Annotated in this window: 54 protein-coding genes, 2 tRNA genes and 1 pseudogene (1 of these 57 running past the window's edge); 23 read left to right on the top strand and 34 right to left on the bottom strand. The window is 40.2% G+C overall.

The window, feature by feature from the left end:
- From htpG to WC743_RS12705, 3 genes are all read left to right on the top strand, one after another.
- A protein-coding gene (gene htpG, locus WC743_RS12715) for a molecular chaperone HtpG (RefSeq protein ID WP_373012383.1) crosses the window boundary here: on the top strand, positions 1–1,545 show its 3' portion. 339 nt of this gene lie to the left of the window's left edge; the window shows 1,545 of its 1,884 coding nt (coding positions 340–1,884); its start codon lies off the left edge, out of view; the stop codon is at positions 1,543–1,545.
- A gap of 253 nt (positions 1,546–1,798) precedes the next feature.
- The gene (locus WC743_RS12710; RefSeq protein ID WP_373012382.1) at positions 1,799–2,314 is read left to right on the top strand and encodes a DUF4251 domain-containing protein; all 516 of its coding nucleotides are present in this window, start codon (positions 1,799–1,801) and stop codon (positions 2,312–2,314) included.
- A 38-nt stretch (positions 2,315–2,352) separates the two neighbouring features.
- Positions 2,353–2,628, top strand: a complete 276-nt coding sequence (locus WC743_RS12705) for a hypothetical protein (protein ID WP_373012381.1) — start codon at positions 2,353–2,355, stop codon at positions 2,626–2,628.
- Between the two features lie 29 nt (positions 2,629–2,657).
- Here the strand turns inward: WC743_RS12705 and WC743_RS12700 are convergent, their stop codons facing one another.
- The gene (locus WC743_RS12700) at positions 2,658–3,581 is read right to left on the bottom strand and encodes a sugar phosphate isomerase/epimerase family protein (protein ID WP_373012380.1); all 924 of its coding nucleotides are present in this window, start codon (positions 3,579–3,581) and stop codon (positions 2,658–2,660) included.
- Positions 3,582–3,743: 162 nt separating this feature from the next.
- Between WC743_RS12700 and WC743_RS12695 the strand changes: the two genes are divergently transcribed.
- Complete coding sequence (locus WC743_RS12695; protein ID WP_373012379.1) at positions 3,744–4,370, top strand: hypothetical protein; 627 nt, start codon at positions 3,744–3,746, stop codon at positions 4,368–4,370.
- 12 nt (positions 4,371–4,382) lie between these two features.
- Here WC743_RS12695 and WC743_RS12690 read toward each other — a convergent pair whose 3' ends face one another.
- From WC743_RS12690 to WC743_RS12630, 13 genes are all read right to left on the bottom strand, one after another.
- Positions 4,383–6,983 carry a glucosidase gene (locus WC743_RS12690; RefSeq protein WP_373012378.1) on the bottom strand — a complete coding sequence of 867 codons (2,601 nt, stop codon included), beginning with the start codon at positions 6,981–6,983 and terminating at the stop codon, positions 4,383–4,385.
- Between the two features lie 8 nt (positions 6,984–6,991).
- Positions 6,992–8,062, bottom strand: coding sequence for a dipeptidase (locus WC743_RS12685; RefSeq protein ID WP_373012377.1), 1,071 nt, complete (start codon positions 8,060–8,062; stop codon positions 6,992–6,994).
- Between the two features lie 44 nt (positions 8,063–8,106).
- Complete coding sequence (locus tag WC743_RS12680) at positions 8,107–9,222, bottom strand: D-TA family PLP-dependent enzyme (protein WP_373012376.1); 1,116 nt, start codon at positions 9,220–9,222, stop codon at positions 8,107–8,109.
- Positions 9,223–9,235: 13 nt separating this feature from the next.
- Entirely contained in the window at positions 9,236–9,700 is a 465-nt protein-coding gene (locus WC743_RS12675; RefSeq protein WP_373012375.1) for a RidA family protein, read from the bottom strand.
- A 123-nt stretch (positions 9,701–9,823) separates the two neighbouring features.
- The gene (locus WC743_RS12670; protein ID WP_373012374.1) at positions 9,824–10,924 is read right to left on the bottom strand and encodes a hypothetical protein; all 1,101 of its coding nucleotides are present in this window, start codon (positions 10,922–10,924) and stop codon (positions 9,824–9,826) included.
- Between the two features lie 81 nt (positions 10,925–11,005).
- A complete protein-coding gene (locus tag WC743_RS12665; protein ID WP_373012373.1) occupies positions 11,006–11,824 on the bottom strand; it encodes a hypothetical protein in 819 nt (272 codons plus the stop codon).
- 9 nt (positions 11,825–11,833) lie between these two features.
- Positions 11,834–13,378: a phosphatase PAP2 family protein gene (locus tag WC743_RS12660; RefSeq protein ID WP_373012372.1), complete on the bottom strand. Its 1,545-nt coding sequence runs from the start codon at positions 13,376–13,378 to the stop codon at positions 11,834–11,836.
- A gap of 6 nt (positions 13,379–13,384) precedes the next feature.
- Positions 13,385–14,326 (bottom strand): hypothetical protein, encoded by a 942-nt coding sequence (locus WC743_RS12655; RefSeq protein ID WP_373012371.1) that lies wholly within the window; start codon positions 14,324–14,326, stop codon positions 13,385–13,387.
- A 188-nt stretch (positions 14,327–14,514) separates the two neighbouring features.
- Positions 14,515–15,066: a hypothetical protein gene (locus tag WC743_RS12650; RefSeq protein ID WP_373012370.1), complete on the bottom strand. Its 552-nt coding sequence runs from the start codon at positions 15,064–15,066 to the stop codon at positions 14,515–14,517.
- 128 nt (positions 15,067–15,194) lie between these two features.
- Positions 15,195–16,319: a glycoside hydrolase family 130 protein gene (locus WC743_RS12645; RefSeq protein WP_373012369.1), complete on the bottom strand. Its 1,125-nt coding sequence runs from the start codon at positions 16,317–16,319 to the stop codon at positions 15,195–15,197.
- Between the two features lie 2 nt (positions 16,320–16,321).
- The gene (locus tag WC743_RS12640) at positions 16,322–17,014 is read right to left on the bottom strand and encodes a class I SAM-dependent methyltransferase (RefSeq protein WP_373012368.1); all 693 of its coding nucleotides are present in this window, start codon (positions 17,012–17,014) and stop codon (positions 16,322–16,324) included.
- 54 nt (positions 17,015–17,068) lie between these two features.
- On the bottom strand, positions 17,069–17,557 hold the full coding sequence (locus WC743_RS12635) for a DUF421 domain-containing protein (RefSeq protein WP_373012367.1): 489 nt from the start codon (positions 17,555–17,557) through the stop codon (positions 17,069–17,071).
- Positions 17,558–17,744: 187 nt separating this feature from the next.
- Entirely contained in the window at positions 17,745–18,605 is an 861-nt protein-coding gene (locus tag WC743_RS12630) for an RNA polymerase sigma factor RpoD/SigA (protein ID WP_067053926.1), read from the bottom strand.
- 221 nt (positions 18,606–18,826) lie between these two features.
- Here WC743_RS12630 and WC743_RS12625 point away from each other — a divergent pair, with 221 nt between their 5' ends.
- The 3 genes from WC743_RS12625 to WC743_RS12615 are packed head-to-tail and all read left to right on the top strand — an operon-like array spanning position 18,827 to position 20,107.
- A complete protein-coding gene (locus tag WC743_RS12625; RefSeq protein ID WP_373012366.1) occupies positions 18,827–19,480 on the top strand; it encodes a DUF2975 domain-containing protein in 654 nt (217 codons plus the stop codon).
- Positions 19,481–19,490: 10 nt separating this feature from the next.
- Complete coding sequence (locus WC743_RS12620; protein ID WP_373012365.1) at positions 19,491–19,895, top strand: hypothetical protein; 405 nt, start codon at positions 19,491–19,493, stop codon at positions 19,893–19,895.
- 2 nt (positions 19,896–19,897) lie between these two features.
- Positions 19,898–20,107: a helix-turn-helix domain-containing protein gene (locus WC743_RS12615; RefSeq protein WP_373012364.1), complete on the top strand. Its 210-nt coding sequence runs from the start codon at positions 19,898–19,900 to the stop codon at positions 20,105–20,107.
- A gap of 153 nt (positions 20,108–20,260) precedes the next feature.
- Here the strand turns inward: WC743_RS12615 and WC743_RS12610 are convergent, their stop codons facing one another.
- Positions 20,261–21,100 (bottom strand): MBL fold metallo-hydrolase, encoded by an 840-nt coding sequence (locus WC743_RS12610; RefSeq protein WP_373012363.1) that lies wholly within the window; start codon positions 21,098–21,100, stop codon positions 20,261–20,263.
- Positions 21,101–21,438: 338 nt separating this feature from the next.
- Here WC743_RS12610 and WC743_RS12605 point away from each other — a divergent pair, with 338 nt between their 5' ends.
- The 5 genes from WC743_RS12605 (at position 21,439) to smc (ending at position 27,893) form a co-directional block, all read left to right on the top strand.
- Positions 21,439–22,233 (top strand): SDR family NAD(P)-dependent oxidoreductase, encoded by a 795-nt coding sequence (locus WC743_RS12605; protein WP_373012362.1) that lies wholly within the window; start codon positions 21,439–21,441, stop codon positions 22,231–22,233.
- 222 nt (positions 22,234–22,455) lie between these two features.
- On the top strand, positions 22,456–22,776 hold the full coding sequence (locus WC743_RS12600) for a hypothetical protein (RefSeq protein ID WP_373012361.1): 321 nt from the start codon (positions 22,456–22,458) through the stop codon (positions 22,774–22,776).
- A complete protein-coding gene (locus tag WC743_RS12595; protein ID WP_373012360.1) occupies positions 22,757–23,413 on the top strand; it encodes an ATP-binding cassette domain-containing protein in 657 nt (218 codons plus the stop codon). The genes WC743_RS12600 and WC743_RS12595 overlap by 20 nt, the downstream gene beginning before the upstream one ends.
- An 11-nt stretch (positions 23,414–23,424) precedes the next feature.
- Positions 23,425–24,216, top strand: a complete 792-nt coding sequence (locus WC743_RS12590; RefSeq protein WP_373012359.1) for a PhzF family phenazine biosynthesis protein — start codon at positions 23,425–23,427, stop codon at positions 24,214–24,216.
- A gap of 119 nt (positions 24,217–24,335) precedes the next feature.
- On the top strand, positions 24,336–27,893 hold the full coding sequence (smc, locus tag WC743_RS12585; RefSeq protein ID WP_373012358.1) for a chromosome segregation protein SMC: 3,558 nt from the start codon (positions 24,336–24,338) through the stop codon (positions 27,891–27,893).
- Positions 27,894–27,955: 62 nt separating this feature from the next.
- Here the strand turns inward: smc and WC743_RS12580 are convergent, their stop codons facing one another.
- The 4 genes from WC743_RS12580 to WC743_RS12565 all read right to left on the bottom strand — a co-directional run bounded on the left by WC743_RS12580 (position 27,956) and on the right by WC743_RS12565 (position 31,151).
- Entirely contained in the window at positions 27,956–29,527 is a 1,572-nt protein-coding gene (locus WC743_RS12580; protein ID WP_373012357.1) for a S41 family peptidase, read from the bottom strand.
- 63 nt (positions 29,528–29,590) lie between these two features.
- Positions 29,591–30,208, bottom strand: a complete 618-nt coding sequence (locus WC743_RS12575) for an HAD family hydrolase (RefSeq protein ID WP_373012356.1) — start codon at positions 30,206–30,208, stop codon at positions 29,591–29,593.
- Positions 30,189–30,458, bottom strand: a complete 270-nt coding sequence (locus WC743_RS12570) for a hypothetical protein (protein WP_373012355.1) — start codon at positions 30,456–30,458, stop codon at positions 30,189–30,191. The genes WC743_RS12575 and WC743_RS12570 overlap by 20 nt, the downstream gene beginning before the upstream one ends.
- Before the next feature lie 33 nt (positions 30,459–30,491).
- Positions 30,492–31,151 (bottom strand): ABC transporter ATP-binding protein, encoded by a 660-nt coding sequence (locus WC743_RS12565; protein ID WP_373012354.1) that lies wholly within the window; start codon positions 31,149–31,151, stop codon positions 30,492–30,494.
- A gap of 122 nt (positions 31,152–31,273) precedes the next feature.
- On the opposite strand from WC743_RS12565, the gene sucC reads away from it, so the two are divergent.
- The 3 genes from sucC to WC743_RS12550 all read left to right on the top strand — a co-directional run bounded on the left by sucC (position 31,274) and on the right by WC743_RS12550 (position 33,970).
- Positions 31,274–32,509, top strand: a complete 1,236-nt coding sequence (gene sucC / locus WC743_RS12560) for an ADP-forming succinate--CoA ligase subunit beta (protein WP_373012486.1) — start codon at positions 31,274–31,276, stop codon at positions 32,507–32,509.
- A gap of 179 nt (positions 32,510–32,688) precedes the next feature.
- Entirely contained in the window at positions 32,689–33,225 is a 537-nt protein-coding gene (locus WC743_RS12555; RefSeq protein ID WP_373012353.1) for a YceI family protein, read from the top strand.
- 124 nt (positions 33,226–33,349) lie between these two features.
- On the top strand, positions 33,350–33,970 hold the full coding sequence (locus tag WC743_RS12550) for an L-threonylcarbamoyladenylate synthase (RefSeq protein ID WP_373012352.1): 621 nt from the start codon (positions 33,350–33,352) through the stop codon (positions 33,968–33,970).
- A 13-nt stretch (positions 33,971–33,983) separates the two neighbouring features.
- On the opposite strand, the gene trpA is transcribed toward WC743_RS12550, so the two are convergent.
- The gene (trpA, locus tag WC743_RS12545; protein WP_373012351.1) at positions 33,984–34,754 is read right to left on the bottom strand and encodes a tryptophan synthase subunit alpha; all 771 of its coding nucleotides are present in this window, start codon (positions 34,752–34,754) and stop codon (positions 33,984–33,986) included.
- 234 nt (positions 34,755–34,988) lie between these two features.
- Here trpA and WC743_RS12540 point away from each other — a divergent pair, with 234 nt between their 5' ends.
- Both WC743_RS12540 and WC743_RS12535 read left to right on the top strand, forming a co-directional pair.
- Positions 34,989–36,473 (top strand): sodium:solute symporter, encoded by a 1,485-nt coding sequence (locus WC743_RS12540; protein WP_373012350.1) that lies wholly within the window; start codon positions 34,989–34,991, stop codon positions 36,471–36,473.
- Positions 36,474–36,499: 26 nt separating this feature from the next.
- Positions 36,500–37,207, top strand: coding sequence for a TIGR00730 family Rossman fold protein (locus WC743_RS12535; protein ID WP_373012349.1), 708 nt, complete (start codon positions 36,500–36,502; stop codon positions 37,205–37,207).
- Between the two features lie 59 nt (positions 37,208–37,266).
- Here WC743_RS12535 and WC743_RS12530 read toward each other — a convergent pair whose 3' ends face one another.
- On the bottom strand, positions 37,267–39,231 hold the full coding sequence (locus tag WC743_RS12530; RefSeq protein WP_373012348.1) for a redoxin domain-containing protein: 1,965 nt from the start codon (positions 39,229–39,231) through the stop codon (positions 37,267–37,269).
- A gap of 106 nt (positions 39,232–39,337) precedes the next feature.
- Here WC743_RS12530 and WC743_RS12525 point away from each other — a divergent pair, with 106 nt between their 5' ends.
- On the top strand, positions 39,338–40,576 hold the full coding sequence (locus tag WC743_RS12525; RefSeq protein WP_373012347.1) for a TCR/Tet family MFS transporter: 1,239 nt from the start codon (positions 39,338–39,340) through the stop codon (positions 40,574–40,576).
- Between the two features lie 42 nt (positions 40,577–40,618).
- Positions 40,619–41,866, top strand: a complete 1,248-nt coding sequence (locus tag WC743_RS12520) for a TCR/Tet family MFS transporter (RefSeq protein WP_373012346.1) — start codon at positions 40,619–40,621, stop codon at positions 41,864–41,866.
- On the opposite strand, the gene WC743_RS12515 is transcribed toward WC743_RS12520, so the two are convergent.
- Together WC743_RS12515 and WC743_RS12510 are read right to left on the bottom strand one after the other, a co-directional pair.
- Positions 41,850–42,446, bottom strand: coding sequence for a DUF502 domain-containing protein (locus WC743_RS12515; RefSeq protein ID WP_373012345.1), 597 nt, complete (start codon positions 42,444–42,446; stop codon positions 41,850–41,852). The genes WC743_RS12520 and WC743_RS12515 overlap by 17 nt on opposite strands.
- Position 42,447: 1 nt before the next feature.
- On the bottom strand, positions 42,448–44,907 hold the full coding sequence (locus WC743_RS12510) for a bifunctional UDP-N-acetylmuramoyl-tripeptide:D-alanyl-D-alanine ligase/alanine racemase (RefSeq protein WP_373012344.1): 2,460 nt from the start codon (positions 44,905–44,907) through the stop codon (positions 42,448–42,450).
- A 57-nt stretch (positions 44,908–44,964) separates the two neighbouring features.
- Between WC743_RS12510 and WC743_RS12505 the strand changes: the two genes are divergently transcribed.
- From WC743_RS12505 to WC743_RS12495, 3 genes are all read left to right on the top strand, one after another.
- A complete protein-coding gene (locus WC743_RS12505; RefSeq protein ID WP_373012343.1) occupies positions 44,965–45,447 on the top strand; it encodes a regulatory protein RecX in 483 nt (160 codons plus the stop codon).
- 122 nt (positions 45,448–45,569) lie between these two features.
- Positions 45,570–45,642, top strand: a tRNA-Gly gene (locus WC743_RS12500).
- A 49-nt stretch (positions 45,643–45,691) separates the two neighbouring features.
- A tRNA-Leu gene (locus WC743_RS12495) sits at positions 45,692–45,776 on the top strand.
- A gap of 281 nt (positions 45,777–46,057) precedes the next feature.
- Here the strand turns inward: WC743_RS12495 and WC743_RS12490 are convergent.
- From WC743_RS12490 to WC743_RS12445, 10 genes and pseudogenes are all read right to left on the bottom strand, one after another.
- Complete coding sequence (locus tag WC743_RS12490; protein WP_373012342.1) at positions 46,058–46,213, bottom strand: hypothetical protein; 156 nt, start codon at positions 46,211–46,213, stop codon at positions 46,058–46,060.
- 25 nt (positions 46,214–46,238) lie between these two features.
- Positions 46,239–46,445: pseudogene (locus WC743_RS12485) on the bottom strand (XdhC family protein); the annotation flags it as partial.
- A 208-nt stretch (positions 46,446–46,653) separates the two neighbouring features.
- Positions 46,654–47,094: a DUF2147 domain-containing protein gene (locus WC743_RS12480; protein WP_373012341.1), complete on the bottom strand. Its 441-nt coding sequence runs from the start codon at positions 47,092–47,094 to the stop codon at positions 46,654–46,656.
- 42 nt (positions 47,095–47,136) lie between these two features.
- Positions 47,137–48,138, bottom strand: a complete 1,002-nt coding sequence (locus WC743_RS12475) for an NADP-dependent oxidoreductase (RefSeq protein ID WP_373012340.1) — start codon at positions 48,136–48,138, stop codon at positions 47,137–47,139.
- 36 nt (positions 48,139–48,174) lie between these two features.
- Positions 48,175–48,942 (bottom strand): SDR family oxidoreductase, encoded by a 768-nt coding sequence (locus tag WC743_RS12470; RefSeq protein WP_373012339.1) that lies wholly within the window; start codon positions 48,940–48,942, stop codon positions 48,175–48,177.
- Between the two features lie 183 nt (positions 48,943–49,125).
- Positions 49,126–49,716, bottom strand: a complete 591-nt coding sequence (locus WC743_RS12465; RefSeq protein WP_373012338.1) for a TetR/AcrR family transcriptional regulator — start codon at positions 49,714–49,716, stop codon at positions 49,126–49,128.
- A 152-nt stretch (positions 49,717–49,868) separates the two neighbouring features.
- A complete protein-coding gene (locus WC743_RS12460; RefSeq protein WP_373012337.1) occupies positions 49,869–50,501 on the bottom strand; it encodes a TetR/AcrR family transcriptional regulator in 633 nt (210 codons plus the stop codon).
- 7 nt (positions 50,502–50,508) lie between these two features.
- Positions 50,509–51,801, bottom strand: a complete 1,293-nt coding sequence (locus WC743_RS12455) for a TolC family protein (RefSeq protein ID WP_373012336.1) — start codon at positions 51,799–51,801, stop codon at positions 50,509–50,511.
- 11 nt (positions 51,802–51,812) lie between these two features.
- A complete protein-coding gene (locus WC743_RS12450; protein WP_373012335.1) occupies positions 51,813–54,914 on the bottom strand; it encodes an efflux RND transporter permease subunit in 3,102 nt (1,033 codons plus the stop codon).
- Between the two features lie 9 nt (positions 54,915–54,923).
- Positions 54,924–55,982: an efflux RND transporter periplasmic adaptor subunit gene (locus WC743_RS12445; protein ID WP_373012334.1), complete on the bottom strand. Its 1,059-nt coding sequence runs from the start codon at positions 55,980–55,982 to the stop codon at positions 54,924–54,926.
- Positions 55,983–56,276: 294 nt separating this feature from the next.
- Here WC743_RS12445 and WC743_RS12440 point away from each other — a divergent pair, with 294 nt between their 5' ends.
- Complete coding sequence (locus WC743_RS12440; RefSeq protein WP_373012333.1) at positions 56,277–56,867, top strand: TetR/AcrR family transcriptional regulator; 591 nt, start codon at positions 56,277–56,279, stop codon at positions 56,865–56,867.
- Between the two features lie 607 nt (positions 56,868–57,474).
- Here the strand turns inward: WC743_RS12440 and WC743_RS12435 are convergent.
- A partial coding sequence (locus WC743_RS12435; RefSeq protein WP_373012332.1) for a helix-turn-helix domain-containing protein occupies positions 57,475–57,671 on the bottom strand: 197 nt, incomplete at its 5' end.

Below are 57,671 nucleotides of genomic sequence, written 5' to 3'. Positions count from 1 at the left end.
GAAATTATCGGCCGCTTTGGTTTGGGCTTTTACTCTGCATTTATGGTTGCTGATAAGGTTGAAATTGAAACCCTATCCTACCAGGAAGGTGCCGAACCAGCACACTGGACCTGCGATGGCAGCACAGAATTTGAAATTACCGAAGGCAGCCTTGCCGAACGTGGTACCGAAATAACCCTGCATATTAATGCGGAATCTGAAGAGTTTTTGAGTCAGCACAGGTTACAGGAGATATTGGATAAATACTGCAAATTCTTGCCAGTTCCTGTTAAGTTTGGTACAACTACACAAGAGGAAGAAGACGGCGTTGATGAAGAAGGCAAAACCAAATATAAATCAGTTGAGACTGATAATATTATCAATGATACCAACCCTATCTGGACGAAAGCGCCAAGCGAACTGAAAGATGAGGATTACCTTAAGTTTTATAAAGAATTATATCCATTCACAGAAGATCCTTTATTCTGGATCCATCTGAATGTTGATTATCCTTTCAACCTTACCGGTGTATTGTACTTCCCTAAGCTGAAGAACGATTTTGAGATAACCCGTAACAAGATCAAGTTATACTCCCGCCAGGTATTCATTACCGACGAGGTTAAAGACATTGTGCCTGAGTTTTTAATGTTGCTGCATGGTGTTATTGATTCACCGGATATTCCGTTGAACGTATCACGCAGCTTCCTGCAGGCCGATAGCAATGTTAAAAAGATAAACAGTTACATCACCAAGAAAGTGGCTGATAAGCTTGCCGACTTGTTTAAAGCCGACCGTAAAGGTTTTGAAGAAAAATGGAACGACATTGGCCTGTTTGTAAAATACGGTATGGTAAGCGAAGACAAATTCTACGATAAAGCAAAAGACTTTGTTTTGGTGACCAATACCAAAAAAGAGAACTTCACTTTACCTGAATATAAAGACAAAGTAGAAGCTACCCAAACTGATAAAGATGGCCAGCTGATATATTTGTATACTAATGACCCGGAAAGACAGGATTCGTTCATCCAATCGGCTAATAAAAAGAGCTATGATGTGTTGCTGATGAACTCTCCTATTGATAATCACTTTATCAGTCAGCTGGAGCAAAAATTAGAGAAGACATCATTAAAACGTGTTGATGCTGATGTTGCCGATAAGCTGATCAAGAAAGATGATGCACTGGAGCATGTTTTAACCGAAGAGCAAGCAACCAAAATAAAAGAGATCTTCGACAAAGCCATTAATAAACCGGCATATAAAGTTGAACTTGAAAGCCTTAACCCCGAAGAGTTACCTGTTACTGTGACTATGGACGAGTTTATGCGCCGTATGAAAGATATGGCTGCAATGGGCGGCGGTATGGGCTTTTATGGCAACATGCCCGATAATTACAAAGTAGTAGTTAACGGCAATCATAAGTTAATAACCCGTATCCTTGAGGATGAGAATGTAGATGTACAGGCCCAATTGGCTAAACAAGCATTTGACCTTGCCCTGCTTTCGCAAGGCTTGTTAACCGGTGCTGAATTGACCGAATTTGTTAACCGTAGTGTTAGCCTGATATAAATCAACTTAAAATTCAAATTTTAAAAGCCATCCTGTTTTAGGGTGGCTTTTTTTGTGAAAAATAATCGGCTCGCTTTTATGGAAATACACTTTTTTATGCATCCTGCAGGTAAACAATGTAATCATGAAAAAGCTTATCATTATAACAAATAGCACCTAATGAATATGAATTCATATTCCCAAAAAAAATTCAGTATTTTAAACCTATAAACAAGAATTCTGTCTAACTTAGATTATACATAAACAACTAAAAATGAAAACATTAATTAAAATAATAGTTGTACTCTTCATTTCTTTGCAAGTGGTAGAGCCCGCAACTGCACAAACAAAAAAACAAGTTCGTGATGCAGCAAAAGTTGCTGAAGTAAAAGACCTGTTGGATGCTAAAACCTTCACTTTTCAGGCCCGTTACATGTACCCTATGGGTGGCGGTCAGCGATATTTAAATACCGATTATGATGTACGTGTCACTAAAGATTCGGTAATTGTTTTTCTGCCTTATTTTGGAGTTGCTTATTCTGGTGCAGGTTACAATACCAACGAGGATAACGGCATTAAGTTCACATCAACCAAGTTTGATTACAAATCTGAAGTAAAGAAAAATGGTAACCAGTATATTGTAATTAAACCTACAGACAGCAGAACTACAAACCAATTGGTATTTAATATTTCGCCAAATGGCAGTACAGACCTCTCTGTTATTAGTAACAATCGCCAAAGGATCCGTTTTGATGGTTATTTAAAAGATAAGCCTAAAACTAAAAAGTAATACATGCTGTTATCATTTAACTATTTAACCCTGATAACATGTTACGAATAGATATCCCATCAACCGCAGATGTTATAATTTCAAACCGGACTTTTAAAGAATACAATCTGCCAACACCAGACAATGGAATAGATACCGAAGTTAACGGCGACCCGGTCTTATTATTTGAGGACGAGAAAGAAGCGGTTGCTTACCTGGATGAGCTGGAAGATTATGCAACAGAACTGGATAACAATTCGCCTGCAAAGCCGGTTATTAACGTTTTGGTAACCGCTATAAATAATGATGAATTTGTACAAGCTTACTTACAATAAGCCTGCACAAATTCATTTATACTAAACGCTTAAACGTTCAGGTTTTTATTGATGTATGCTATGCTGTTGGTTATGCTTGCGAAAGCATCTTTAGGCATATCGTGTTCAACAAAAAAGTTTTGCATACCGGCTGTTGATGCCGCGGCAAAAATTGGCTTAAAGTTGATAGTACCACTGCCTACCGGTAAAATATTTTCTCTGCTTGCATCCAAATCTTTAACGTGCCATAGCGGGAAACGGCCAGGGTGCTGTTTAAACATAGCAACCGGATCTTTACCGCCTTTAATGGCCCATGCAAGGTCAAGCTCCATTTTCACCATATTAGGGTCGGTTTCTGAGAGCATCAGGTCATAAGGTATTTTACCTTCTACCGCATGAAACTCCATATCATGATTATGATAGGCAAATTGCAGGCCTGCTTTTTTAGCGGCCTCGCCTGTTTTATTCAGCACTGCTATTGATGAGTTTAATTCTGATAAAGTTTCAAAAGGGGTATTGGCGCAAACCAAATATTTCACGCCGCCTTCGGCTGCTTCATCAACCAGTTGCTGCATGTTTTCTTTCAGGTTTTTCATTGGTGGTATCACCATAGGTTTACCATCAGGCATGGTAGGCATCTTGGCCCCGGCCGGCATTTTAAAAGGTGCACCCAGCACATGGTGCGATTTCCACGACATGCCTAAATCACTTAACATGGCTTTAAACTCTTTTGGAGGCATGCCATAATACCCGCCTTTTTTGCTGAAAGCCGATTCAATGTCTTTATAACCCGCAGCGGCAACCTTAGTTAATGTGCCTTTTACATCATCATCTATAACATTAAAGAAAGTGAAAAGCTGTATACCTACGGTGTGCTTAGCCATTAAAAGATTAGCCGCTTTGCCTGATAAAGCTACACCGCCAAGCACAAGCGTGCCGGTATTCTGTAAAAATTTACGTCTGTTTAAATTCATATTAATTGGTTTATTGATAACTGGTTAGGTAAATCTAATTCAATAAAACCACATTAAAAAATTATTGTGTCAATTTAACGCATTAGGTAGAACTGCGGTACTTTATTTGGGGGTTACAGAGTAATTTGATAATTAATTGTATTTTTAAGGGTAATAGTTACTATGAAAATCAGAAGCTTTATTATTGGATCCTTTATCTTAATCTTATTATCCTGCGATTATAAAAAACCGTCTGCGAAAACCGGAGAAAAGGGAATAGTTGCGGCTGCCAAAACTGAACAGATACCGTCTACTATTCGCAAAGCCTCAGAAGGAAAAGAACACTTAAAAAGGTTGTCTTTTTATTCAAAGGACCATCACTTTTCGAACGAAAAATTAAAAGACAATTTTACTATTAAGTTTCCAGGAAGAAGTATAGATAGTGGTATTGTAGTATTTGAAATAAAAAGCTCTTTAGGGCACTTGATATTTAAAAAAGAGTTCCCGGCTAGTGATTTATTAGCTGATATGGCGGACGCATTAAGTAGAAAACAAAAAATTGATACAGTTAATGCCCGTTTAACACATTTTTTTGATGAGTCAAATTTTGTTTGTCCGGCTATCGATAACACTGATGAAATTGGTAAAAACCTGGACGATCCGAATGCTGAAGACATCGCTAATTGGAATGAAATCAAAGCACTCCCTAATTCTATAGGGTTTTATTTCAGTTATGGTTACGAAGGTACTTATGGCATCGCTTATTCAAAAAAGAAGAAAAAAGCTGTTGTTATATTTTACAGCGACTAAGAATTTTTAAGCTTAATGATATAAACAATTCGCTATTAAACCTGTCCAGCCGGTTTGGTGTTCTGCCCCTAAACCACGGCCGGTATCGCCGTCAAAATATTCATAAAACAGAATATGGTCTTTAAAATTAGGGTCGGTTTGTATTTTGGGGTTACTGCCGCCTGCTGCCCTGTTTCCGTTATCATCACGCAGGAATAGCTGAGATATGCGGCGGAAAATTTCGTTGGCTACCTCTTTGAGGTTCATCATATTCCCTGATCCTGTTGGGCATTCTACTTTAAGGTCGTCGCCGTAATATAAATAATAGGTATTCAGGCTATCAATAATAAGGTAATTAAGAGGCATCCATATAGGGCCGCGCCAGTTGCTGTTACCGCCAAACATACGGCTGTCGCTATCGGCAGGGATATATTTTATACCAAAATCATTATCACCTACTTTAACGTTATAGGGATGATTTAAATGGTATTTTGATAATGACCTGATCCCGTAGGGACTTAAAAATTCGTTCTCATCAAGCATATAGTTTAAAATGCATTTCATTCGGTGGCCACGCAGTAAGCTAATTAAATGCTTGCCATTCTGGCTTTTCTCGTTCCAGCGCGATACCAGGTCTACCAGATCGGGCCGGTTAGCGGTAAACCAATCCATCCGGCCTTTAAATATGGGGTTGTTAATAATATCGGTATCATCCAACACTTCTGCCGCGAAAAGCGGGATCAAACCAACTATGCTGCGTACCTTCATTTTTTGAGCCGAGCCATCAGCAAAGCGGAGCTGGTCGTAAAAATAGCCATCGGTTTCATCCCATAAGCCGCTGTTGCCGCCTTCGCCCAAATTTGCCATTGCGCCGGCAATGTAAATAAAGTGCTCAAAGAATTTTGAGGCGATATCGGCGTACGCCTTGTTGCCTGTAGCAAGTTCTGTTGCTATGCGTAAAAGGTTGAGCGAATACATGGCCATCCAACTGGTACCATCAACCTGCTCCAGGTGTGTGCCATTGTTAAAACGGATATTCCGGTCGAACACGCCGATGTTATCCAATCCTAAAAATCCACCTTCAAAAATATTGTTGCCCGCCTCATCCTTGCGGTTTACCCACCAGGTAAAATTGAGCATCAGCTTATGAAAGATCCGCTCCAGGAAAAAAGTATCCCCTTTTCCATTATTTGCTTCTTTATCCTGCTGATATATTTTCCATGTTGCCATGGCATGTACCGGCGGGTTAGCATCGCTAAAATCCCATTCATAAGCGGGTAGCTGCCCGTTTGGGTGCATATACCAGTCGCGCACCAATAAATTAAGCTGCCGTTTTGCGAACCCTATATCCACGCTTGCCAGCGGGATACAATGGAAAGCAAGGTCCCAGGCGGCAAACCACGGGTATTCCCATTTATCGGGCATGGATATAATATCGTGTGCATTATAGTGCTGCCATTTACTGTTACGGCCATTCCGGCGTTGTGCAGGTGGCTCAGGCTCTGATGGATCGCCGTTTAGCCATTGGTGAATATCGTAGTAATAAAACTGCTTGTTCCAAAGCATCCCGGCAAAAGCCTGCCGTTGTATTTTTGCTTTATCTTCGTTTTTCTCCGTAGGCTGCAGCTCTAAGTAAAAATCGTCGGCCTCTTGCTTACGCGATGCGAATACCTCATCAAAATTATCAAACGTATTTGCGGCCGTTTCAGACATCATCAGGCGTATAGTGGCACTCTCGCCCGCCGGGATAGTAATATCGTAATTAAGCGCCGCTTTAGTGCCTTTTTTGGTCGGATCAACGGTATCGGCACCGTACAGGATATGATCGTTTATGCCGTCTTTATAAAACCGCTTATCACCATCAACATTATTAAAACGTTTAGCATTGGTTTCGTTATTGCAAAAAAGCGATTCGGGTTCGCCTTCGGCAGATAACCATAGTTCACCTAATTCTGTATGTTCTATTTTAATTTGATTGTTTACCGTTGCCGATAATTGAGGAGTGTAGTTATCATAGCCCCAATCCCATGTGTTACGAAACCATAGGGTAGGCAGCACATTTAAAGCCGCGGCCTCCCTGCCCCTGTTGTGGATAGTTATTTTTATGAGGATGTTATCTGTTGATTGCTTGGCATACTCAACAAATACATCAAAGTATTCATCATTGTTAAAGATACCGGTTTCCATCAGCTCATATTCCGGCTGATCAAGTCCCCGTTTTTTATTCTCTGCTACCAGTTGATTATATGGGAAAGCTTGCTGCGGGTATTTGTACAGCATTTTCATGTACGAATGCGTTGGCGTATTATCAAGGTAATAATACAATTCCTTTACGTCCTCGCCGTGGTTACCTTCGGAATTGCTTAAGCCAAAATAGCGTTCTTTTATGATGGTATCTTTCTTGTTCCAGAGTGCTATCGCGAAGCATAAACGCTGGTCATTATCGCATATACCGGCTATACCTTCTTCGCCCCAGCGGTAAGCTTTGCTACGGGCCATATCATGGGTAATGTATCCCCAGGCATCGCCATTGGCGCTATAATCTTCCCGTACTGTTCCCCACTGGCGGTCGCTTACATATGGCCCCCATTTTTTCCAACCCGTAGCTTTTAGCCTTTCCTGTTCTGCACTCATGTAATTTTTTATTTCCACGCGTTTCGTAAAAACCGCAGCCAGTTACCATGCATCATATTTTCAATGTCGGTATCTGTATAACCACGATTTTTTAACAGCTGCGGTACCTTTTGCATATCGGCAATGGTCTCTAAATCATAAGGGCATTGCTCCCTGCCAAAAGCGCCGTCCAGATCTGTCCCCATGCCTACATGCAGCGTATTACCCGCCAGCTGACAAATATGGTCAATATGATCAATCATCACATCAAGGTTGCAATTCATTTTACGTGGCGTTGACTCTCCCCTCACCCAATTGGGCACCATCATCCAGGCATCAAGGGCCGCGCCTATTACCGCGCCGCGTTCAACCAGGGCTTTTATCATCTCATCACTGTACTGGCGGTTATGGTTCACTAATGCACGGCAATTGTTATGGCTGGCCCAAACGTGGCCGTTAAAGTTGTCAAGCGCCTGCCAAAAAGCATCGTCGCAAAGGTGTGTAGCATCAAGTATGATATGGAGCCGCTCCATTTCTTTAAGTAACTCAATACCGTTTGCCTTCATCTTTCCGGTTGCATCTGTACCGTTTGCATACCTGCCCGGCCCGTAATGCGCCGGGCCTACTGCCCGTAAACCGTTATTATAAGCACCTTGCAGGTAACTTACATCTACAATAGAATCGGCACCTTCCAAACTCAGTATGTAGCCTATAGGTTTATGCGTATTATCTTTACCATCTGCCCAAAGCTGCAAATGTGCTTCAAGGGATTGCAGATTGTTTATCTGCACCATTTGCCCGGCAGTCTCCATAGCTTTGTACCAGGCCAGTTGCCCCTGTGTTTGCGCCCATGCCTGCTCCGGAGAGTGCCAGCCGGGCAAAGGGTTACCGGGTGCAACATATCTGCCTATTTGTGTGGCTACCACCAAACCGATATTACCTTTACGCAACTCGAGTAAGGACACCACCGCTTTGGCACGGTCGGGTTTATCTGTTAAACCTTCCTCACGCTTGTTAATATCAGCAACCGGAATTTGCAGGTCGCGGTTCCATTCCAGCGCGTTCATGCTAAGGTCTAAATGGGCATCAATGATGAACATGATTTTATTTATTTTGATTGACTTGACTAATTAACAAGCAGTTATTATATGGTGATCTTCCTGTCGCGGGCAATGTTTCTCCACTCACCTTTAATATGCTTATTTTCAATTGTTATAGCGCGCTCATATAAAGCTATTGTTGGGCAAATATGATAGGGCAAGCCATATAATACATCGCCTATTTTATAGTGATGGCCTTTACCTGCATCGGCCACTAAGTGTTCTTCGCTCTGTCCGGTAAACACCAGTTCGGGCGCATTTAAAAAGTAAATTCTTTTAGCTAATTCGTTTTCTGCGGATACCGATTTATGGCCAATATCAATACAGATCTTCCCATCATCAGGCAAGGAAATTACCCTTCCTATAACAAGCGCGGCCGTTTGAAACTTTTGTTCTTCAAAAGCTAATTGATAGCCCCTGTCCCAGTACGCAAAAGTGCCGGGACTGCATTCTACACCTTTTACATCAGCAAGTAAGGGAAATGTTGGTGAGCCACCTGCAATAATAACAGGTTCGGGATAACCGCTATCTATAATTGCATCTGATAACTCATATACAGGTTTCATCGCTTCGTTTAACCGTTCGTTTCTAACAGCCAGGTCCGCATCATGTATATGACCATCATAGGCATGCAAGCCAAGCATTTTTATACCGTTGATTGAAAGGCAGGCCTTATAAAGCTCAAAAGCTTCTTTATCCGGCACAATACCTGTGCGGTTCATGCCAACATTCAGATCAAGAAAAACGGGGATCTGCAAATCGTTTTTTAATGCTTGTTCAGCAATCCCATTCGCGGTATCTATATTATCAAGAAGGCAGGAAAATGATGTATCCGGATATGCTTTTATCAGTTGGATAAACCGCTCCAACTTTGGCCCGGCAGGCTGATAGGCCAATAATACATCGGGCGCCTTGCACATACCCAGCATTTCGGCTTCGGCAATAGTGGCGCACTTGAATTTGGTAATCCCTGCCTGCAGCATCAGTTTGGTAACATCGGGGCTTTTATGTGTTTTTACATGCGGGCGTAAGCGGCTTACATCGTGTATAAATGCTTTCACCAGCCCAATGTTGTATTGTACCCTATCGGGATATACCACCAGGGCCGGTGTATCCAGCTGGTCTACGTCTTTAATTGTGTACCATTCCTGCTCTACCATAAATAAATAATTATTAAGCCAGTTCAAAAAGCGCTTCTATCTCAACAGGGATATTGTCAGGTAACGAGCCCATGCCCACAGCGCTGCGTACGCCAATACCGTTATCCTCACCCCAAACCTTAGCGAATAATTCGCTGGCACCATTTATAATGAATGGGTGCTTTTCAAAGTCGGGAGTGCAATTAACCATACCCAATACTTTAATAACCCGTTTTACTTTATCAAGGCTGCCAATATTGGCCTTGATAGTTGCAAGCATGGCTAAACCAACCTGCCTTGCAGCAAGCTTGCCTTCTTCGGCAGTCATATCTGCACCAATGCGGCCAATAATTAAAGTACCGTCATCCTTAACCGTTCCGTGACCGGATAGGTACAGGTATTTGCCATCAATTAAACAAGGTTTGTAAACACCCAAAGGTTTTGGTGCGGGCGGCAGGCTTAAGCCCAACGCTGCAAAGTTTTGTTCAGCAGTATTCATTTTGTAAATCTATAAAGACTTAGCGCAAATTCCCACCAATCTGTGCATAAAATCGCATCTTCCTGTAACCAAAAAAAGCCGGGAGTTTGTCCCGGCTTTTTACTTTATCAATTATTTGAATGCTTAAAATTTAAACGTAACACCAATATTTACAGCATAATCTGCAAAGGCGGCATCTCCATGACTGGTAACGCCGGTTAACTGTGTTGAAATTTTATCCGGAACACTTTGTGTACGGTTACGTACCAAAGCAACGGGAACAAATGAGTAAATAGAAAAACTTTTAACCCTGTAGGTAATACCTGGTTCGGCAGATATTATATAACCCGGCCTGCGGAAACCATTGCTGCCACCTATCAGATCTTTAGCTGGTAAACATTCCTCACGTACGCCCAACGAAAAGTTAAAATCACCTGCACCATAGTTTGCACCTGCCCTTATCATAAACTGATCAGGAACGCTCATAATATCACTGCCATTAGCAACCGCTTTTGCACTTGGGGTACCGCCGCGTGCAGAAGACACGCCATTTTGCTCGCGCGGACTAATCATGTAATAAAAGCTACCGTAAAAGCCAAATTTGTGCGAAAGATTATAATAACCATTTAACTCTGTTATGATGCCTGTACCGCCATCACCCAATTGTATAGACTGATCAACAGGGCCAAGTACCTTTGCGCCGTTCACGCCCGTGTGTTGAAAATAATCCTGGTAGGTATAGCTACCGGTAGGCAGTTTTAAACCTAAACCTGCTTGTATATTTCCTTTACGTGCCTTAGCAGGGTTTAATAACCAGGCATATGCTCTAATGCTCACATCGCCAATACCGTATGAGTGTGTATAGTGTCTTTCTTTACCACCATGCTCATATAAAGATGAACGGCTGTTGGCCAAAACAGGGATATCTAACGAGAACGACCAGCGGTTATTAAATATGCGGGTAAGTGTAAGATCTTGTGCATAAGAATGGTTGATAACATTTGTACCTAATGCAATACGTTGTTTTTGTTCTGTTCTGCCAACAAAGTGTTTGTATGACCTGTAATAACGGCTGTTACTATTAAACAACCATGCTCCGTTTGATGATACGCTATCCGGATGTTCATCCATCGCGCATAAACCGCCGGTGCTCCGTATAGCCACACAGCCTTGTGCGTTTACGTCTGTTATATTAAAAAGTAAGTATGCAGCAATTCCGATAAAAAATTTGTAAGTGAACTTCATGATTTTGTTTATAGTTAATTAGTTGGTATACTATAGCAACACATAAGTATGCTATAACCTGCTTATGCAGGCTTTTTTTAATTAGTTAAATAGTTTTTTGTTATTGAATTTATTGAGGAAAGATGTAGTAATGCCGGAGGGTACATATTTAATAGCGAACCATAATGCCAGTATTGAACCGTAACTGCCGCCACGTTCTATCCATTCAAAAACCTCATAATGCGGATAAAACAGCTCCGTTGAAATTTTCCAGATGAATAATAACAGCAATAACGAACGGAAAGGTTTTATCAGCACAGTACAGGCAGCAGCTATTTCAAAAACGCCGGCAAAAATTGCCACTTTACCAGGATTTGAAAATCCGAGAGAAGCATATTGATTAAGCAGGCCTTTCTTTTCGATGATATTTAACCAGCCATGCCCCATCAGCAAAAGGAATACTACCACTTTTAAACAATGGCTTACATTTTCCATTGTTTTGGCAGATACCTGTTCGGCAGGGTCAATAGGTGTAAATAATTGCTTAAAGCTTTTTATACCGCCTGATAATATTAAAAATGCTAGCGGAGCACCAAAGTTCCCCGCACGCTCAATAAATTCTGCAAATGGTTCGCCGGAAGCCGGTCGTAAAAACGCGGTGATCAATCCCCATACAACCAGCCATAAAGCAATGGCACGTATAGGATAAACCAGCATAATTATGCCCAGTAAAATATCAACAAAACCAACCCAGGGCATTAATGTGTAGGCCATACCTTTACTTATACCAAATACCGCAAAGTAATTGCACCAAATCTCTTTGGTAATAATACCAAATATACCATGGCCTATAAAGCACATAACTATAGCTACACGCAATATATAATGTACTTTTTGTTCGGTTGTAAGTAGTAATTTCATCTGTCCCTCCTAATTTCCTGCTCCGTCTGTTTTAGCTCTTTCTACCGCGTACTGGCCTACTTTGGCACCTGTTAATAACCCCACTTCGCAATCGCTGCGGTAGTGGATAGCCCCGTATAACCTTGACATTGCCGCTTCATGCGCCATGTCGGTAAACTTAGTCCCCCTGTCAGGTAATAAATAGGTTAAAACTGTAGCAGCAGCACCACTAAAGTTAGAGTGACCTGATGTATACGATGGGAAATTTGGTATACCTGTTAAGGTTTTAATGTTCATCACCATTTGTGTTGGGCGTGGGTTAAAGTAAAAATACTTAGCATCCCAGCATACAATTGCAGCATCCATTTCGGCCATATTCAATAAGGCTAAATTGCGCGCCCAGCGTATTTCACTATAGTTTTGCTTCACAAATTCTTCGGCAGCAATTGTGTTCCAGTGTCCCGGAGGGGTTACTGTGCCTACGCCATCAGCCCAAAAGCTAACAATGCGCTCATGCTCGCGGCTTTTATCCTGGCTCATTGCCAATACCTCATCGGCTTCTTTTTTAAACTCGGCAGAACTTGTTGAATACGGCGGCGGCGGGCGCAATGCTGCTACAGTAGCAGAAGAAAATAAGAAAGGTGTTACCTTAGTGAATAACGGCAGCATTGGCGGGCGTTTAGGTGCTTCAAGGCTTAACCAGGGTGTTTCACCTTTAGCTGTTGCAGTTGTTTCAAACCCGGTCCAATCTGCTTGTGTACCAATAGCAGCACCGGCTTTATCGGAACGTGCACGTGCTAAAAATACGTTTGCTACCTGTTTACCTAATGATTCACCAGCTTCCAGATCTGAGCGTGTATTTGCACCAGCCATTAAACGATATAATTTTTCTTCGGCAACTTTCTGTTGAATATAATCCAGATCGCCGGGGAAAAGCAATTCCATCATTTTAGCAGTTACACCAGCTACAACCGCATCTTCACTCGGGTATGATGGCAGGTCTGATTTTGGGATTAACGCTTGTATAGCAGGGTCGTTTTTATAAGGCGCAGCACGATTAAATTGCTTTTTAAACTTCCAGGCTGCAACCAATGCATCATACTGGGCTGCGCTTACATATGCGTACGCACGGGCCGCATAAGGCGGGTTAGAGAATGGAAATAACGGATACGCCAACGGGTTAGCAGCACTTGGGAATGGATAAGTACCATCGTCTTTTTGATATGGCGGTAAATTATGCTTGGCAACAAGTTCGCGCAAAATTTCGTTCCACCTTAAAACAGAACCTGCACTCCAGTATTTGATAATATCCTTTTGCTCACTGGTCAAATTTTTCTGATAGCTTTTTATCTCGTTTAGATCTGCCAGATAATTTGGCGAAGTAATAACATCCGGAGTAGCTATAGTAAAAGTAGTTGTAGCCGTTAATATTGGTGTCCAGGTATCAGCATTCAGGTCGATATTAGCAGGTGCTAATGCCGGGAATGTTTCATTACGTTCAACAATATTCTTTTTACATGCCCCAAATGATATAGCTAATATCAAAGGCAATATATATAGTATAGTTTTTTTCATGATTTCTTATTTACTCGATTTATCCTTTTTTACAGCAAACACATAATATACACCACCGAATAAGGAAGTATTTTGACCAACATTCCTGCCGGCAACAACATAGTTACCACCTGCTGTAAATTCAAGCCCCTGAATAGATTGGAGACTATATTTAAAAATACCGCCGACCATGGTGGCATTCATCCTGTTGCTCAGGAAAGGCATATTGTTCCTGCTGATATCAAAACCACTTAATGAAGTAACTTTTGTTAAAGTAGCTTCGGCATTAAATTTTAAGCTGCGGTAACCTGTGCTAAATAGAAAATTAGTAGCATTAGGCATTGCAACCTGGTTGGTATAATGCATTTCGGTAGTATAGTATGAATCGCGGTCTATTGTTACATTATCCTTACGGATATACTGGCCGGACCCGGCTACAAAGAACCTGCCTACCTGGTAATTCAATAAAGCTTTAAGTGCTATGCTTTTGGTTTGCATACCAATTGCCAGCGGTAAAAAATCGGCTTCGTATTTACCAACAGGTATAGCGCCGGATGCAATAGCATGCAGGCTTAATAAACCACGGCCCACTTCCTGCCTTACGGCCATCCACTTAAATGCAAGGTTAATATCCTGCACACCACTCTCGCCGCGTAAAGTACCGGCACTTGCATTGGTTTTTACATATGGGATCATAAATAACAGGTTAATACGGTTGCTTAGGCCATAATTACCGCCAATTGCATATACATTACTGCTTACTGTGCCCATGTTTAAATTGGTGCGTTTCAAACTTCCTTCCCAGTAATTATCCCAGCTGTTATGGGTATAAACACCGGCGGCACAGAAGTAATTTTTGGGTATCATTAAGGCATCATTCTCTGTTTGTGCGCTAACAGTTTGCGTTAACAGCAGGCAGGCGAATATGCCAATACAATATCTTAGTACATATTGAGTAAAGTATTTCATATAAAAATTAAATGAGTATAAATTCTGCTAAAGACACCACACTTAATAATAGGCTTAAGCACAGGTGTTATATATCCTTTACATTTTTTACCGGGTATCAAGCCAGGGAAATACAAGATGAATAACTATCCCCCGGTATTGAGGCACAGCAAAAAATGTAAGGGATACAAAAAATCAAATATATTTTGTTAACAGCTGGAGTTTGGCGGTTTGCCAGGAGATTCAATGTAAGGATTTGTTAAAGCGATAGATATAGGGTTTTCTTTAGGTTCTATTACATCTGTAAAAGAAAGAAATTTATATTGTGCAACAGGGATATTGCACTCAAAGCCGGTAGCTGATTTTTTAGCAGGTGTCTCCTGCCCTTTTTTACTTACCGGAACATCGCTTACGTTTTTGGCTACAATTATATTTGCATTTACCAAATGTGTTTTGGTATCATTAGCTATACATACTAAATACATAGTATCGCGGGTCATTTTTACACCCACATAATTATAAAAGGCATCTTTCAGTTGAATTTGACCCTGAATGTGTTCATAGTCGGGCCAATCCTGCAAGCCGGGAGATTTCATTGGAATTTTTATCTGCACCAGTTGAGTGGCATCTACTTTGTTTTCATAGATATTCTTAACTATTTGAACTTCAGACTGATGAATAAAATATTGGAAGAAAAGATTATATCCACCCGTATTAAACAGATGCACACACAGCATAAACAACGCAAATAACCTTTTCACTTTCTCTTTAGGGGTATTAATTTGGAACTTAATACCTCGTAAATATAAATTATTTTTATTTATTACAAAAATGTTACACAAGGTATTTTTTTATTTAAAACAAAAATTCAAGCAGCGTGTATTCGCCGCTATTTTTTGGGGTCATATATTGCAACAGCCACGCGCGAATCGGCGCAGCCATAATACATGAACCATTTGCTTTTAAAATAAACAAGGCCTTCCATAAATACCGTGCCTGCGGGATATTGCCCGCTTTTTTCAAATGCTTCCTGCGGAACAAAGAAGGGTTTATCTAAACGGTTAATTGCCTTTGTTGGGTCATTTAAAGCAAACATTACCTGCCCGCCGCAATATGAATTTGCTGTATAGTTTTTATCACCGTAATTGATGTTGTTTTTACCATTATATAATAACAAGATCCCTTTTGAAGTAATTATAGCCGGAGGGCCGCATTCTGTAAGGTCGCTGTCAAAATGGTTTTTCCGGGGTGATATTAATGCTTTAAGCGTACTGTCTTTATTAATTAAGGGTTTCCAATTTACCAAATCTGTTGATGTAGCAGCGTAAACGCCGGTTTCGCCCCAATACATCCAGTACTTTCCATTTATTTTAGCGATAACCTGTTTACCGGCGGTAAGCTTTGTAATAATTGAGGCTGATTTACTGGCGATCTTGAAAAACTTGCCATTGTAAGCATAACGGAATATGGGGCCGTGTTTTTTCCAGGTCTTCAGGTCTTTAGATGTAGCTACACCTAAACGGGGCAGATCATGGTTCCATTGGGTATAAAAAACAACGTAGGTACCGTTAGATGTCATGGCAACGCGGGGGTCTTCACAACCACCAGTCCATTCAAATTCTTTCTGACTATCATTAGCCGGATATAATACGGGCACAGGCGAACGTTTTACTTTAATACCGTCAGCACTTACTGCCAAACCAAGTCGTGATGTCCTGAAACCAATACCAATTCCCGATTTATCTTCTGCACGATATAGAATATGGATTTTCCCATTTTTAACCGTTGCCCCCGGGTTAAAGGTGTCATTAGATTCCCAATCAGTTTTAACCTTGCGGATAGGGTCATAAAATCTTGTAGTTGTATCCGGGCTGATAATAGGATTAACACCGGCAGGCCTTACAAACGGCCCAAACGCCCATGAGGGAAGTTTAGTGGTTTGAGCGGTTAAGGTGCTTGTTATAAAAAACAACAAGCTTAAGATTTTGGTGAACTTACGTAATGTTTTTATCATAATTAGGTTGTACGGGTTAGTCTTGCCAGGTATTGATCCATATCATCTTCAAGTAATATCTCCACCGTCCATCCTTCTGCATTGGCCGTTACTATGAGTAGGTTCTTATCAATATAGAGCCACTTAAACCAATCGGTTTTTTGCCCTTTATAAACATATTGATAAGCTATCTCTCCATAATAATTATGCCCCGCGGGGATATTATGATCGTACAGATAAGCTACGTCAGATGAATCGAATAACAATTGGCCGCCCTGGTTTAATAATTGGTTTGCGTGCTGTAAAAATAAGCGAAATTGTTGGATAGTACCTGTTAAACCTATACCATTCATCATTAATAATAAAGTATCGTATTTTTCTGGCAGATAGTTGTAAATATCGCCCTCAACAGCATTAACCACTCCCCTTTCTTTCATGATACTGACTGCTAAGCCAGATACATCCAGGGCAGTAACGGCCAGGCCATTTTGCTGTAATATTAATGCATGGCTCCCGGCACCTGCTCCTATATCCAAAACTTTACCGTAACATTTTTCAATTGCAAGCAGTTCCAGATCGGGCATTTCATCGGCTGCGCGAAAATATACATCAAGCGGCATCTCCTCTTTTGGTCCGTATTTATTATGTATCCAAAGTTTATTACCTTTAACACCTTTAAAAGAGTCGTATAAAGCCTGTCCGAATATATCTTTCACAGTATAATGTTTACCCAAAGAAAGCAAATGCCCGGTATATTAAACAATCATATATCAGCTTTTCTTTACCACACTTACCTGGCCGCTGTTTTCCATATAGATCTCGCAAATATTCTCGAGGTTATTGTCATTCGCTTTTAATCGTACGTCACTCATTAAATCATCGTGTGTCATGAGGCATTTACGCAGGTTTATCTCGTTCACAGCGCCATTTTGGTATAAGGGTATCTTTTCGCCTTTTAAGAGCTTACCTATTGTTTTACTATGTAAGATAATCATTCTCAGCAGCCGGTGTATTAACACCAGTACCAAACTGCCTATTATTGTAGATAAAAAAGGAGAAGCGCCAACAATAGCCCTGCTTAAAACAGCGCCAAGTATGATGGCTATAGTGTTATCGAAGGCTGATTTTTTACCAAAAGTTCGTTTGCCGGCAATATGGATCAGCGCTAAGGCTATAAAGTAAACTATAAACGCCCGGGCGCTCATTTGCAATATGGTTAGATCTTTACCCTCGCCAAATATTTTTATAATTGTTTCCATAAGGTTAACTAATTGTTACCTCGTAATATACTACAAACGCTTATTGTTTTCAACTAAGTTATTTGTTCGTGCGTTTTAAGTGATCAATAGAATATCCCTTAACGTTTTCTATGTCAGATGCTATAACATAAAAAAGCCTCCTCTTTTATTTAAGAGGAGGCTTTTTAACAGTGGGTAACCGGTAAAGTTATCCTAAATATGATTTTAAGATCTTGCTTCTTGATGTATGACGAAGGCGTTGCAGTGCCTTATCTTTTATCTGGCGTACACGCTCACGGGTTAAATTGAATTTTTCGCCAATTTCTTCCAATGATAACGGGTGGTTACTGCCTAAACCAAAAAACAGAACTATGATCTCGCGCTCACGCTCAGTAAGGGTAGAGAGCGAACGTTTTATCTCTTCTGATAATGACTCATTGATCAGGATCGAATCTGTATTTGGTTCCTGGTTTTCCAGTACATCCAGCAGTGTATTTTCTTCACCCTGTACAAACGGTGCATCCATTGAAACATGGCGACCGGAGTTACTTAGTGTATCAGATATTTTATCTACGGTAGTTTCCAGTATATCTGCAAGTTCTTCCGGAGAAGGCTCACGTTCAAATTCCTGTTCTAATTTTGAAAAGGCTTTGCTTATTTTACTTAGTGAACCAACCTGGTTTAAAGGTAAGCGCACTATACGTGATTGCTCGGCAATAGCCTGTAATATACTTTGGCGTATCCACCAAACCGCGTATGATATAAATTTAAAACCTTTGGTTTCGTCAAAACGTTTGGCAGCCTTAATCAGGCCTAAATTACCTTCGTTTATAAGGTCGCCAAGGGTAAGCCCCTGGTTTTGATATTGTTTAGCAACCGATACAACAAAACGTAAGTTGGTTTTAGTTAGCCGCTCTAATGCAGCCTGGTCGCCTTCCCGGATTTTTTGTGCTAAAATTACTTCCTCTTCGGCAGTGATTAGGTCAACTTTACCAATCTCGTGAAGATATTTGTCGAGAGATTGCGACTCACGGTTGGTAATTGATTGAGTTATTTTGAGTTGTCTCATTTATTTAATTAGCCTCGATTCTTATATGTAGAATTGAACGTGCAAAGGTATTAATTTGTTTCTAAAAATAATAGAATATTGCCAACTAAGCGACTATTTTACTACAAAATGAAATATTTTTTTAATTAGCCGATTAAGAGATAATATTTATTGTAAATCGATAAATAAATTTTGATTTGTAATAAATATTATTTTTATTTGTATCAGTTAATTCAACAGATATGAAAACAATTCGCACGCTTCAAATACTTGTTTATGTCGTATTTGGACTGTTTTTACTTCAAAAACTTCTACCGGGCGTACATAAAGGCTTTATGGAGGGAGCAAACTGGGTATATGATAGAGCTGATGGTGAAAAAACGAGAGAAGGTAAGCTTTTACCATATGTTTTTATCGATGGAAACTTACTTGTAAATAAAACAGATAATGTACTAAAAGCAGACACTGATTACACCTTTAATAACGTAAATATAATTTCTGATGTGTGTTTGAATAATGATATAATACAAACACCATGGTGGTTTGAACTTATAAAGTTTTTATTAGCGGTAGTTAATGTATGGCTGTTGTTTTTGATTGCCAGAACAATTAACAAAGTATTAGTAATGATATATAAAGAAACTATGTTTGATGAGTCCTGTATTAACCTGATAAGAAAAGCAGGCGCATTTATGCTCGCATTTTCATCAATGGATTATGCTTTTCAATGGTTGAGCTTTGCGGAGCAATGGATGCTGATACGGCCGCCTTTGAAGGTAATTAATACATCGTCTTATAATTTCAGCATAGCCCTTTTAGCCATCTTTATATTCATAATTGCCGAAGCTTTTAAGCAGGGCCGTAAATTAAAAGAACAACAGGACTTAACTATTTAAACCTATAATAATGACAACCAATACTTTACATACCCTGCAAATTATTATAAAGAGCATATTATATGCCGGCTTATTTTGGGAAGGGTATAAGCTTTTTAAATTCATTAAAAACCATACATTATTGCATAGCGGAGTAGTAGGCAGGCTAAAGCTGCTTTCGTATATTTTCGTGATTTTGCTGGTTGTTAAAATCACATTTGGTATAATAACCCTTAAAACTATTGATACCGGTAATTTGAGTCATGAAACAGATGCATATACAAACGGATTTTTAGCCGGGCAAATTGCTGGTCAGTATGCCAGAACTGTGTTCCAGAATATCGACCTGATAATTGCCGTTGGCTTTAACTGGTTATTAAGCTTTGTTATACAAAAAGCAATATTATTAAAGCAAGATCAGGAATTAACCATTTAGCCATGCCAATAATTATAAACCTCGATGTAATGATGGCCCGGCGTAAAATGTCTCTTAACGAGTTGAGCGAAAAAGTTGGTATAACCATATCTAATCTGTCCATACTAAAAACCGGCAAAGCCAAAGCCATCCGTATAGAAACACTTGAAGCTATTTGCAAAGCACTGGATTGCCAGCCGGGAGATATATTGGAATTCAGGAACCGGGATTAAGCTGATTTTTGCGACTTTACAGATTATAGCTCATCTAACTAAAACGAAGAGGCAAGAAATCGCTATAGACAACTTTATCTGTAAATCGCGAAAATCAGCTTAATCCCGGTTATAACTTTTATCTGTAAATCGAAAAAATCAGCTTAATCCCGGTTACAGCTCATCTAACTTAAACGTTTCCTTAACCCTTATCCCCTTTTCGGTTTGCTGTAAAGTGCAACATTCGTTTATTGGATCATGTTCAAGGTAAAGAATGTACTCTTTCTCCGTGGCCTCATTTAAAAATACCTTTTTCTCGCCCAGCGTTTTTAGCGGGAACATATCATAAGCCATTACATAAGGTAACGGCAGGTGCCCTGTAGATGGCAGCAGATCGGCCATGTACAAGATATGTTTGCCCTTATAACTTATCTGCGGCAGCATCATGGCATCGGTATGGCCATATACGTAACGTATATTAATATTGTCGGTAAAAGCTACCCCATCATCTACACCAACAAACTTCAGCTGGCCGCTTTCATATATAGGTAATATATTTTCTTTTAGGAATGACGCCTTTTCGCGCTCATTAGGGTTTATTGCCCAATCCCAGTGCTGCTCATTGCTCCAATAAGTAGCATTCTTAAATGCCGGTCTCAAATCTTCACCATCACGCATTACGGCACCGCCAACATGGTCAAAATGCAGGTGGGTTAAAAATACATCTGTTATATCATCACGATGAAAACCCAGTTTCTTTAACGAACTATCCAGCGTGGCATCACCATGTAAATAATAGTGACTAAAGAACTTTTCACTTTGTTTATCACCAATGCCGGTATCTATCAATATCAGGCGGTTGCCATCTTCAACCAATAAACAGCGCATAGCCCAGGTGCACAGGTTGTTATCATCTGCAGGGTTGGTTTTTTGCCAGATAGATTTTGGTACCACGCCAAACATAGCGCCGCCATCAAGTTTAAAAAAGCCCGTATCAATGGTATGAAGTTTCATTTGTAAGCTAAAATATATTCGGGGTGAAGTTAATATTTTATTCAGGCATGTTAATTTTTTTGACCACAAAGTAAAACAAGATCAAGTTTTACTTATGCCTTTTTGAACCGGGTGCTTTGTTCATGTTGGATAATCCCGTTATTAATCATACCTGAAAACTAATTAAATTTCTTAAAACTGTAACTTAATACCCTTTGTTATAAATTAAACTAATTTATTACCGGACAGGTATTACACATTAACGGAGGAGAAGTAGTGAACGGATAACAATTATAACCTTGCTATAATTGGCTCGGCTTGATAATTGCTTTAATATAAGACAACTAAAAAATACAACCATGAGTAATGCAAGCAAATACGCGCTTATAACCGGCGCAACAAGTGGTATAGGCAAAGAGTTGGCTAAACTGTTTGCAAAAGATCAATATAACCTGATTATTGTAGCCCGTTACCAGCATGAACTGGATGAAACGGCGCAGGAATTAAGGCAAAATGGAATAGATGTGATCACCATTGCCAAAGACCTGTTTAATCATGATGAGGTGTTTTCGCTTTGCGATGATATCAGGAAAACCGGCATACAGGTTGATGTGCTTGTTAATGATGCCGGCCAGGGTGTTTACGGTCAGTTTAAAGACAATGACATTCATCGTGAATTAAAAATAATAGACTTAAATATTGGTGCGCTAACCATTTTAACCAAGTACTTTTTGAAGGAAATGGTAAGCCGTAATAATGGTAGAATTTTAAATGTTGCATCAATAGCAAGTACAACACCAGGCCCATGGCAAGCAGTTTATCATGCTACAAAAGCTTATGTATTATCATTAACAGAAGCAATTCGTGAAGAAGTTAAGGATACCGAAATTACTATTACCGCATTATTACCGGGTGTAACCGATACCGATTTTTTTGCAAAAGCAGGCATGTTGGATAGCAAGGCGGTTCAGAATAAAGAAGCAATGGCTAACCCTGCTGATGTAGCTAAAGATGGTTATGAGGCCCTGATGGCTGATGAGGACAAAGTGGTTTCGGGTTTTAAAAATAAAGTACAGGTTGCTATGAGTACCATGACCCCAGACAGCACCTTGGCTCATTTGGTTAACGAGCAGCAAAAACCGGTAGAACACTAACAAAGAACAACTAACTTATAATTAACGGGCCTGGTTTATAACCAGGCCTTTTTTTTGTGCTAATACTGTTGTAGGCTAATTCCTCATTACATTTTGGCCCTACCGCTCAAAAGCTGGTATTTGGTTTCCTGAGAGAATGATATTAGATTTGACGCAACAATTAGCCCTTGCCTATGGGGCTAACACAGTTTATCTTTACAGACCCGTTGCTGTTTAAAATACATGTCAAACACCCGTACGCTCATTTGGTATTTTTACAAACCTATTTTTTTGTGGAACATAGCTTTTAGTATTATCTGTGTGGTACTTATAGCCATTTATGGCATTAAAGTAAACGGTTTTGTTTTTTTCTTTAAGCTGATGGGATATGCTTCAACCATATTTCTGCAAAGTTATACAGCTAAAAACGTTTACATGTTTTACCGTAACGCAGGCCGGAGTATAGTGCGAATGTACACCTATACTTATCTCATAGATTTTGCTATTTACGTTTCAATGCTTTCACTTTACCTTTTTATAAGCCATGAATTATTTAAAGGTTGATAGCGTCCAGCTTGAATTTAGCGGCCGTAAAATATTGCAAAGCGTTTACCTCAATTGCATGCAGGGCGAAGTGGTTGGTTTATTAGGCCGGAATGGCTGCGGTAAATCCTCGCTGCTTAAGGTTATTTTTGGTACACTTACACCTAATTATAAGTATGTAAGCATTAATGACCAGTTTATTCATACAGGTTACCTAAACAATCGCATTGCTTACCTGCCGCAGCATAATTATCTGCCGGGCGGTATCAAAATAGAAAAGTTAGCCCGTGTTATTGTAGACCCGGTATCATGGAATGAATTTACAGGGTTGCCTTCTTATCAAAAAAACTATAACAAAACTATTGATGAACTATCAGGCGGCGAACTGAGGCAATTAGAAACGATGATGATCATACACAGCAAAGCCGATTTTATTTTGCTTGATGAACCATTTACTCATATTTCACCTATCCAGGCAGACGAGTTTAAACCGGTTATACGCGCCTGCGCCAAACGCAAGGGAATTATAATAACTGACCATCAGTACTACAACATTTTAGATGTAAGCGACAAAATAATTTTACTTACCGATGGCTGCACAAAACATATCAATAATGTTGAAGAATTAATTACATACGGCTACATTAGCGGTATCTAATACATAACAAGATGACCATACCTATTTACCAGGCCGATGCCTTTACCGATAGATTATTTGGTGGCAACCCGGCAGCTATTTGTCCGCTAACCGAGTGGCTGCCTGATGCGGTAATGCAAAAGATTGCCCTAGAAAACAATCTGGCCGAAACCGCCTTTTTTGTAAAAAACGAGAATGGCTACCTGTTACGCTGGTTTACGCCCGAACTGGAGATAGATCTTTGTGGCCATGCTACATTGGCTTCGGCCCATATCCTGTTCACTGAATTAGGATACGCCGGTGATACAATTTATTTTGATACCGTAAAAGCCGGTACGTTAACCGTAAAGCGCGATGGCGATAGATACGCCATGGACTTCCCATCTCGCCCGCCATTTGCAGCTGATAAGCCAGAAGGCCTGATTGAAGCCCTTGGCGGTAAAAAACCAAAAGAGATACTCCGCAGCCGCGATTACTTTTTGGTTTACGATAACGAAGATGATATATTGGATATGAAACCCGACCACTCCGCTTTGGCTAAAATAGATACGCTGGGCGTTATAGTGACCGCACCGGGCAAGAATGTTGATTTCGTATCGCGTTTTTTTGCCCCTGCCGCAGGCGTACCTGAAGACCCGGTTACCGGCTCGGCGCATTGTAACCTGATACCTTACTGGGCCGGCAAGCTTGGCAAAAACGTTCTGCACGCTCACCAGGTAAGCACTCGTAACGGCGAACTTTGGTGCGAGCTAAAAGGCGATCGTGTAGCAATGGCCGGTAAAGCAATAACTTATTTAAGGGGAGAGATAGAGGTAGAAGTATAAAGATAAAAGCTAAAAGGTGCTGTCTGCTTAAATATCTGACCTTTCGCCTTTAACCTTTTACCTTTCGCCTAAAATATATATCTTACGGGTTGAATTTTTAGATACGGTACACTTCTCTGATGCAGCTTACACAGTTAGAAATCAAGGGTTTCAAAAGCTTTGGCGATAAAATAACCATCAATTTTAATGAGGGTGTTACCGCTATTGTTGGCCCTAATGGCTGCGGAAAATCAAACGTGGTTGATTCTATACGCTGGGTTTTGGGTGAGCAAAGCACCCGTGCACTGCGTTCCGAGAAAATGGATAACATCATTTTTAACGGAACAAAAAGTCGTAAAGCGGCTAATCTTGCCGAAGTATCGTTAACTTTTGATAATACTAAGAACATCCTCCCTACCGATTTTTCGCAGGTTACCCTAACGCGCAGGCTTTACCGGAGCGGAGAAAGCGAGTATTTACTTAATGATGTACAATGCCGCCTGAAAGACATTACCGACCTTTTCCTGGATACAGGTATCGGGGCTAATTCTTACGCTATTATTGAGCTGAAGATGATCGACGAGATCATTAACAACAAAGAAGGTTCGCGCCGTAATTTATTCGAAGAAGCATCAGGTATATCTAAATATAAGCTTCGTAAAAAGCAAACCTTCAGTAAGCTTAAAGATACTGAAGCCGATCTGGAACGTGTTGAGGATTTGCTGTTCGAGATTGAAAAGAACCTGAAAACACTGGAGAACCAGGCTAAAAAGACTGAACGTTATTATCGTTTAAGAGATCAATATAAAACATTAAGCATTTCACTGGCTTCTTTCAAAATAGCCAGCTTTAGCAAATCGCTGGCGTTTATTGAGGAAAAAGAACAGGCGCAACGGGTAGAGAAATCAGGCTTTGCCAGTCAGATTGATATACTGGAAGCCGCTTTACAACAATCCAAACTGGATAGCCTCACCAAAGAAAAAAATCTTGCGGCCCAGCAAAAAGCAAGCAACGAGTTCATAGCAAAGATCCGTGCGTATGAAAGTGAAAAGCGCGTTAAGAATGAACAATTAAAACATCAGCAGGATAAAGAAACCCGGCTTAAAGATGAATTAGAACGCGATAATAATCAGCTTAAACACGTTCAATATAACATTAAGCGGCTGTCTGAAGAAAAGCTGCAGGAAGACGAAAACCTGCATACCATAACCTTACGCGTTGCCGAATTAAAAGAAGCCGTTGATGAATTACGTTTATCGCAAACAGCGGCACGTAATGAGTTAAACGAGTTAAATAGTGTTAATAATCGTTTACAAAATCAGGCATATAAAGCCGAAAAGGATATTGACATCCTGAATATACAGCAGCAGGCCCTTGAACAGGAAAGCCAGCGCAATATGGAGGATACCACCAGTAAGGAAGCGGAGCTCTCCCATTTTAACAAGGTAGTTGCAGAACTGGATAACCGTACAGAAACATTGAAAAATGAGTACGGGCAATTAGTTGATGCTGAGAATAAATTACAAGATCATATTACTGAAACTGAAAACGAACTAAAAACAGTAAACGACAGCATATCTGCTGATGGCCGCAAGCTGGATGCCAAGCAAAACGAGTATAACCTTACTAAAAGCTTAGTTGACAATTTGGAGGGTTTTCCGGAATCTATCCGTTTTCTTAAAAAGAATACCAACTGGGCCAAAACCGTTACGCTGTTCAGTGATATTTTATTTTGCAAAGAAGAATACCGTGTTGCCATAGAGAACTATCTGGAGCCGCTAATGAACCACTATGTGGTGAATACTTATGACGAGGCCATAGCGGCTATAAACCTGTTAAGTAATTCGGCAAAAGGCAGGGCGCAGTTCTTTATTTTGAATAATTACAGCCTCACCCCAAACCCCTCTCCAAAAGAGAGGGACTTAAGTGGTGATTTAAATGATGCTATCCCTGCCCTATCGGTTGTTGAAGTTGAAGACCGTTACAAACCATTATGCACCTATCTGCTTAAAAATGTTTATCTGGTAAATGATAACAACGAGCAGGATATTAACCCGGCCCAGTTGGATGATGATGTGGTACTGATAGGCAAAAGCGGCAAGTTCAATAAATCAAAACATACCATGGCCGGTGGCTCCGTTGGATTATTTGAGGGGAAGCGTATTGGCAGGGCCAAAAATTTAGATAACCTGTTAAAGGAGATCAAACAGGCTGAAGGCAGCATTGCAGGGTTAAAAAGCCGCGGCGAAGAATTACAAAGCAAATTAACGGCCTTAAAGGCATCAGGCAGAGCAGATGAGCTTAAACAAAAGCAACAGGCCCTTAATCAGCTAAATACCGAGCTGATAACCGTTAAAACCAAACAAGAGCAATACCAGGCATTTATAGAGAACAGCTTAAACCGTAAGCAAGACATTGCCAATAAAATAGCAAGCATCAGAGAAGAGATACAAAACCTGGGCCCTTTATTAGCCGAGCTTAAAACGCAAAAACAAATTCAAAGCGACCTGATGCTGGATAAACAGCAGGCGTTTAATGAGTTAAACGAAATGGTATCGGTACAATCAAATACCTATAACCAGGAAAATATCCGTTTTCATCAGCAGCAAAACAAAGTTTCGGGCCTGGTAAAAGACCTGGAGTACCGGGAAACACAGCTGGAGCATTTAGATGTACGCATAAAGCAGAATAGTACAGAGCTGGATAAGGTAAAAGTCCTTATTATGGAAAACCTGCAGCAAACCGGCGATAGTGACGAGAGCCTGCTGGAGATGTATGAGCAAAAGGAATCGCTTGAGAAAGGCACTCACGAAGCCGAGCAGGAGTATTATGCATGGCGCACAAAGATTACTGAAAGCGAGAACGAGGTATCGAAATTAAGACAGAAAAAAGACCAGGCAGAGGCTATTGAGAACGAACTGAAGGACGAGCGCAACAACCTAAAATTAGAATTGAACGCCTTGAAAGAACGCCTGTCTGTTGAGTTTAATGTGGATATTAATGACCTGTTGGATATTGAGGTTAATGCTGCTGAAAATGAAGAAGATATTCGTGAGCGTACCGAAAAAATGAAACGCCAGCTGGATGATTTTGGCGCCATTAACCCAATGGCTGTTGAGGCTTATAATGAAATGAGCGAACGTCATGAATTTATACAGGCACAAAAAAAGGATCTTGCCGAAGCAAAAGCGTCACTGTTAGCCACTATACAGGAAATAGATGATACCGCCCGCGAAAAATTCATGGCTGCCTTTATTATGGTTCGGGAGAACTTTATAAAAGTATTCCGTTCGCTGTTTAATGAGGAGGATTCGTGTGATTTGATATTAAGCGATCCACAGCATCCGCTTGAATCTGAAATAGACATTATTGCAAGGCCTAAAGGCAAGCGCCCCCTATCTATCAACCAGTTATCTGGCGGTGAAAAAACATTAACGGCCACGGCTATCTTATTTTCGCTTTACCTGCTCAAGCCTGCACCATTCTGTATTTTTGATGAGGTTGATGCCCCGCTTGATGATACCAATATTGATAAATTCAATAACATTATTCGCAAGTTCTCTAAAGAATCACAGTTTATAATTATATCACACAATAAGCGAACAATTGCCTGTACTGATATTGTATATGGCGTAACTATGGTTGAACAGGGCATATCAAGAGTGGTACCTGTAGATTTGCGCGAATTAGCCGATTAAAAGCATAAAAAAGGCGGGTAATTTTATCATTACCCGCCTTTTTTATTACAGTTTAGAGTTGATTACTTTTTAAGTTTAAGGCTTTTATTATAGATCATCCCTTTAAACTTATCCTGATCAAGCATTAAGCCTGCAGCGCTTGATTCATCAACAGTAAATGTTTTACGCGCCAAACTTTGTATTACCGGGCCGGTTGCTGTAAAGTTTCCTGTTTTAACATAAGTTAAAGCATGTGCTAATAAGCCTTCTGTAGGGTCGCCAAAGTCTTTAGTAACGTCATCAAAATCTTTCACACCGGGGTATTCTGTTGAGCCTGGCGTCATACCTGAATAATATCCACCTTTAAAGTCTGCATTTTTTGTTTCAAATTCAGGTATATACATCTGATATTTATTAATATCGATATCAAAGAAGCCAACAGGTTTGCCGTAGCTGGCGTTACCAATTAACTTAACATCCAAAGTTTTTATAGCACGGATATTATTTATAGTAAGCTCACTTGCTGATGCGGTAGAGCCTGTTACAATAAAAAACACCTTGCTCAGCAGATTTAATGTAACCGGTATACCTGTTTTAGAGAAATTAACAATGTTACCATTAACTGAATAATCAAACTGACTATAATTATAGGTACCGTTAACATCATCTTTACGAACCTGATTTTTAAGGATACTTGCTTTACCGTTGGTTAATTTATCATTAAAATAGGTGTAGTACATAGGTGTACCATTTTTAGCGGTTGGTGCAATTAAATTAGTTAAGTACTCCGCTGTTGAAACATAACCACCGCCATTATAACGCAAATCAACCACAAGGTCTGTAACACCCTGTGTAGCAAACTCACTAAAGGCCTCATTTAACTTGGCGTTTGCATTTGCTGGCGATGTAAAGCTGTTAAACACAATATAACCAACCTTATGACCATTACCTGCATCAATTACTTTGTGGTTTAAAACCGGGTTAAGCGTATAAGTGGCCACATTTAAATCGGCATTAAATGTAGTACCATCAAACCGTTTCAGGGTCATTGATATAGTACTGCTGTTTGCATAGGCATTAACTACAAAATTCACATTTGTACCGGCGCCTCCGGTACCCGCATCATATGTTAGATTTGTACGCCCGTTAATAGCGGTGATCTGATATCCGCGCTTAATTCCCGCCTGGTCTGCAGGTGAACCCGGGTACACATATCTTACACGTAAGTCATTAATATCATTGTATAGTGGGGCAAAGCCAAAATCACCTTTAATACCATTTAACTCTGATGATACCCCGCCCTCATCAATAAACGAATATTTAGCACTACCCGGGTCGGCAGCATAATATTCATAAGGCTTGGTTGTTTCAGGGTTAATTTTTAATTGTGAAATAATATCAATCTCTTTTTGCAGTGTAGCTAAATCACTGCTGCTACTGATACTGCGCGGGTTAAATTTAGCATACTCAGGAATTGCATCATACCAATAGTAGGCTTCCTGGGCATAAAGAAAAACCGAATCTCTCATCAAATCCAAAGCTGACCCGGTTTTAGATGGTGCAATGACCGGATCGGGAGTATCACTTCCCTTTTTTGAGCACGATGATATTATTACTGCAGACAGCAATATTATTACGTAAAATATTTTTTGCATTGTTTAATGATGTTATATGCTGGTTAACGAATTTGATTATTTATTATTACAATAATATTATTGCTATATAATATCATTTATGTTGATACTATCTATTCCGGTGGTTTCGGCACATAATCTGTCTGTAGCCGAATTCTCAATCATTAATAGATCCCGCCTTTTTAAATTATGCTCTTTCATTAGCAATTCTAAAACATCGGGCTCGGGTTTAGGCACTGTTTCATTAGCAAAATAACAAACAAGATAGGGCTCTAAACCATGCCATTCTATTTGTTTTAATTTATTAAGCTGCTGTAACGGATTGCCATTTGTTACTATAAACAGCTTTTTACGATCTAAAACAACATCCTGCAAAAAGGTAAGGATATTTTGATATAAAAGCAATTTTAACGGAAGTTTAGCACTTAATAACAACAACTCTAAGTTAGATCGGTATTTATCATCTACATTCAATTTTGCTTTTATTTCGTCAAATACAGCGGCTTCTCCTATTTCATTATACGTTGCAACCATCAAATCGGTTGTCTTTTTCGCATCAGAAAGATCAGTGTATTCTAATAAACTGGCAAATAAATAATATACCTGATATATATAATCCTTTTCGGGATAAAGCACATTATCAAGTTCAAAAATAAACGCTTTCTTATGCGGTTCTATATCGTTATAACTCGTTCCTACCATCAATAATATTGATATTATATTCTTTAAATAATTGTTCAGATATTAATAATATGTTCAATTCATCGTTTGTTAGCAGATATAAAGCTTCAATATCATTATCAAGACAAATTTTAAGCATTTCATGTGTGTAAGTGTCTGTTGCAGGGTTAGGCAGCTTAACTATATTTTTAAACATAAAAGCAGGCAAATCGGCATGGTCCCCTAATAAAACAGCATCATTGCCAAGCCTGTTTTTAAGCTTATGTGCCATGGCCAAGGTAGCGGAGGTAATTAATACTTTCAATTATAAGCTATTTACTATCATTCCATCTTTCATCAATATGGTACGGTCGGCCATATCCGCAAGATCTTCGTTATGGGTTACTATCACAAAGGTTTGGTCAAAATCATCACGTAGCTTTATAAATAGCTCGTGCAGCTCCAACGCGTTCACCGAATCAAGGTTACCGGAAGGTTCATCAGCAAAAATCAATGCTGGTTTATTTATTAATGCCCTGGCTACTGCCACGCGCTGCTGCTCCCCACCCGAAAGCTGGGCGGGCTTATGCATAACCCGCTGGCCTAAACCCAAACGTTCCAGTAGTTCTTTTGCACGTTTTTCTGCCTCGGCACGTGGCACACCTGCAATAAATGCCGGGATGCATACATTTTCAATTGCATTAAACTCCACCAGTAAATGATGAAACTGAAATATGAAGCCAATTTTTTGGTTACGGAATGAGCTTAAGTTTTTATTGTTTAATTTACTTACTTCGATGTCCTCAATAAATAATTTGCCCGAATCGGGATTATCAAGTGTACCTAAAATATTAAGCAAGGAGCTTTTACCAGCCCCGGATGCCCCTACTATGGTCACTATCTCACCTTTTTCAACCTCAAGATCAACACCTTTTAATATATGTAGCTGCCCGTATGATTTATTTATTGATTGCGCTTTAAGCATGTGCAAATGTAATAATTAGAGATTAGTTAGCCAGAGATTAGAGATTAGTTTAACAATTATCATATGAAAGTTAAATTTATAGTTATACTAACAACAAATCTCTATCCTGTTAATTATAATCTCTGAAAAGAAATTGTAGATTTACCGCAAATTCTTCAAATAACATGAACATTCACGAATATCAGGGCAAAGCGATACTTAAAAGCTTTGGCGTAAGAGTACAGGAAGGCATAGTTGCAGATACACCTGAAGAGGCTGTTGCTGCTGCTCAGAAAATGAAGGAAGACTTCGGGTCGGACTGGACAGTTATAAAAGCACAGATACACGCTGGTGGCCGCGGTAAAGGCGGTGGTGTGAAACTGGCTAAAAACCTTGAACAGGTTAAAGAAATTGCAGGCAAAATAATAGGCATGCAGTTGGTAACCCCTCAAACCGGCCCCGAAGGCAAACTGGTTAGTAAGGTTTTAGTTGCACAGGATGTTTACTATCCGGGCGAAAGCGAAGTAAAGGAATTTTACATTAGTGTATTGCTTGACCGTGCTAAAGGCCGTAACATCATCATGTATTCAACCGAAGGTGGTATGGATATTGAAGAAGTAGCACACTCAACCCCTGAGCTGATCTATAAGGAAGAGATTGATCCTAAAGTAGGCTTGCAAGGTTTCCAGGCACGTAAAATTGCCTTTAAACTGGGATTGTCAGGTGATGCCTTTAAGGATATGGTGAAATTCATAACCGCTTTGTACAAGGCTTATGATGCTACTGATTCTTCTCAGTTTGAAATTAACCCGGTTTTAAAAACATCTGATAATAAAATATTAGCGGTTGATGCTAAGGTTAACATAGATGATAACGCTTTATACCGCCATCCGGATTATGCAGCAATGCGCGATACCGCTGAAGAAGACCCTACCGAAGTTGAGGCAAGCAAATCAAACCTTAATTATGTTAAGCTTGACGGTAACGTTGGCTGTATGGTTAATGGCGCAGGCTTAGCAATGGCAACTATGGATATTATTAAAATTGCCGGTGGCGAGCCAGCTAACTTCCTTGACGTTGGCGGTACTGCTAATGCGGCAACAGTTAAGGCTGGTTTTAACATCATTCTGCAGGATCCTAATGTTAAAGCTATCCTGATAAATATTTTTGGTGGTATTGTACGCTGCGACCGTGTTGCCCAGGGTGTTATTGATGCTTATAATGAAATTGGAAATATCCCTGTTCCTATCATCGTTCGTTTACAAGGCACCAATGCCGAAGAAGGTAAACAACTGATTGATAACTCGGGTTTAAAAGTATACTCTGCTATCCTTTTAAAAGAAGCTGCTGATCGTGTTAAAGAAGTGTTAGCGCTTTAATAATAATAACATAATATACTAAAAGGGGCTTATGCCCCTTTTTTTGTGCTTATTTGTTAAACAATTTATGTTTGTAAACGCTTAATATTCTACATTATAATCTGATTGTAAATGTTTAACTAAATAATAGATGTTTAAACATTTAATATTTACCTTTGTCTCAACAAAACATTAAAAAAATGGCAACATCAACTAAATGGGTATTAGACCCAATGCACTCAGAAGTACAATTTAAGGTAAAACACCTTGTAATATCAACAGTAAGTGGTTTCTTTAAATCATTCGAAGGTGAACTGGTAACAGTCGACGATAATTTCGAAGATGCAGAGATCAGTTTCTCATTAGATGTGAATAGTATTGATACTACACAGCCACAAAGAGATGAGCACTTAAAATCTGCTGAATTTTTTGACGCAGCAACCTATCCAAAAATTTCATTCAAATCAACATCTATTAAAAAAACAGGTGATGATGATTATAAATTAGTTGGCGATTTAACAGTAAAGGATGTTACTAAACCAGTGACCCTTGATGCTGAATTTGGCGGTTCAACTGACGATTTTTATGGTAACACAAAAGCAGGTTTTGAAGTAACCGGTAAAATTAACCGTAAAGACTTTGGCTTAACCTGGGATGGCGTAACCGAAGCCGGCTCTATAGTAGTAGGTGAAGACATTAAATTGAACATTAACGTACAGTTTGCTAAGCAAGCATAAATAGTTATCAGTGATTAGTTGATTAGAGATTAGTTACTGGTATATAATTGTAAAAGAAAGCCATTCGTTAAACCGGATGGCTTTCTTTTTAAAACTATTTACTGGTTATATTTGCTTTATAATTATGCTAATAAAAATTTATCCTGAAAACCCAAATCCAAAAGCTATAGAACAGGTAGTAGAGGTACTGCGCAAAGGTGGTATTATTATATACCCTACCGATACGGTTTACGGGTTGGGTTGCGATATTACCAACCAAAAGGCTATTGAGGCCATCTGCAAGATCAGGAATATAAAGCCTGAGAAAGCCAATTTCTCTTTTATATGTTATGACCTGAGCCATATTTCAGATTATATTAAGCCAATTGATAACACCACCTTTAGAATATTAAAGAAAGCATTACCCGGCCCTTTTACTTTTATATTTAATGCGAGCCATGCTGTACCTAAATTATTAAGCTCCAACAAAAAAACGGTGGGCATACGTGTCCCTGATAATAATATAGCCCGCGAAATTGTAAAAGTATTGGGTAACCCTATCCTATCCACATCTATCCATGATGAGGACGATATTATAGAATATTCTACCGACCCCGAATTGATTCATGAAAAATATGAGAACCTTGTGGATATAGTGATAGATGGTGGCTATGGTGATAACGTACCATCAACGGTAGTAGATTGCACATCAGGCGACTTTGAGATCATCCGTGAAGGTAAAGGCGAACTGGAAGAATATTTGTAGTACGATCCTAAAGTTAAGATTTAATATTGCTGATAAACGCCGGGATCTTATCCATATAATTATCCTGAGCTAACAGCTTCACAAAAGCGCTGCCTACAATAGCCCCATTAGCATACTCACAAGCTTTACTGAATGATTTGTGATCTGATATACCGAAACCAATAATCGTAGGGTTCTTCAACTCCATGCCTTTTATGCGGGTATAATAGCTTTCAATACTATCTGTTAACTGCAAATTGCCACCTGTTATTGATGATGACGACAAAAGGTAAATAAAGCTATTGCTCAATTCATCTATCTTCCTGATACGCTCCTCTGATGTTTGTGGGGTAACCAAAAATATATTGCTCAGGTTATTATCCTCAAAGTAGTTGCTGTAAAGCATCTCATATTCGTACATCGGTAAATCTGGTACTATTATGCCATCAACGCCAACGGCTGCGGCTTCTTTGCAAAAACGCTCTACACCGTACTGCACAATTGGGTTTACATAGCCCATTAATAAAATAGGGATGCTTACACGTTGCCTCAGATCTTTCAATTGTTCAAACAGTACATTAAGGGTCATGCCGTTTGTTAAAGCTGTTTCTGAGCTATGCTGAATAGTCGGCCCATCTGCTACCGGGTCTGAATATGGAAAACCTATCTCCAGAAAATCAGCACCTGCTTTTTCCAACGCTGCGGCAATATCAACCGTAGTGTTTAGTTCGGGGTACCCTGCTGTAAAATATATAGATAGCAGATTTTCTTTTTTTGATGCAAAAAGCTGGTTCAGTCGGTTCATGGGTGCAGTACTATTAGCCATATATTTTTCCCATCAGCAATTTATCTGTGCATCCGGACTACAAAAATATTGTTATTTAATATCTTTTCCGTTTTTATACGGATATTCTTTTACTTAAATACAGGTAGCGTTTCAACACAGAATTCTCTGTGGTTAATAATTTTTGTTTACTAAACGTTAAACTCATACTTTAGGGCAAACTGTTTTAGCTGTTCAATTAGTTATTGATAAATTATGAGCCCCGGAATTTTACTTACTTTTATTATTGGATATTTTTTGGTTTTACTGGTGATATCCTACCTTACCTCCAAAAAGTCATCTGATAACGATACCTTTTTTGTAGCCAACCGAAATTCCAAATGGTATCTGGTAGCATTCGGGATGATTGGAACCGCACTAAGCGGCGTAACCTTCATATCTGTACCCGGCAAAGTAGGTGCGCCAAGTGGCGACCAGTTCGCTTATTTTCAATTTGTATTAGGTAATGCCGCAGGGTTTATAATTATAGCTACGGTATTACTTCCGTTATATTACCGTTTAAAACTCACTTCAATATATAGCTATATAGAAGGCGCATTAGGTACCTGGAGTTATAAGACAGCGGCGGGGATCTTCCTTATCAGCCGTACAATCGGTTCTGCTTTCAGGTTATATCTGGTTGTTATTGTATTACAGAGATTCATTTTTGACAGCTATCATGTGCCCTTTGCAGCAACCGTGCTAATATGCCTGGTGCTCATATGGTCATACACATTTAAAGGCGGATTAAAGACCATTATTATAACAGATAGCTTACAAACCCTATTCCTGGTATCATCGGTATTCCTATCTATATTTTTTATATGCCGAAGCTTGCACATGACTATATTTGAAGCAGCAGAAACCATTAAAAATAGCAGTTATTCCAAGGTGTTCTTTTTTAATGATTTCCTGAGCAGTAAGTTCCATTTCAGCAAAGAGTTTTTGGGCGGTTTATTTATCACTGTAGGTATGACCGGCCTTGATCAGGACCTGATGCAAAAAAACCTAAGCCTTAAAAATATCCGCGAAGCGCAAAAGAATATGTTCAGCTTTACGGCGGTTTTTGTGGTGATCAATATCTTCTTTTTAAGTGTAGGCGCGTTATTGTATATCTATGCGCAACGATACGGTATAAGTGTTGAAAAAACCGACTACCTGTACCCTACCATCGCGCTGCAATACCTGGGTATTATACCGGCAATGGTATTTATGCTGGGTTTAACAGCTGCTACTTTTGCCACAACAGATTCGGCCTTAACCGCTTTAACTACTTCGTTTTGTGTTGATTTTTTAAACTTTAATAAAGGTAAGGACGTAAATAGTAAAAAGATGATAAGCCTGCGCCATTATGTACATGTAGGCTTTTCAGGTTTGATGTTCCTAACCATTATTATATTCAATGCTATAAATAACGATGCTGTAGTAAGTGCCATATTTAAAGTAGCATCTTATACTTACGGGCCGTTATTAGGGTTATATAGCTTTGGTTTGTTTGTAAGTAACAGGCAAGTGAAAGATAAGCTGGTACCTTTCATTTGTCTTATATCTCCGGCCATTTGTTATTTCCTGAGCATTGAATCAAAAGAATATTTGGGCGGTTATGTTTTTGATAACGAATTAATCATTGTTAACGGATTAATTACCTTTGTCGGCCTATGGATCACCTCAAGTGAAAAAACAAAGGTGGTGGCTTTATAGTTATACAACATTCTATTATATATAACATGACAGGTGAAGATAAAATAAGACAAGCATTTGAAAACAAGAACTGGCAGGAAATTAAAGTAACCGATTCCTGGCAGATATTTAAAATAATGGCCGAGTTTGTTGACGGCTTTGAGAAATTAGCTAAGATTGGGCCTTGTGTGTCTATATTCGGTTCGGCGCGTACCAAAAACGACAATAAGTTCTACAAGTTAGCAGAAGACACCGCCCGCCTTTTAACCGAACGTGGTTATGGTGTAATATCTGGTGGTGGCCCTGGTGTTATGGAGGCGGCCAACAAAGGTGCTTATGAAGCCGGCGGCAAATCAGTAGGGTTAAATATTGAACTGCCGTTTGAGCAGTTTCACAATAAATATATTGATAGGGATAAGATCCTGGAGTTTGATTACTTCTTTATCCGTAAGGTAATGTTTATGAAGTACTCGCAGGGGTTCATTATATTACCGGGAGGGTTTGGTACCATGGATGAATCATTTGAGGCGATAACGCTGATACAAACCGGTAAGATTGCCCGTTTCCCAATTGTATTTGTTGGTGTTGATTACTGGAGCGGATTATTTGAATGGGTTGAAAAAAGGATGCTGAAAGATGAGCATAACATTAGCCCTGATGATTTGAACCTTTACCGTGTAGTTGATACTGCCGAAGAAGCCGTTGGGCACATCTTCCGCTTTTATGAAAAATATGTGTTAAAACCGAATTTTTAACGATTACGTTATCATAAAAAAAGGCCCCGTGTTTCGGGGCCTTTTTAGTTTACTGCAGTTTAAAGTTTATTATTCAGCAATGAAACTTTTTGTGATCCGGCCATTGCATCCGGTGCGTTAACCATCTCAATCATACTGGTTACTTCTTCAACCAGCTTATCATTAGAGCCTGAGAAGCCAACGAATTTGAACCTTATATTACCACTTTTATCTATAATAAATTTAGTTGGGATCCCATCAACGCCAAAAGAACTAACCACTTTTGATTGTCTGCCGTCCTCACCTTTTTCATCCATCAAAACATTAAAAGTATATTTGTTATCAGCTATAAATTTTTTAACGCCGGGTAAATAGTCATCGCCATTTTCCCAGGTATCAACAAACAAAAATTTCACGTTCGGGTCGTCTTTATATTTGGTAACTGCCATTTGCATACCCGGGAATGATGCTTTACAAGGGCCGCACCAGGTTGCCCAAAAATCAACAATAACTACCTTGCCCTTAAGGCTTGCTAAAGAAACAGGTGTACCGTTCATATCTTTTAATGTAAATGCAGGAGCTGTTTTATTGATCATTTGTTTAGCTAACTCAGCACGCAGCTTGTCTTTAGCCGAATTATCTAAGGCCGCAAGGTATTCGGTATAGCCCTTATCGCTGCCCTTTACTTTAACATAAGCTTTAGCCAATGCTTCTTTTAACGCTGATGAAGTTTTACCGGCATTTAATGATGCCTCAATAACCTTCATAGCTTCGGCATATTTGCCGGCACCGTTAAGCATTAAAGCGTAATGTTCATTTATTTCCGCGTCGGCATTATTGCTATGCTCATAAACGGGTTTTTGCACCGCAACAGCTTCGACAAATTTGCCTTCTTTTAGTAAAATGAACGCATAGGTATCAGCAAACATATCATAAGTTTGCTGAGCAGCTTTTTTAGCCTTTGCAGGTGTGCTTAAAAACAAGTTTGCTGTTGATGCATTGTCAATTTGAGACTGAACCAACTCTAATGAGTGTTTTGACAATCCTTCAGCTTCTGGTAAACGCTCACCTTTTTCGGCCCACTTCCAGGCTACATTGTTTAAATAAGATGACAAGTTGGTTTTATCACTCAGCATTGCTTCCTGTTTCCGGTATTCATCAAGCATGCCTTTTGTTAAATATGCACCTGCAAGCTGTAGTCTTAAGCTGTTTTCAACTGGTTTTTTAGCATCAGTTTCAGGGTATTTGGCTAAATATATCTGCAATAGCGAATCCTTTTTTAATGGTTCCGCCTGTTTGTAAAAAGCAGTCATTAATTCACTCTTGGCTAATAAACCATTAGGGTATTTTGATTTTATAACTGCAATTAGTGAATCGGTATGCGCTTTATTTTTACCCCGTGCCAGCAGGTTGCTTGCCAGTACCATGTCCTCTTCTTTGGTGCTTTTTTCTAACATTGCTATTTTCTGATTAAGCAGGGCAACATTTTCCGGCATTTTCGGATCAGCTAAAAAGAAATAATAATTGTTTTGAAATTCCTTTTCACTGGCAGGGTATAATGCGAACTCCTTTTTATATAGTTCATTTGCAGCAGCTTTGTCGCCTTTTATTTTAGCGATATAGTTACCCATGCCTGAGTGAATTACATAAGCTTCTGTTGCATAAGCTCCCGGTACCGGCTTTTTATCTTTATAAACTGCATACATGTAACCCTTACCGTTATTATCATCAATAGTTTCTCCACTACTAAACTTAACTACAAAAGCCTTTGCGGTAGCAGGTAATGTAAATTCCCCCTTTAACAATTTACCATCAGCTTTCAAATTGATATCTGCTGCCGGATACTGCTTGTTATCTAAAAAATAAACTATTGCTTCAGGAACTTTACCCGCGAGTTCGGTATTTGATGGATCATAGGTCAATGTCACCTTTTCGCCTGCCGAAGGCATAGTGTTTGACAATTTAAGATGATCCGTTGTTTGTGCAAAGGAGTTTTGCAATAGCAACACACATGGCATCGCTAACAATAGTCTGAGTGTTTTCATGGTGAACTAAATTTTTAGTCAATTTAAGGATAATAATTTTTAATTGCCAAATATTATTTTGTGATAATTAGTTATTATTAGAATTTTTAATTGTTTATTTACGGCAATGGACACGCTTACCCAACCTAAAAAGAAGGCAGCCTTAAGCTTTATTTTTGTAACGTTATTAATTGATGTAATAGGATTAGCTATTATAATCCCTGTTTTCCCTAAGCTTATTGAAAAACTCATACATGGTAATATCAGCGAGGCTTCGCGTTATTCGGGGTTATTGTTGGTGGCTTATGCGGTAATGCAATTCCTCTTCTCCCCGCTTATTGGTAACCTGAGCGACAAGTATGGTCGCAGGCCTGTTTTACTCTTTTCGCTCTTAGGTTTTGGTATAGATTATCTTTTCCTGGCTTTTGCGCCTACTATCGGGTGGTTATTTGTTGGCCGTGTTATAGCCGGTATTACAGGTGCAAGTTTCACAACAGCAGCTGCTTATATTGCTGATGTTAGCGAGCCTGAGAAGCGTGCGCAAAATTTTGGTATGATAGGTGTAGCCTTCGGGCTTGGCTTTATTATAGGCCCGGTAATTGGTGGAGTATTAGGTAAAATGGATACTCATTATCCTTTTTATGCTGCAGCCGCTTTAGCATTACTCAATGCGGCATATGGATTTTTTATTCTGCCCGAATCATTAGATAAAGAACACCGCCGCGATTTTAACTGGAAGCGGGCCAACCCAATGGGCAGCCTGATCCAGCTAAAAAAATATCCGCAGGTTATTGGTTTAGCTGTTTGCCTGTTCATTGTTTATTTTGCCGGGCATGCTGTACAAAGCGTGTGGACATTTTACACCATGGAAAAATTTAGATGGAGCGAGGATGTGGTTGGCTACTCCTTAGGTTTCATAGGGCTGATGATAGCTTTGGTACAGGGCGGATTGATAAGGATTGCCATTCCTAAACTCGGCCAGGAAAGAAGCATTTGGATAGGCTTGGTATTATATGGCATTGGTATGCTATTATTTGGATTTGCTAACAAAGGCTGGATGATGTTTGCCTTTATGGTACCTTACGCGTTAGGTGGTATTTGCGGCCCGGCGTTGCAAGGCGTAATGACCAACGAAGTACCTGCAAACGAACAGGGCGAACTACAGGGTGGTTTAACCAGTTTAATGAGCCTGAGCTCTATATTTGGCCCATGGTTTATGACCTATACATTTTACTTTTTTACAAGCCCTAAAGCACCGGTTCATTTACCGGGGGCACCGTACTTTGTAGCTTCGGCATTAATGCTTATTGGTGCATTATTGGCAGTGAGGAGTTTTAAAAAGCACATGGCTAAAACTATTATTTAACAGCATCTGTATATATACTTGCATAGAAGCTAATTTTAAACTATGAATCAACCCGTACAGCATGGCAAGGCTGCATTAGGCTTTATTTTTGTTACGATATTTATTGATGTACTTGGGTTAGGCATTATAATTCCTATACTACCAAAACTGCTTGAACAACTGGCCAATGTTGATATTAGCATGGCAAGCCAGTACAGCGGTTATCTTACGTTCACCTATGCCTCTATGCAGTTTTTGTTTGCTCCTGTTTTAGGTAACCTGAGCGACAGATATGGACGCAGGCCGGTGTTGCTTTTTTCACTTCTGGGTTTTGGGATCGACTACCTGTTCATGGCTTTTGCACCATCCATCATATGGTTATTTGTGGGGCGGTTTATAGCAGGTATTGCCGGGGCAAGTACCACCACTGCAACCGCTTACATTGCCGATGTTAGTGTGGGCCATAAAAGGGCTGCTAACTTTGGCCTGATAGGTGCGGCAACTGGTTTAGGCTTTATTTTAGGGATAGGCATGGGTGGCTTTTTAGGTGCCATCAGTATAAAATTACCTTTCTTAGTTGCAGCAGGATTAGCTTTGCTAAATGCCATTTATGGCTTCTTTATTTTACCGGAATCATTGTCTGTAAAAAACAGAAGAAGGTTTGAATGGAAACGTGCAAACCCCGTTGGCTCATTATTAAGATTGCGAAATTACTCAATGGCGGTAAGTACTTTAATAACCGCGTATACTATGGTTTATATTGGCCAAAAAGCAATAGAGAGCACATTACCATTTTACTTACTTGAAAAATTCAAATGGACATTGCATAGCATAAGTGCTTTGGGAATATTCATTGGTCTACTAATTGCAGGTATACAAGGCGGATTAGTACGCTGGGTGATACCTAAGTTTGGCTTACGTAAAAACATAATGGCCGGTATCGCTTTTTATGGTATTGGGTTAATACTGATAGCTTTTAATAATGTGGGCTGGCTGATGTACGTATATATGATCCCTTATTGCCTGGGTGGCATCGGCGGAACTGCATTACAGGGTTTTATATCTGAGCATGTTAGTCCCCGTGAACAGGGTGAACTGCAAGGAGCGTTAACCAGTTTGGTAAGTATAACCACAATTATTGGCCCTCTATTAATGACTTCTCTGTTCCATCATTTCACTTCTACAGATAGTTCAATATATTTCCCCGGCGCACCATTCCTGATGGGTGCTGTTTTGATGCTGGTGAGTATTGGGTTAACAATTAGAAGTTTTAAGAAGAAAGAGCCCGTAAAACTTATTCAAGGCCACTAACACCACCGGATATAACAAATTTCATAACCTCGGCAGCGGTTTTATTGATTGGTTTTACTTTATCAGCAGAAACAATAACAACCTGCCCTGCAAACGAGTAAGAGTAAGGGAAATACACAGCAACCTCACCGGGAAGATCAATTGCTTTTAGATCCTTTTGTACAAGGAACCCAATTTTTTTAAGTCCGAATTCATTTACTTCAACCAACACCGGTTCATTGAATTTCTTTTCATCACCTACAAATGCTTCTGTAAGATCTTTTATAGATGAGTAAAGGAACTTGAATATAGGCAGACGGTTAAGCCAGCGATGAAACCATCCTTTAATTGGATCTGTAACAACGTTGGTTACCAATATGCCCGCAATCAATATAATCACTATTACATTCAGGATACCTAAACCCGGAATGTACATGGGTTTCCCCGTTTTGCTGTTTGCCCAAAACAGATCACTTATATTCAGTGCGTTATCAATAGTTGCTACCGCCCAAAAAATTAAAAAGAAAGCAGCACCCAGCGGTACTACTATCAGCAGGCCTTTAATAAAGTAATTCAGTAAGGCGCGAAATATCCTTTTCATTCTATTCGTAAAAGTACACTCTTTTCACCCGCTCAGAAACATTTGTTAATATTTCGTACGGAATAGTTCCTATTTGCTGTGCAAGTTCCTCAATTCGTAACTGTTCATTAAAAACTATTACCTCATCCCCTTCCTTCACCTCTGCCGCGCTTACATCAAGCATGCACATATCCATTGATACATTGCCAACCGTAGGCACCAGTACCCCGTTCACCAGCATTTTACCTATACCATTACCAAACGCACGCCTATATCCATCAGCATAACCAATACGAACTGTGGCTATTTTTCCATCGGCTTTTAAGCTACCATTTCTATTGTAGCCAATTGTCTCCGATGCCAAAACTTTCTTTACTTGTGATACCGTAGTTTTTAATGTGGCGATGGGTTTCAACCCGTTATCATCAGGAGATACGGCAGCATCAACGCCATAAAGGCCAATGCCCAGCCTAACCATATCATACTGCGCAGTTGGCCAACGCGTTATGCCCGATGTATTACTAATATGTTTAATTACCTTATAACCCAACGTATCTTCAATTTGGCCGCAAGCTTTTTCAAAAATGCCTATTTGTTTTAATGTAAAAAGGTCGTGCTGCTCGGCATCGCTTGCTGCCAGGTGTGAATAAACTGATTGTACATGCACATAGTCATTCCTCTCCAGCAAATCACATAATGGATCTACCTCAGCTTCTTCAAAACCAACACGGTGCATACCACTATCAATTTTGATGTGAACAGGATATTCAACAATATCTGTTTCCTGTGCATATTTTACAAATTCATCCAATAAACCAAAAGTATAAATAACAGGCTCTAACTTATTGGCAGTAAGCTTGTCATATGCCAATGGTTCTGGATTGAGAACCATTATTGGGAGCGTAATTCCAGCTTCCCGCAGAGCTATACCTTCATCAGTATAGGCCACAGCCAGGTAATCAACTTTATTGTATTGTAATATGTTGGCAACTTCAAAAGTGCCGCTTCCATAAGAGAAAGCCTTTACCATTGCCATTAATTTAACTCCGGGATTTAACTTGGCCTTATAGAAGTTAAGGTTACTTAATAAAGTGTTCAGGTTTATCTCTAACACAGTTTCGTGAGCTTTCTGCACTAATGCCCGGCTTACCCTTTCAAACTCAAAACTACGGGAGCCTTTTATCAGAATGGTTTCCTGTTTTAAATGCAGCTTGGTTAAATCTTTCAACAAGGATGCGGTATCATCGTAAAAGTGCGTATCGGGCAAGCTGAAACAATCTTTGTACTCTTTCAAATCGGCCCCCACGCCTATAAACCTATCTATCTCCTTATCTTCTATCATTTGGGCTACCTGTTTGTATAAGGCCCCCTTTTCAAGTCCCGACTGATAGATATCGGACAATATTAACGTCTTTTTTTGATGCTGATTTTGCTGATCTAAAAAATTCAAGGCTATCTCCAGCGACTGGATATCAGAGTTATAAGAATCATCAATTATTGAGCAATCATTTATACCGTGCTTTAGCTCCAGTCGCATACTTACCACCGATAAATGTTCAATACGCTCATCGGCATCACTTGTACTATAACCCATTGCGAGCATTGTGGCCCAGCAAACAATGGCATTCTCAATCGAAGCTTCGTCCCTGAAAGGAACAAGACATTCAATCTCTTCTTCTTTATATACCGCTCTCAGGTAATATCTCCCTGAAATAGTTGTCTCGCTAAAAACGTATAAGTCGGCCAGGTTAAACTTCCTGCTCCACGTAAAACAGTCACGACTTTTCAGCTCATCTTTATGATCTATCAGCTGGTCATAATTGTATATGATCTGCTTACAATTCTTAAATAACTTTAATTTTTCCTCTATTTTTTCATCGCGGCTTTTAAAACCTTCATCATGCGCGGTACCAATGTGGGTAAGTATACCAATGGTAGGCTGTATAATGGCTTCCAGCTTATCCATTTCGTTTATGGTGGAGATACCGGCTTCAAATATTCCGAGATTATGAGCTTCATTCATTTGCCATACCGATAGCGGTACACCAATTTGCGAATTATAACTTTTGGGGTTACGTACAATATTATACTCGGTACACATTAGTTGGTACAACCACTCTTTTACAATGGTTTTGCCGTTACTGCCGGTGATACCTATTACCGGAATATCAAACTGCTTACGATGATATGCTGCTAATTCTTGTAAAGCAGTTAACACGTGCCCAACAACTAAAAAGTTAGCATCGGGCATTATGGTATCTGGTTGATAGTTAACTACAAAATTGCGCACCCCTGTGGTATACGCATCGGCAATGAACTGATGCCCGTCCCTCCTGTTGCTTAATGCAAAAAATAAAGAAGCAGCCGGGTTAATAATACGGCGGCTATCGGTAACCAAAACGCTAACTGTACAATCGGCAACTATATTACCCGTTGCGTTTATAATATGCTTTACATCATTTATGGAATAGGTAGATTGCATGATACGAATTTGCTTATATTTCTGTGAATAGAAGAATTTTAACGTATTTTGGTTTTGATGGATTCGCCTAAAACAATAAAAATTACAGATGAAAAAATTGCATTGGCAAAAGCACAGCATTACTGCGCTTACCAGGAACGCTCACAGCAGGAAGTACGCAACAAATTATATGAATGGGGATTGTGGACAGCCGTTGTAGAAAACATCATTAGTAAATTGATTGAAGAGAATTATTTAAACGAAGAACGCTTTGCAAAAGCTTACACACGCGGCAAGTTCAATCAGAAAAGCTGGGGCAAGATCAAAATTAAACAGGGGCTGCAGCTGAAGAATGTTTCGCCACCGCTCATAAAAAAGGCGCTCATGACAATTGATATTGACGACTACATGGCCACCTTAACCCGCATAATAGAGAAAAAAGCCAATACCCTGCCAGAAAAAAATCAGCATAAACGCCGGTATAAACTGCAACAGTATGCTTTAAGCCGCGGTTTTGAGACAGACCTTGCTGCTGAAGTTTTGAAAAACAGTGAGTTATAAAAAACTTTAAAAAAAGTTCATTTTTTCCTTGCAGAACACTCATTTCTGTCTATATTTGCACTCCCGCAAACGCAATAAGGCTCACGGTTAACGAAGCTTAAAAGTTTAAGGGAAATACCAATGCGAAAGTAGCTCAGTTGGTAGAGCACGACCTTGCCAAGGTCGGGGTCGCGAGTTCGAATCTCGTCTTTCGCTCAAATCCCTCTATAACCGGAGGGATTTATTGTTAAAAGGTTAATCACCTGCTCAGATGGTGGAACTGGTAGACACGCAGGACTTAAAATCCTGTTCCCGTTAAAGGAGTGCGGGTTCGATTCCCGCTCTGAGTACTTAGACAGAAATGCAAGTTTGTAATAGTTTGACTATCAACAACTTGCATTTCTTGTTTTTAATAGATTTTGTTGACCTCCTCAATAAAACAACTTAAACGAATATTTTACCTTACTAATTATCAACTATTTGCAAAACAAAGGTGTTTTCATTCCCATCCCCCCCTGTTTTGTTGATAGTCGAACACGATAACTAATTAATTGTCAATTATTTATAACCCTTAAATGCTTTGCATTCCCATGCAGTCCCACAATATCAGACCATTGAACACCTTAACTCGCTATAAACCAATCTCTTTCTTAATTATCTTAACAATTATTTCTACAACTTTATTTAACAATGCTTCCTCGCTACCTGCATAGATATTTCTATCTATAGATTTCGCTTTCAATGAGCGGTTTGCTATTCTTTTGGCTTTTCTTTTTGTTATTTTCATATTGCAGCTATTATCATTAACGCTGTTATTCTTCAAAAATGACTTTGACTTCTTCATCATGAATCGGCATTGATTTTACTTTCAGCGAACGCCCGTTTCTTTCGGAGAACAATGCCTTAATCTCGGCTACAATGGAAAGTGCTATTTCTTCAGCTGTTTCTGAATCGATGTCCAAACCCACCAGGCCGTAAATTTTGGCCCGCGATTCTTCTGGGGTGTTATCAAACTTTGATGCTCCTTTTTTAACAACTCTTTTGGCTGGTCTTTTTTTGACATTTTAAAAAATATTAACTAAAGACTCATCACAATCAACCGCCCATCAGTTTACAATGAAATTATCTTTATATTTTGTTATTGATAAAAAAGTACAGAATGAAACTTTGACTGAGATGAGGAATAATTACTAACTGGTTTTGAATGTCATTTAGCTGGGACAAACATTATTTTACCTTTTCCCAAACACTTGTCCGGCCAAATAGAGATATTCCAATGTATCCCCTGATATTTAGTTTATCATCTTTTAGTTTCAATGTACAACTGTATGTTTTACCGCTATAAGGATCATAGATATGACCACCATCCCAGGCTCGATCATGATACGTAAAATCGTAAAGCATGATCAGATCTTTGAGGTTACGGGACCTTAATTTTTCATTTTTGTTTTTAACATCTTTCCGGGAAGTAATTCCATCCGGTTCGTACATCGTTTTACCCCAGATCAGCTTGCCAAAATACTTGCCGTCTGATTTATAAACATCAATTTTACCGGTCTTATCTTCGCTCAACCATAACCCTAAGATCTTATCGGCTTCGGGAGTTTGTGCAAAAGCTTTTGCTACTGTAAAAAGGCATAGCAATAATATTATTCTTATTTTTTTCATCATTATGAGGGTTTAAGGCATTGCGTTGAACAAGCAACAACTTTATTTAATTTTGACAACGACTTTTCCTTTAGCCCGTCCACTTTCAACATAAGTCATCGCTTCTTTGATCGATTCAAAAGGGAAAACTTTGTCTACAACAGGTATGATGTTGCCGGAATTAATAAGAGAAGTGATTTCCCTTAACTGAGATCCGCTGGCTTTCATAAACAGAAAGAAAAAGCCCACATTAAGCTGTTTGGCCTTTTTTCTTACTCCGGCGCTCAAAAGGCGCATGATTAATTTTACGAACCAGGGGGCACCGATTTCTTCAGCAAAATCCGGATCAGGCGGACCGGAGATCGAGATGAGTTTTCCGCCGGGTTTCAATACGCGCAGCGACTTTTCGAGTGCCTTTCCGTCCTGGCTATTTAAAACCAGATCATAACCGTGCAGGACTTTCTCAAAATCATCTTTCTTATAGTCAATAACAACATCTGCCCCGAGGCTTTTTACTAACTCAATGTTGGCTGCACTTGTAGTGGTAGCTACCGTTGCCCCCAGGTATTTCGCCAGTTGGATGGCAAATGTGCCTACACCACCGGAGCCTGCCTGGATGAAAACTTTTTGCCCTTTCTTCAGGTTCCCTTTTTCAACCAGTACCTGCCAGGCGGTCAAACCTACCAGGGGAATGGATGCGGCTTCTTCCATGCTCAGCTTTTTCGGCTTAAGCGCTACATCAGCTTCTCTAATTGCAATGAATTCCGCAAACGTGCCAATATGATGATCTGCTGGTCGCGCATAAACCTCATCTCCAACTTTAAATTGTTGCACACGGGGCCCAACCCTGGTTACAATACCCGCTACATCATGGCCTAAAACGAATGGGGTTTTATAAGGCAAAATGAGTTTGAACTCCCCGCTTCTGATCTTGGAATCCAGCAAGTTTATAGCAGTTGCATGTACTTCTACCAACACCTCATCCCCCTGTGGTTCCGGGTCAGGCATTTGACCGATGTGCCCGCCATCCTTGCTTTTATACTTGTCTATAATGAAAGCTTTCATTTTTTTAATGTTTAAAATATATGATAAGATTAAATTCTATGATACTAACACTGTGTAACTTTTCTTAGGGTTAATCAAACCAAAAGTCATTGTTGGAAAAAGCCGGTTGAGTATATAAACTGCTTTGGTATCACCGGCACGAATGGTAAGTTGATCCTTCTTGATACCTTCAATCAGCGCTTTCACCAGGTCTTCCGTAGTCATTTTTTTATCGTTTCTGCCAACTGTCATTTCTGTAGCAACAAGCGGGGGTAAAAGTTCAAAAATTTTGACGCTGCTGTTCAAAATTTGGAGGTGCTTTCTCAATGTTTTCGTGTAAAACTGCAAGGCTACTTTGGATGCTGAATAAGTTGCTTCCAGCAATGACGGAACATAACTGAGTATTGAAGTCGTATTGATAATTGCGCTGTCTTTCCTCGATTTCAGCATATCCATGAACAGATTGTTAAGCCGGATTACCCCCAGGTAATTGACGTTCATTTCATATGCCGCATCTTCAAAATGCTGACTATTTGCCATTCCCAGGTTAATGGGGTCAGTCAACACTCCCGCGTTATTGTATAAAATGTCTATACCGCCCAATTGCTTTACCTGGTTGAAAAGCTTTTGCGCATCAGCTGCATCTGACACATCGCTTTTAATAGCCGTAATAGTCGGATACAATTTCCTGGCTTCATCTAATTTTACCTGGTTCCTGCCGGTGATGATCACGCTGGCGCCATTGGCTAAAAATTGCTTTGCTGCTTCCAGCCCGATACCTGACGCACCACCCGTGATCAATACCGTTTTTCCTTTTAGTTGCATGATTTTTATTTCTTTTGTTAATACTGTTGTTTTTTATTTTATACTTTTTAGTATATTTTAACATAAACCTCAGCCATGCGATTTTTTTTCCTGACTACTTTAATCTAATTTTTGGATAGTTAAAGACAGTTCCTAAATTCTTCGATTAAAATATACTAAAAAGTTTATTTTGTACCAAAAAAATCATATTTCATAACTTTCCAGTTCAGCTTTCAGGCTCTTGATCAAACCATGCATCGGTTTTGCCGTGTTCATCGCCCTGCACATGACAACGGCACCTTCAACAGCGGCCACCGCTTTGAACGCATAAACGACCGGGTCAAGTTTGTCAGTAAATTCACCGTCGGCAATGCCTTGGCTTAAAACACTTACGAATATTTCCTGCCCATGGCGAATGACACCGGCTATCTTTTCCTTAATGGCCGGAAAGTTGTCATCGGATTCCACCGCAATGTTAAATACAGGACATCCGCCTTTAAGGTAAGTATTCAAAGGATCCTTATAAAAATCGAGAAAGGCAAACACTTTGGCCTTTGCCGTTTTACCCTTGCTAATGGTTAACAACATTTTTTCGCCGTTATTATCCAGCATGAAATCAACAACCTGTAAGGCCAGATCTTCCTTGTTTTCAAAATGGCCGTAAAGGCATCCCTTAGTCAGTTTCGCGGCATCAAGTACGTCGTCTATATTAGCGCCGGATATCCCTTTTTGATTAAAAATAGGGGCCGCTGTTTCCAGGATAAACTGTTTTGTTCTTTCAGCTTTAGTAAGCATGATAATTAAATTAACAGTACAAAAATATACTAAAAAGTTTATTTTAAGCATTTTAAATCACCTTCTAATTCTTTATGATCTGAAGATGACAATCATTGTAATCCAGGAGATTAACTTAAATGGCGCTATCTAATAAAGAGAACCGTTTGCTTTTACTTACCATAGTCCGCGAGAAGACGACGTCCGTCATTGGTAATTATACCGTTGATAAATAACTGGAGCGCTTCAAATATTTCATCCTGGTTCTTTAGGTTATTAAACAGGTAAAAGTCCGTTACCGATACATAAATGGCCGCTGTGCCCGGAACATCCAGGCTTGGCCGATACAGCCCCTTTGTTACACCATCTGATAAATTTGATTCAACAACCTTCTTCAGGTGATTGCTTTTAAAGTCATGAAGCGCTCTCAGCGCCCTCGGGTACCTTTTCAACATCAGGTCGTTAAAAAGGTACCGTAAGGCAATTAAATGTTTAAAAAGATCCTGTTGAAGAACCAACTCCTGCACAGGGTTATCGGAGGCATCGATATTTGAGCTGATAATACTTTTAGATTGCCCTATCAACTGGTCAACTACAGCTTCAACAAGGATTCCTTTATTGGCAAAACATTGGTATACGGTTTTCTTCGACATACCGGCAGCCTTCGCTACTTCATCCATCGTTACACTGATAATGCCATGCCTGATAAAAAGCTCAATTGCATGATCAATCAGGCGTTTTCTTTTATCTTCCATTCCGGTTGCTTTAGTTGTTGCTTCCAACGCTTCAAGGATGTTATTTTTCAAACCAGCTTCATGGCTGATTTTCGGTTTTCGCTGTAACATAATTATATATGGCTGACCTTACATAAAAATCAGAAAATGCGGTAGCAACCGTACTTGAGGCCTGCTGGTAAGCAGTCTGGGCATCCAGTACCTCAGAAATGGTAGCCAAACCGGCTTTGTAATTATCCTGATTAACCTTCAGGTTTTCGGTAGCCTGTTCCAGGTTGTCTTTGGCATAGTGGATCTGCGTCAGCTGGTCCTGCATGTCATACCAGTAGCGTATTATTCCTACCCGCAGCTGGTTCTGCCCGTCGCGGTAATCGTTGCGGGCGATTTCTTCGTTAATCCTGCGCTGACTCACCTTTTGCTTACCGCGCCCCCACAACCCGTTTGATATCGGGATACTGAGGGTTACAAAACTGGCCGGCGAGAAATTACTTCCGATGCCGCTTCGGATAGAGCCTACCTGTGCAGCACTCAGTCCAACAGCCAGGCTGGGCAGGTTATCGCCGTTGGCTAAACGGGTTTGCAGTTGTTCACCCGCCACGCGTTTAGTCAGCAACTGGTAATTGGTATTTTTTTCTAACGTAGTGTCGGGCTGTAAAGCCGGCAATACCGGCGTGCTGTTTTTGTTCAGGGTATCCTGCATCACCATCAGCGAATCGAACGCAATACCCGTATACACCGAAAAGTCAAGCAGGGCTACGCGGCGGCCATTTTGCAATTTACTTTTATTAACCAGCAACTGGCTCAGTTGTACTTTTACTTTAAGCAGATCGTTACGTGCTATTAAACCGGAGGCCAGCATGTCCTTCTGCATCTTCAATACCACGTTAAGCAATGCTTCATTGACCAGTATGGTTTTCTGCTGTTCCTGTATGTTTACCAGGTTCCAGTATTTTTGCTCGGTAAGCAATAAAACCGAATCTGCCGATTGCTTTTTCCGAATCTCGCTCACCTGCAGCTGCAATGCCGCTAACTGGTTGCCCGTTTTAATTTTGCCACCGGCATAAAGCGTTTGTGTGCCCGTAACCCCTAACGTGTAGAAGTTATTAATGCCTTTTGTTAAAACATCAGGGATAGCCGGGATAAAATCCTTAAAACCAAACAGTCCGATGCCGGTACCGCTAACGGATGGCAGGTAGTCCGACTTGGCAGCCGCCACATCGGCTTTTGCCGAATTCACCCGCAATTGACCGTTTTTAAGTGCGTAGCTGTAAGCTATGGCCGCCTGCTTGCTTTCCTGCAGGGATATTGTATGCTGTTGGGCATTTGCCTGCAACCCGGTTAATATAATAATGGATACGATTAATGATTTCATGATTTGTAAACTTATGCGGTTTCAGGTGTTTCGTTCGCCGGGTTGATTTTGTCCTCCTTGCGGAAAAACAGCCAATACAGTGTGGGCAGCACGAATAAGGTCAGCAACATGGATAACAGTAACCCGAAACAGATCACAGTACCCAACGGCCCCCATAAGGATGACCTGCTGATCACCATCGGGATCACACCGACAGCCGCTGCCGAAGAGGTTAAAAAGATCGGCCGCATCCTGCGTTCAGCAGAAAGTTTTGCAGCTTCAAAAACAGATTTACCCTCATGTAATCGTAGTTCTTCCGCAAAATCTATCAGGATGATACCATTACGCACTACAATTCCGCAGAGCGCAAGTAAGCCGAGGAACGAAGTAAAGCCAAAGGGATAGCCCATAATAAACAGGCCAAAAGATGCGCCTAATAAGCTTAATGGCATAGTGGTAATACTTAAGAGGGCATGTTTAAGATGTTTAAAGTGCCATAATAAAATCAGGAATATAAAGATGATACTTACACCCAGTGCGATACCCATAGGGCCCTGGTTCTCTCCCTGCAATTCCAATTCGCCGCCATAACGCAATTCAACGCCTACAGGAAGTTTTATTTTTTCGATGGCCGGCTGCAAGTCCAGCAATACGGCATTGGCAACCGCTTCCTGGGTTACGTCCATACGTACTGTCAGCGTGCGCACACTGTTTCTGCGGGCAATCTGGCCATCATTCCACTCCGGGTTTACGTCTGCTACCTGCCTTAGGGGTATCAAAGATTTAGTTTGCGGAGACACGATGTTAAGGTCACGCAAGGCAGAAAGATCACTCCTGGAAGCTTTCGGAGATTTGATCTTTACATCTACCGCGTAGTTATTTTCCCAAACCTGTGTGGCTGTAATGCCTTCCGTATGCAAGGCTACCGCATTGGCGATATCACTTTTGCTTAACCCAAGCCGTGCAGCTTCCGCTGTTTTTACATCTATTTTAAGGGTTGGCTGTATCTCGTTATAATCTGTCCGGGCCCAGGTAACCTGTTTATGCGTTTTACCAATGGCTAAAACCTGGTTTGCTACCTGTTTTAAGGCTGGAATATCATTTCCGCTGATCCTTACCTCGATAGGTGCCAGCGCGTTGATCATGTTTAATTGTTTCATCCGAACATAAGCAGCCGGAAATAGGTTACTGTATTTATGCTGATAGTCAACAATCACCTCTGCGGTTGCGTCTTCAGATACTGTTTTGATCAAGATCTGCGCATAATTTTTTGACGGAAGATTTGGCGCATATACCGAGTGGAAACGCGGTGAACTGCTGCCGATAAAGCTGGTATAATTAAGGATACGTTTATCCTGCTTTAATATCTTTTCCATTCCCTTCACCACGCTGTCCGTTTGCGAAAGCCTGTATCCCGATGGCAGATAGATCTCCATTGCAAATTGGTTTCGCTCTACTTTAGGAAACAACTGTTGCGGCAATACACCCATAATCCCTATACCGATCACTACCGACAGCACCGCAAAAAATACAGTTAGCTTATAGTGTTTCATAGAATTACCGATATGGCTGTTAAAGAAATCCTGCAATCGGTCCAGGAAAGATCTTTTTTCATCTGCCTTATTATGCAGCAAGCCTTTTTTGATGAACAGCGTATTGAAAAATGGCACCACCATCATGGAGATGATCAGCGACAGTGTTAAAGCGATCATGATGGTTACCGGGAACAGGCGGATAAAATCTTTAGCCGTACCGGTCATAAAAAATGCCAGTGGGACAAAGGTTGCTGATATAGCCAGCGTAGCGGTAAATACCGATGGGAACAATTCTTTGGCGCTACTAATGGCGGCATCCCAAACAGACATGCCATGATCCAGCTTTTCTACGTGGTTATCAATTACCACAATAGGGTCGTCAACTACAATCCCCAGCACCACAATCAACGCTGCAAGCGTAACGGTGTCCAGCTCTATGCCGGCCATATACATAATACCCAGCGTTGCGGCTATGGTAATTGGTATAGTTGCAGCAGCAACTGCGGCAACCCTAAAGGGCAGCAACAGCAATGCAACGCACACCACGCCGATCAGCGCAAAAGCAAACTCTTTCATAAAGTGACTGATCGAATCATCCACCACCTCCGGTTGATCGGCCAGTTTTACCAGTTGAATATCAGGCGGCAGGTGCTGCTTTACTTTTTCGATATGCTCTTCCAGTTCCTTACCAAACTGCACAATGTTTTTACCGGTGATCATTTCCAGTGATATCACGATGGATTTGGTGCCATTGGAGGTTACATAGCTGTCCGGCTCATCATACTCACGTTTCAGGGTAGCTACATCACGCAGGCGAACCGAATTACCGTTGGCATCCTGCCTGATGATCTGTTCAGCAAGTTCGGCCTCGGTTTTATAGTAAGTGCTTAAATGAATGGGCTCATCTACCACCTTGCCTTCTACTTTACCGGTGGCATTAATTGCGCCTTCATTTTGCAGCACCTGCATCACATTATTAACAGATACCCCTTTTTGCAGCAGTTTATTATTATCTACATAAATGGTGATCTGCTCGTTCAGGTTGCCGGTATGGGATATCTTGGCAACATCCTGTACCTGCCTCAGTTCTGCCTCTATGTCTTCCACATTACGGAGCAATTCTTTATAAGGCCGTGTCTTGGATTCTACTGCCATCAGCATGGCAGACGTATTGCCGAAATCACTGTCGATATAAAACCCTTTAACTTCTTTAGGGAGCTGGCTTTGCAGGATTAGCATCCCGTTTTTGATCTTATTCCAAAAGGCTTTGGTTTGGATGGCATTTTGGTTATCCGCTACCTCTACAAAGATGTACATCACGCCATCCCGCGAAAAGGAGTAAGTTTTTTTCTTGTTAACCTCGTTGTTACTAAACAGGTATTCCTCTACTTTTTTAGTCAGCTGCTCTTCAACCTGTTTGGATGAAGCGCCAGGGTATTGCCCGACGATCAGGCCCTGCCTGATGGTGAAATCCGGAAATTCGTTTCGTGGCATATTGAAAAGCCCGGATAAACCAAGCAGTACGAGTATGGCCGAAAGCGCAAGCGGGAATACATGGTACTCCATTGCCCATTCAATTAAATTTGAGTTCTTTTTCATGATACGGGCTTATTTACTGACAATGACAGGGGTTTGATCGGCAAGCTTCTGGTAACCGGAGGTGATCACCTGCTCATTACCCGATAGCCCGGATTTGATAGTGATGCCGTTACTGTAAAGCTGACCGGTAATTACATCTTTCCGCTCTGCTTTATTTTGAGCGTTCATGATGAATAAGAAGTTAGTCCCTTTATCATCTACCTGCACAGCTTGTACGGGTACAATAACTTCTTTAATATTGGAAGAGGCGACAGTGCCGGCAGTTTTGTTAAATATCACTTTACAAAGCATGCCGGGTCTTAACTTCATATCGTTATTAGCCAACGTTATTTTAAGGTTATAATTAGCGCTGCCGTTAAGGGCTAAAACGCCGACTTCGGTTACGTTGCCCTGCAAAGGCTGATCCCCTAAGGCATCAATTTTTACCGTAGCCGGAGTTCCTGCTTTATAATGGTTGATTTCACTTTCGGGTACCGCAACCAGCACCTTTACCGAACGGGTATCCAGCAACTGTAAAACCGGCTGCCCGGGATTAGCAACGGCACCTGCTTCGGCTTTCTTTTCACCAATATACCCGCTTACCGGTGCATAAAGGTGCGTATGGGCAATATTCTGGTAAGTTGCGCGGGCGGCGGAAGTTGCCTGTTCATAATTTGACCTGGCCTCCAGCATTTTTATTTCGGCCACGCTCCCTTTTTTAAACACATCGTTGATGCGGGTATAATTTTCTTTGGCAAGTTTAGCCTGCGCCAACTGTGCGTTATATTGGTTACGGTATACCGTTTCATCTACAGATCCTACCAGTTGTCCTTTTTTTACATAATCGCCGGTTTGTATAGGGAAAGACAGGATGGTTCCGGAAACCTGGAAGCTCAGGTCAATGGTCTTTTCAGCTTCAAGGGTTCCATCGTAAACGATCCGATCATTGGATGACATAGCTCCCTCACTTAAATTAACTACATTTACCGCTAAGGTATCCGGGCCGTTTTTTTGCTCTTTTTTGCCTGAGCAGCCGGAAATCCCGATAGCAGCCACTATCGCTCCTGCAAGTATAAATTTGGTTTTCATATAATTAAATTGGACATTATTTGTATTTTCGTCGATTAGTATTTTACTGTTTGTTTATCCCAAAGCACATCACTCCGGGCTATAAAAGGATACAATATGAACCTATTATCTAACTTTACTCCTCATTACGGAAGCATATTTGATTAAATAACTTGTTTAAATATTTTCGACAATTATACGCTATTTGTTTTTATGATTTATTAATAATTGTGTCATATTATTAATTCCGCATAATCCGGTTAAACCTGTAAATAATAAAAAAGTCACAAACAAAAAATGTATTTTTGTCGAATCATGAAAGCAGATCAAAACGATAACATAAGGGAAGAGATCATCGCGGCAGCGGATGCTGTGTTTGAGCGTTACGGCTTTGTAAGGGTATCTATGCAGGACATATCAAATGAATGCAAGAAGGGCCGGAGTACACTTTATCATTATTTTAAGAATAAAACAGAGGTACTTGACGCTTTATGTCACAAAATATTTTCCAAATGCCTGGAGGAAAGCAAAGCCACGATAAGCAAAAGACGTTCTTTTTCGGCCAATATAGAATCATTTAATGAGGTAAAGATCAAACGCCTGCGTGAAGTGGTATTAAAATACAAGCTGGTTATTGAGGATATGAGGCAGGATCCCTCTCTGCTGATCATGCAGTCCCGCATTATGTCTGAAGAGGAGATTCTGGTGGTGAAACTCATGATCAGTTGGGCCTTGGAAAACAAAGAAATAGCGGAACTCAATGAGGAAGACAGCCAGTTTTTGGCGGAAACCTTACAAAGTGTATTCAAGTGCTTTGATCAGGAAATTATACTTTTCGGTAGGTTTCCGCAATTTGAAAGCAAAATAACCTGGTTGGCGCAAATATTACATAAGGGCCTGATGTAGTTTGCTTATTGTTAGGCGGATGATGGAAACAAAATTTTAGTTTATTCGAGCTTTTTAGTGAAGAAATCATTATTCTCCACTAGTCTTTGGAAAAACAATGCCATAATGCACCGTGTAATTGGGATCTTTTCAATTATTACATTACTCCCCGTGTTGGCCTCGAACGTTCGAAAACGGCCGATCTAAGTTGGAAAAATTCTAAATCCTATTTTCATCTTTTTAAAATTGACTCAACAGCCTCTAAAAACTCCAATAAGCATTCTAATAATCTCCCTTCTGGATTACCATACCAAGCCATCCGCAAAATCCAATGACCTATTTTGTGGGGCATGTAATCACAAACTACTTGTCGCTTCAACTTTTTCAGAGCGATACAAATTATAAAGTGTTCAAAAAATCTAACATGGTAATTTTTTTGAACACTTTTCGAAAGGAAAATCAAAGGGATTATTCACTTTTATCATCCAAATTTTTCTCATCGTATTTCAGTAAAATCCGCTCTACAACTATCAGAAAGCCATAAATGTGTTCAAATAATTTACCACTCACGGTACAAAAGCCCTGATACATGCCCGTATCAGGGCTTTGTTGTTTAACGAGCTTATTATTAAGCGCTAATTTCAAGCTTATATCCCTTGCCGCGTATAACAACAATGTTGATATCCGGATCAGGTTCTAGCTTTTTTCTAAGTTTAGAGATGAACATATCCAGACTGCGCCCCACAATAACACCTTCATCTTCCCATATCTCTTTTTGCAGCCGGCTTCTTGCAATAGTCTCATTGGGAGACGACGCGAAAATGA

Origin of the sequence: Mucilaginibacter sp., from assembly GCF_041660805.1 — a bacterium.
GTDB lineage: Bacteria > Bacteroidota > Bacteroidia > Sphingobacteriales > Sphingobacteriaceae > Mucilaginibacter.
Note: the sequence above shows the minus strand (reverse complement) of the source record. Positions and strands in the feature narration are given on the sequence as shown.

Bases quoted from the DNA above. Each gene is read 5' to 3' on its own strand.
- WC743_RS12655 (WP_373012371.1), bottom strand. From the start codon at position 14,326: ATGAAATACTTTACTCAATATGTACTAAGATATTGTATTGGCATATTC.
- WC743_RS12520 (WP_373012346.1), top strand. From the start codon at position 40,619: ATGAATCAACCCGTACAGCATGGCAAGGCTGCATTAGGCTTTATTTTT.
- WC743_RS12530 (WP_373012348.1), bottom strand. From the start codon at position 39,231: ATGAAAACACTCAGACTATTGTTAGCGATGCCATGTGTGTTGCTATTG.
- WC743_RS12505 (WP_373012343.1), top strand. From the start codon at position 44,965: ATGGATTCGCCTAAAACAATAAAAATTACAGATGAAAAAATTGCATTG.
- WC743_RS12575 (WP_373012356.1), bottom strand. From the start codon at position 30,208: ATGGTAGGAACGAGTTATAACGATATAGAACCGCATAAGAAAGCGTTT.
- WC743_RS12670 (WP_373012374.1), bottom strand. From the start codon at position 10,924: ATGAAGTTCACTTACAAATTTTTTATCGGAATTGCTGCATACTTACTT.
- WC743_RS12695 (WP_373012379.1), top strand. From the start codon at position 3,744: ATGAAAATCAGAAGCTTTATTATTGGATCCTTTATCTTAATCTTATTA.
- WC743_RS12580 (WP_373012357.1), bottom strand. From the start codon at position 29,527: ATGCAAAAAATATTTTACGTAATAATATTGCTGTCTGCAGTAATAATA.
- WC743_RS12450 (WP_373012335.1), bottom strand. From the start codon at position 54,914: ATGAAAAAGAACTCAAATTTAATTGAATGGGCAATGGAGTACCATGTA.
- WC743_RS12440 (WP_373012333.1), top strand. From the start codon at position 56,277: ATGAAAGCAGATCAAAACGATAACATAAGGGAAGAGATCATCGCGGCA.
- WC743_RS12515 (WP_373012345.1), bottom strand. From the start codon at position 42,446: ATGAAAAGGATATTTCGCGCCTTACTGAATTACTTTATTAAAGGCCTG.
- WC743_RS12605 (WP_373012362.1), top strand. From the start codon at position 21,439: ATGAGTAATGCAAGCAAATACGCGCTTATAACCGGCGCAACAAGTGGT.
- WC743_RS12690 (WP_373012378.1), bottom strand. From the start codon at position 6,983: ATGAGTGCAGAACAGGAAAGGCTAAAAGCTACGGGTTGGAAAAAATGG.
- WC743_RS12705 (WP_373012381.1), top strand. From the start codon at position 2,353: ATGTTACGAATAGATATCCCATCAACCGCAGATGTTATAATTTCAAAC.
- WC743_RS12590 (WP_373012359.1), top strand. From the start codon at position 23,425: ATGACCATACCTATTTACCAGGCCGATGCCTTTACCGATAGATTATTT.
- smc (WP_373012358.1), top strand. From the start codon at position 24,336: ATGCAGCTTACACAGTTAGAAATCAAGGGTTTCAAAAGCTTTGGCGAT.
- WC743_RS12630 (WP_067053926.1), bottom strand. From the start codon at position 18,605: ATGAGACAACTCAAAATAACTCAATCAATTACCAACCGTGAGTCGCAA.
- WC743_RS12610 (WP_373012363.1), bottom strand. From the start codon at position 21,100: ATGAAACTTCATACCATTGATACGGGCTTTTTTAAACTTGATGGCGGC.
- WC743_RS12565 (WP_373012354.1), bottom strand. From the start codon at position 31,151: ATGCTTAAAGCGCAATCAATAAATAAATCATACGGGCAGCTACATATA.
- WC743_RS12710 (WP_373012382.1), top strand. From the start codon at position 1,799: ATGAAAACATTAATTAAAATAATAGTTGTACTCTTCATTTCTTTGCAA.
- WC743_RS12685 (WP_373012377.1), bottom strand. From the start codon at position 8,062: ATGTTCATCATTGATGCCCATTTAGACCTTAGCATGAACGCGCTGGAA.
- WC743_RS12535 (WP_373012349.1), top strand. From the start codon at position 36,500: ATGACAGGTGAAGATAAAATAAGACAAGCATTTGAAAACAAGAACTGG.
- WC743_RS12625 (WP_373012366.1), top strand. From the start codon at position 18,827: ATGAAAACAATTCGCACGCTTCAAATACTTGTTTATGTCGTATTTGGA.
- WC743_RS12490 (WP_373012342.1), bottom strand. From the start codon at position 46,213: ATGAAAATAACAAAAAGAAAAGCCAAAAGAATAGCAAACCGCTCATTG.
- WC743_RS12475 (WP_373012340.1), bottom strand. From the start codon at position 48,138: ATGAAAGCTTTCATTATAGACAAGTATAAAAGCAAGGATGGCGGGCAC.
- WC743_RS12665 (WP_373012373.1), bottom strand. From the start codon at position 11,824: ATGAAATTACTACTTACAACCGAACAAAAAGTACATTATATATTGCGT.
- WC743_RS12595 (WP_373012360.1), top strand. From the start codon at position 22,757: ATGAATTATTTAAAGGTTGATAGCGTCCAGCTTGAATTTAGCGGCCGT.
- WC743_RS12635 (WP_373012367.1), bottom strand. From the start codon at position 17,557: ATGGAAACAATTATAAAAATATTTGGCGAGGGTAAAGATCTAACCATA.
- WC743_RS12465 (WP_373012338.1), bottom strand. From the start codon at position 49,716: ATGCTTACTAAAGCTGAAAGAACAAAACAGTTTATCCTGGAAACAGCG.
- WC743_RS12510 (WP_373012344.1), bottom strand. From the start codon at position 44,907: ATGCAATCTACCTATTCCATAAATGATGTAAAGCATATTATAAACGCA.
- WC743_RS12700 (WP_373012380.1), bottom strand. From the start codon at position 3,581: ATGAATTTAAACAGACGTAAATTTTTACAGAATACCGGCACGCTTGTG.
- WC743_RS12455 (WP_373012336.1), bottom strand. From the start codon at position 51,801: ATGAAATCATTAATCGTATCCATTATTATATTAACCGGGTTGCAGGCA.
- WC743_RS12660 (WP_373012372.1), bottom strand. From the start codon at position 13,378: ATGAAAAAAACTATACTATATATATTGCCTTTGATATTAGCTATATCA.
- WC743_RS12680 (WP_373012376.1), bottom strand. From the start codon at position 9,222: ATGGTAGAGCAGGAATGGTACACAATTAAAGACGTAGACCAGCTGGAT.
- WC743_RS12550 (WP_373012352.1), top strand. From the start codon at position 33,350: ATGCTAATAAAAATTTATCCTGAAAACCCAAATCCAAAAGCTATAGAA.
- WC743_RS12620 (WP_373012365.1), top strand. From the start codon at position 19,491: ATGACAACCAATACTTTACATACCCTGCAAATTATTATAAAGAGCATA.
- WC743_RS12570 (WP_373012355.1), bottom strand. From the start codon at position 30,458: ATGGCACATAAGCTTAAAAACAGGCTTGGCAATGATGCTGTTTTATTA.
- WC743_RS12480 (WP_373012341.1), bottom strand. From the start codon at position 47,094: ATGAAAAAAATAAGAATAATATTATTGCTATGCCTTTTTACAGTAGCA.
- WC743_RS12555 (WP_373012353.1), top strand. From the start codon at position 32,689: ATGGCAACATCAACTAAATGGGTATTAGACCCAATGCACTCAGAAGTA.
- WC743_RS12675 (WP_373012375.1), bottom strand. From the start codon at position 9,700: ATGAATACTGCTGAACAAAACTTTGCAGCGTTGGGCTTAAGCCTGCCG.
- WC743_RS12540 (WP_373012350.1), top strand. From the start codon at position 34,989: ATGAGCCCCGGAATTTTACTTACTTTTATTATTGGATATTTTTTGGTT.
- WC743_RS12615 (WP_373012364.1), top strand. From the start codon at position 19,898: ATGCCAATAATTATAAACCTCGATGTAATGATGGCCCGGCGTAAAATG.
- WC743_RS12525 (WP_373012347.1), top strand. From the start codon at position 39,338: ATGGACACGCTTACCCAACCTAAAAAGAAGGCAGCCTTAAGCTTTATT.
- WC743_RS12600 (WP_373012361.1), top strand. From the start codon at position 22,456: ATGTCAAACACCCGTACGCTCATTTGGTATTTTTACAAACCTATTTTT.
- WC743_RS12470 (WP_373012339.1), bottom strand. From the start codon at position 48,942: ATGCAACTAAAAGGAAAAACGGTATTGATCACGGGTGGTGCGTCAGGT.
- WC743_RS12645 (WP_373012369.1), bottom strand. From the start codon at position 16,319: ATGATAAAAACATTACGTAAGTTCACCAAAATCTTAAGCTTGTTGTTT.
- trpA (WP_373012351.1), bottom strand. From the start codon at position 34,754: ATGAACCGACTGAACCAGCTTTTTGCATCAAAAAAAGAAAATCTGCTA.
- WC743_RS12445 (WP_373012334.1), bottom strand. From the start codon at position 55,982: ATGAAAACCAAATTTATACTTGCAGGAGCGATAGTGGCTGCTATCGGG.